Origin of the sequence: Haemophilus seminalis (assembly GCF_006384255.1) — a bacterium.
In the GTDB taxonomy this organism is placed as follows: Bacteria; Pseudomonadota; Gammaproteobacteria; order Enterobacterales; family Pasteurellaceae; genus Haemophilus; species Haemophilus seminalis.
Map to the genome: position 1 here is coordinate 115344 of NZ_VCED01000002.1, position 57671 is coordinate 173014.

The window sequence follows — 57671 nt, forward strand, 5'->3', positions numbered from 1 at the left end:
AAACTGGTTTGTTAAACCTTGTTAATCAGGCGAATGCAACCGTGAATAATGCCCAATTAATGGGGAATGTAACATTATCAGATTCTGCTCAGTTTAATTTAGCGAATAGTCATTTTTCACATCAAATTAGCGGTGCAGAAAGCACTACGGTTAATTTAGACAATGCAAATTGGACAATGCCAGCGAGTACTACTTTAGGTAGTTTGGCACTCAATAATAGCGAAATTACGCTGAACCCAGATTTTGTTACTCAAGCGAACAATAGCCAATTTAATACGTTAACGATCAATGGCAATTTAAGTGGCAATGGGACGTTTAATTATCGTACTTATCTGACCCAGTATTTAGGCGATAAATTACAAATTAATGGACGTGCACAAGGTGACTTTAAGCTTAATGTGCATAATACGGGGGCTGAACCCACAACACTTGAACAATTAACACTAGTTACCCTTAAACAAGCGGTAGATTCAGGCTTGAACTTTACCTTAGCCAATCAACACGTTGATGCTGGTACTTGGCGTTATGAGTTAACTAAAAAAGGGAATGAATACCGTTTATATAATCCGATTAAAGAACAGGAGTTAACCCAAAACTTAACCAATGAAGCTCACAAGTTAAGCGAATTATTAGCGAAAAAAACAGCATTAACCGAAAAACGTCATGCTCAAGAAGAAAAAGTGCGGTCAAAAAGTTCAGTATTATCTGAAGCATTGCCTGATCAAAGCCATCTCAACACATTAAAAACGGAATTAGCAGCACTTCAACGTAACCAAAATGCAGCACAGGAAGTGCAAAATCAGAAAGAAATGGCATTAACCCAAGCACAAGCTACAGTACAAGCGGCTCAAGAAAAAGCACAAACTGCAACCAATGCGTACGAATCCGCTAAAAGCCTAGAAACTGCTCAAGCTTTAGATGAAGCAAATATTGCTTTAGCGACAGCACAAGTGAAAAAAGAAGAAGCTCAAATTGAGTTTGCCACAGCTAAACTTGCACAACTTAATCTCGCAAAACAGCAACAAGAAAAAGCACTGGCTGTTGCTGAAGAAGAAAAAGTGTTATCTGAAAAAGGGGCATCTTTACAGGCTGAAAAGCAGGCTTTCTATTTTATGGTGTTATCACTTGAAGAAGCGAAAGAGGAGCTTATAATCACAGAAGAACTTCTCCGACAAGCACAAGCTAACAATGCAGAATTGAAAGCGAAAAAAGCATTACTTGAACGCGACTTAGAAGAACAAGTTAATCAAAATAAAGAGGCTCAAACCTTCAAAACTACTCTTGCAGAAACACTGCAAGAGAAAGCAACCGCGGCTCAAGAAAAAGCAAACGCAGCAGAACAAAATAATAGTAGCTTAAGTGCTCTTAATCTGGCGAATCAAGCTGTTATTGCTAAACAACAAGCGGTCGAAAATCTTAAAAATAGCACTAATGCACAAACTCAAGCATTAACGGCAGAGCAAGCAAAAGTCGAACAAGATAAAACGCAAGCAGAGCATCACAAAGCAAATGCTCAACAACGTCAAACCATTGAGCAAACTATGCCAGTTACTGCTCAATTCCGTCAAGAGGAAGCAGAAAAACAAGCGCAACTTGAAGCAGAAAGACAACGTCAAGCAGCAGAAGAACAAGCACGACTTGAAGCGGAAAGACAACGTCAAGCAGCAGAAGAACAAGCACGACTTGAAGCGGAAAGACAACGTCAAGCGGCAGAAGAACAAGCACGACTTGAAGCCGAAAGACAACGTCAAGCGGCAGAAGAGCAAGCACGACTTGAAGCCGAAAGACAACGTCAAGCGGCAGAAGAACAAGCTCGTCTTGAAGCCGAAAGACAACGTCAAGCAGCAGAAGAACAAGCTCGTCTTGAAGCAGAAAGACAACGTCAAGCAGCAGAAGAACAAGCACGACTTGAAGCGGAAAGACAACGTCAAGCAGCAGAAGAACAAGCACGACTTGAAGCGGAAAGACAACGTCAAGCAGCAGAAGAACAAGCACGACTTGAAGCGGAAAGACAACGTCAAGCGGCAGAAGAGCAAGCACGACTTGAAGCCGAAAGACAACGTCAAGCGGCAGAAGAACAAGCTCGTCTTGAAGCCGAAAGACAACGTCAAGCAGCAGAAGAACAAGCTCGTCTTGAAGCCGAAAGACAACGTCAAGCGGCAGAAGAACAAGCACGACTTGAAGCAGAAAGACAACGTCAAGCAGCAGAAGAACAAGCTCGTCTTGAAGCCGAAAGACAACGTCAAGCAGCAGAAGAACAAGCACGACTTGAAGCCGAAAGACAACGTCAAGCGGCAGAAGAACAAGCACGACTTGAAGCAGAAAGACAACGTCAAGCAGCAGAAGAACAAGCACGACTTGAAGCCGAAAGACAACGTCAAGCGGCAGAAGAACAAGCACGACTTGAAGCAGAAAGACAACGTCAAGCGGCAGAAGAACAAGCACGACTTGAAGCAGAAAGACAACGTCAAGCGGCAGAAGAACAAGCACGACTTGAAGCAGAAAGACAACGTCAAGTGGCAGAAGAACAAGCTCGTCTTGAAGCAGAAAGACAACGTCAAGCGGCAGAAGAACAAGCACGACTTGAAGCCGAAAGACAACGTCAAGCTGAAGAGGAAAAACGTCTAGCGGAAGCACAACGCAAGCAAAAAGAGCTTATTAGTCGTTATTCAAATAGTGCTCTTTCTGAATTGTCTGCAACGGTAAATAGTATGCTTTCGGTTCAACATGAGCTTGATAAAGTTTTGGTTTCCGATTCAGATCTTTCAGTATGGACGAATATTACGCAAGATAAAAAACGTTATGACTCAGATGACTTCCGTGCTTATCAACAAAATATGAATTTACGCCAAATTGGTGCTCAGAAAAAAGTTGAGAATGGACGGATGGGGGCGATTTTCTCACATGGTCGTGCTAATAATACCTTTGATGAGCAGATCTCCAATCATATGGATCTCACGATGGTGTCAGCATTTGCACAATATCAATGGCATGATTGGCAATTGGGTATCAACGCAGGTTATGGGGTAAGTTCAAGTAAAATTTCAGGTGAACAAAGCCAAAAAATCCATCGTCGTGTGATGAGTTATGGTTTTAATGCGAACTATCAGTTCCGTTTAGGAGAATTAGGTGTTCAGCCTTATCTTGGTGTAAATCGACATTTTATTGAAGGCGAAAATTACCAATACGAAGGTGTAAATATCCAGACACCTAAAATAGCATTTAATAGTTATACTACAGGGGCTAAAGTAGATTACACCCTTACACCAGCTCAAGATGTAACAATTAAACCGTATTTCTCGGTAAATTATGTCGATGCTTCAAATGCTCGCGTGCAAACTAAAGTCAATCAGGCGACTTTACAACAACAATTCGGGCGTTATTGGCAAAAAGAATTGGGTGTAAGTGGTGAGATCTCGCACTTCCATATGTCGGTATATGCGACTCAATCTCAAGGTTCACAATTAAGTAAACAGAGAACAATTGGTGTGAAATTAGGATATCGTTGGTAGCCTAAGAGCTGTTCTTAAAGAGGCTTTTATGTTGTAACTGAAACAATGTAAAAGCCTCTTTTTTATTCTTTTCAACTGCATTTTTTCGCCTTTATCCGCCTTGCGCTTTCAAGTATAATGCAGGCATTTTTAATCACATCAGATCAACGATTATGAGTACAAAATTTAACGTAAAAACATTCCAAGGTATGATTTTAGCCCTGCAAGAATATTGGGCAAACCAAGGTTGCACCATTGTGCAACCTTTTGATATGGAAGTGGGTGCAGGCACCTCTCACCCAATGACCGCATTACGCGCATTAGGCCCAGAGCCGATGGCATTTGCTTATGTTCAACCTTCACGTCGTCCGACGGACGGTCGTTATGGCGAAAATCCAAACCGTTTACAACATTACTATCAATTCCAAGTGGTAATTAAACCTTCTCCAGATAACATTCAAGAACTTTATTTAGGCTCGCTTGAAATGCTCGGCTTCGATCCGACCAAAAACGACATTCGTTTCGTAGAAGATAACTGGGAAAACCCAACCTTAGGCGCATGGGGCTTGGGCTGGGAAGTGTGGCTAAACGGCATGGAAGTGACTCAATTTACCTATTTCCAACAAGTGGGCGGCTTAGAATGTAAACCTGTAACGGGCGAGGTGACTTACGGTTTAGAGCGTTTGGCCATGTACATTCAAGGCGTAGATTCTGTGTATGACCTAGTTTGGTCTGACGGCCCATTAGGCAAAACCACTTATGGCGATGTTTTCCATCAAAATGAAGTTGAGCAATCAACCTATAACTTTGAACACGCAAACACAGATTTCTTATTCTACTGCTTCGATCAATACGAAAAAGAGGCACAAGAGTTATTAGCCTTAGAAAGACCGTTACCATTGCCAGCTTATGAGCGTATTTTGAAAGCAGCACACAGCTTTAACTTGTTAGATGCACGTAAAGCAATTTCGGTAACCGAACGCCAACGCTATATTTTACGTATTCGAGCCTTAACCAAAGGGGTGGCGGAAGCCTATTATGCAAGCCGTGAAGCTTTAGGTTTCCCTGGTTGTAAAAATAAGGCTTAAACAAATTCACAAAAGTGCGGTGAAATTTGACCGCACTTTAGGAGAGAAAAATGAGCAAACCAATTCTTTTTTATGCAGAAACATGCCCAGATACCGCACCATTTGTCGCGGAGTTGGATCGCTTAGGCGTGGATTACGATGAAGTAGAAATTATGACTTCATTACCTAATCTCAAACAATTCATTCGTTTACGCGATAGTAATGCAGAATTTGATAACTCGAAAGCAAATGGCTATTTAGGTATTCCTGCGTTGTTATTACCAAATGGCGATGTTGTTTTAGATGAATCCAAATTAAAAGAGATTTTCTAAAGTGATAAAAAAAACGTTAGCTCTTGCAACTTCAGCGATGATTTTGACCGCTTGTAGCAATGCGCAACCACAAGCTGAAATGCCAACTGTGGGCGGTGAAACAGATGCTCACGGTTGCTTACCAAGTGCGGGACAGTCTTATTCTTATTTGAAAAAAGCCTGTGTACAAGTGTTTGATGTGGCGGATATTAAGCTAGACGATCCTGCGAATAAAACCCAAGCGGGTTATGGCATTCTTTCGGAAGATAAGCAACTGGTTGAAGTGTTTGCGTCTGATTTGCCTGAAAATACGATTTTAGATCTGGTAAAAGGCGGCTATATCTCAAAAGATGGTAAAGTGAGTTTAATGAAAACCAAGACAAGTTGGAAGATTCGTAAGTAATGAAGAAAGTCAGTTTTTTACAATTTTTATTTAAAATTGGCGATGACTATTTAATGTTTCTACGAAATTTAACGCCTGCAGTGTTATTTTTATCACTGGCATTATTTATGTTTTCTGAGCTGGATTGGGTACATTGGGGGTGGAGTGATGTACCAGTGCTGTTTTTATGCCTCGCTTCTGGATTTATTGCACTCAGCGTCATGGCAATAAATACTGTCGCTTTTGTACGCGAGATGCTGAAAACCTTAAGAACACTAAGCGGAGAGAGCGAACTTGATGAAAATATTGGTACGCTCGCATTATTTAAAATGCTCTGGGTGGAGAGCAACAGTAAACAACTAATCTTTTTTGCGGTAGTCAATATTGTTGCAGTATTTATGGTGTTAGTTTACGGCACCAAATATGCCTTGAATTTTTATAGCTCAATTTCAACATTAAATGATTAGGTCTCGAATATGAAAAAAATAACCCTAAAATTCACCGCACTTTTGCTTGGCTCAGCTTTAGCAAGTAGTGCGTTTGCAACAGAAAATGGTCAAACTTCCTCAAGTTCTGATTATGAATTAGAGAAAGTATTGATTTTCAGCCGACACGGATTGCGTTCACCAGTGGAAAAAGATCCGCAAGAAATGGCGAAATATTCCCCTTATGAATGGGCAAAATGGAATGTACCATCTGGCTATCTCACTGCAAAAGGGACGGTGCTAGAAACCTATTTCGGACAGTATTTAGGTCAATGGCTTGCAGATAAAGGGTTACTAACAACAGAACGTTGTGCATCGGGCGAAGGCATTTTTGCTTATGCAAATGGTGTGCAACGCACCATCGCAACAGGGCAAGCAATTGTTTCTGGTGCATTTGCGGGCTGTAATGTTCAATTGCAACATCACGGTAAAATTGGTTCAGAAAAAGATCCGATTTTTAAAACGCAAGCGCATAATCCAAGCAAAGCCTTGATTGAATTTGCAAAAAATAACGTTGATTTAACCGCTTTACAGCAAAAATTAGCGCCAAATTATGCGCTATTGAGTGAAATCATCGATTATAAAAATTCACCAAACTGCTTACAAAAAGGCGAGTGTGATTTAGGTGGAAAAGTCGGTGAATACAGTATTAAAGACGGCAAGTCAGTCAAAATTACTGGCTCTATCAGCAAAGGAAAGAAAATTGTCAGTGCATTATTGCTTGCGCATTATGTGGGTAAGCCTGATTCAGAAATCGCAAACGGCCGTGTGGATAGCCAAGAAAAATGGCGTGCAATTAACGAAATTAAAAACGAATATTACCGCACGTTATTTAAAAACAACGAAGCGTTAGCACAAAATGCCTCATATCCGTTATTGGCATTTATTCAGCAACAGCTAAATAGTGAAAACAAAATTAACTTATTGGTTGGACATGATTCGAATATCGTCGCTCTGCTTGCAGCACTAGGTGTTGAGCCTTATGAGTTAGATGATTCGTTGGAAAATATCCCAATCGGTGGCAAGTTGCTATTTGAAGTGTGGAAACATAAACCAAGTGGCAAGCTCAAATTTAAGTTGGATTATGTGTATCAAACCACCGAACAGCTGATTAACATCACGCCACTAAGTTTAGCGACACCACCAAACCAAACAGCATTAACCCTCAAAGGCTGTGAAAAAGATGAAAATGGTTTTTGTGATTACGAGCGTTTTCAACAGGTATTAAGGGAGAGTATTGAAAACGGTAAGAAATAGTTTTCATGCAACCTTATGAAAAATACTTAAAAGAGAATTCGCAGAAATTGCGAGTGGATCAAACGGATGCAGAAAGAAAATTATGGCAACGCATCAATCGAGATTAATTATTAGGATTTCGATTTAATCGACAAAAGCCACTTTTAAGTTATATCGTTGATTTCTATTGTGCGAAAGCAAAGCTGATTATTGAGTTAGACGGTAGTCAGCATTATGAACCTGATTATCAGGAAAAAGACGCATTGCGAGATGCAGAATTAAATTCACTTGGTTTTACGGTGATGCGGTTTAGCAATGATGAAGTCATGCGTGAAATTGAAGCGGTAGTAGAGCAGATTTATTTGTTTTTAGAGAATGTAAGGGCTGATTGAGTATGAGGTTGGATTAATTTCTGCCACAAACGCTTGCGTTTGAACGTTGCTTTAGCAACGGCACGAAGTGCGAGCGAAGCGAGTAAATCTCCCCTACCCCTCTTTGCTAAAGAGGGGGATTTCTTGGGTAAATTGATAGTAACTGGCTCATTTACATTTTAATTTCCAATAGAGATTAAATTATCTGCTTTCAAAAAAATGTTAAAGTAAAACATAAATATTTAACTCTGCAAAGATCCAATCCCCTCTTTAGCAAAGAGGGGTAGGGGAGATTTGTCAGAAGTGAAAACGTAGAAAATAATCAAATAGTCCACGCACTGCGTGGACAATCTAAAAGGGAAGCGGAAGCATGAAAATTTCTAAAAGCAATATCAATGCTAAAGGTTTGATTTTGGTTGTAAAAATCAAAGATGCTCTAGAGTTATCTAAAAATGATAACCTTAATTTTACATTTCAGAATTTTGATGATTCAAATTTAAAATCTAGAACACTAGGAAATTGGGTTTTAAATCAAGAGAAAGCTGATAGAGTTCAATATATTATTGGTGTTAATTCTGGTGGTGAAAACGTAGTTGTTTCTGCATATGAAGTAGATGGCTATGAAACCCGAAAAATGGAGAATGGGCGAACAAGATATAGATTTTACTCATCATCGAATAGTGAAATCATTATGGATGAATTAGGTATTAAGCAAAAAAGAATTTATGATTTGAAATTTGGTCAAGGTGCAGAGAAAGCATATATTGAACTTTAGTCTTTAATTCAAGAGTATCATATGGTAATACAGTCATTTGGCAAACTCATTTTTGAGGGCAATAGCTATGAAATGTTAAGAGGAATATTTAATCCTTCAATTTATGGATTTAAATCTTACTCATATTACACTTGTTATTATGAAATATTAGACAAAGAACTTTATCTTAAACATTTAGTGATCATTTCTGATGATAAACCAAATTTGCATAATGTATCAGCACAATCATTAATCTCAATAAGAGAAAATAGTGAGTTAGATCTTGATTTTGATGATGCATTTTGTGGATATATTAATGTAAATTTAAAACTAGCTTTTTCTGGAGTTGTAGGCGTTTATAATTCTTTTATTCCTCAAGAATATCCAGAATATTTGTTTTTTGAAAAGGGTATTTTGCTAAGAACTCAGAAAACCAAGAAACCGTTATCCTACTTTTTTAGATTAAAAAATTTAAAATCTGATTTCTAGATTAAAAAATTTAGAACATATTATTAATGAGAAAATGATAATGAAAGAAAACTTCCTAGTAGAAATCGGCACGGAAGAGCTGCCGCCAAAAGCTCTCAAAACATTAGCGACCTCTTTTGCGGATAACGTTGAAGCAGAATTAAACCAAGCGGGCTTAACCTTCGACAAAATCGAATGGTTTGCGGCGCCGCGCCGTTTGGCGGTGAAAGTGTTGAACTTAGCCACACAACAACCAAGCAAAGAAATTGAAAAACGTGGACCGGCAGTATCTGCTGCCTTTGATGCCGAAGGTAAACCAACTAAAGCGGCAGAAGGCTGGGCACGCGGTTGTGGGATTACCGTTGAGCAAGCAGAACGCATTGCAACTGATAAAGGCGAATGGCTTGTTCATCGTGCAAAAATTGAAGGTCAACCGACCAAAAACTTACTTAACGACATTGTGGCAAATGCGTTGGCAAAATTGCCAATTCCAAAACCGATGCGTTGGGCAGATAAAACCGTGCAATTTATCCGTCCGGTTCACACGGTTACTATGTTATTGGGTGGCGAGTTAATTGAAGGTGAAATTTTAGGTGTGGCAAGTGCGCGAACTATTCGCGGTCACCGTTTCTTAGGCGAGAAAGAATTTGAAATTCAACATGCTGACCAATATCCGCAATTATTGCGTGAGAAAGGTTCTGTGGTAGCCGACTTCAACGAGCGTAAAGCAGAAATTTTGGCAAAATCGCAAGCAAAAGCGACCGCACTTGGCGGCGTGGCTGATATTGAAGAAAGCCTGCTTGAAGAAGTGACCTCATTGGTGGAATATCCAAACGTTTTAGCGGCAAAATTTGAAGAGCGTTTCTTAGCGGTGCCAGCGGAAGCATTGGTTTACACCATGAAAGGCGACCAAAAATATTTCCCGATTTATGACAAAAACGGCAAATTATTACCGCACTTTATTTTTGTATCGAACATCAACCCGGAAGATCCAACCGCGATTATCGAAGGGAACGAAAAAGTGGTTCGTCCACGTTTAACCGATGCGGAATTCTTCTTCAAAACCGACTTAAAACAAAAACTTGTTGATCGTTTACCACGTTTAGAAACCGTATTGTTCCAACAACAACTGGGTACATTGAAAGATAAAACTGACCGCATTGAGCAACTTGCAGGCGAAATTGCAAAACAAATCGGTGCAGACGAAGCGAAAGCAAAACGTGCAGGTTTACTGTCAAAATGTGACTTAATGACCAACATGGTATTCGAATTCACTGATACACAAGGCGTAATGGGGATGCACTATGCTCGTCATGATGGTGAAGACGAAGAAGTGGCAGTGGCGTTAAACGAACAATATATGCCACGCTTTGCGGGGGATGAATTACCAAAATCACTCGTTGCAAGTGCGGTCGCTTTAGCCGATAAATTTGACACCTTAACGGGGATCTTCGGTATTGGACAAGCACCAAAAGGCAGTGCAGACCCATTCGCACTTCGTCGTGCGGCATTAGGTGCATTACGTATTATTGTAGAGAAAAACTTACCACTTGATTTAGAAGATTTAGTGAAAAAATCAGTCGCACTGTTCGGTGATAAACTCACCAATCAAAACGTGGTTGCCGATGTAGTGGACTTCATGCTTGGTCGTTTCCGTGCATGGTACCAAGATGAAGGTATTGCAGTGGATGTAATTCAAGCGGTATTGGCGCGTCGTCCAACTCGCCCTGCTGATTTTGATGCGCGCGTGCGTGCGGTATCACATTTCCGTACTTTAGATTCAGCGGAAGCGTTAGCAGCAGCAAATAAACGTGTAAGTAATATCTTAGCGAAAGCGGATGCTGCAATTGGTGAGATCAATTTGACCGCTTGCGTAGAGCCAGCAGAAAAAGCCCTAGCTGAAGCTGTACTTGCATTACGCACAGAAGTACAACCGCTTATTGCACAAGGCGATTACACTGCAGTATTGGATAAATTAGCAAACTTACGTGCACCGGTAGACAGTTTCTTTGATAACGTGATGGTAAATGCTGAAGATCCTGCATTACGCCAAAACCGCTTAGCGATTTTAAATACGTTGCAAGGCTTGTTCCTACAAGTGGCGGATATTTCAGTGCTTCAATAATGCTAAAAGGGATGATTGATTTTTCATCAATCATCCCTTCTTTTATAGACTTCAAGTGATTATTTCTCTATAATCACCGCACTTTCCCCCCTTAGCTCAGTCGGTTAGAGCAGGCGACTCATAATCGCTTGGTCACTGGTTCAAGTCCGGTAGGGGGGACCATTTGACCTGTCAAATAACGTCTTTTCTGTCAAAAAACATCATAAAAACAGCATTTTAGAATCAACCTTATTGTTGTTTTCGCCTTTTATTGTTTGTCATTGTTCGTTTTTATTGTTCCCTTAAATGTTCCCTCTTTATGAAGGAACAAAAACGAGGGAACAGAAGAACGGTAAATTGTTATTTATTAGGGCTTGAACAATGGCTAGAGACTTTTCAAAAAAATTTACTGATTCTTATATTCATGAAATTAAACCAACCGATAAAGAGCAACTATTTTCAGATAGGGATAATCTGTATTTATTGGTTAAACCAACTGGAGCCAAAATATGGCGATTCATTTACACTCACCCAATAACCAAAAAACGCATTAAAAAATCTTTTGGAAATTATCCATCAATTCCACTTACTTTCGCTAGGGATAAGGCTTGTATATGGTGCAGACTATTGGCACAGGGGGTAAATCCTGTTGAAGAAGAACGTATGCAGCAAGAGGAGAAAGAGAGGAAATCTGTGACCTTTAAAGAGCTTGCTATGCTATGGCGTGATAAACGATTAAAGAAAGGAGAGTTAAAAGAAAAAAGTATTGAGAAAGCTTATAGAAGAGTAGAACTTTATTTGTTTGATAGGTTTAATTTTTCTAGATTGTTAGCTGAAAATATTAATTTGAGATTTTCTATACTTTATTCCGATTAACTAGCACTTTTAGAAATAAATGCTCTAACAGCTCTGAGTTTTCAGCTAATTGCTTTTCAGTAAACCTAGCAGCGTTATTACCTTAATTTACCTGAACCCTCAAATTTTGCTAAGACAAATGCTATTTTCTCAGCAAATCTTCCTTTAAATTCTTTTGGTTAATATTCGTCATGCTCACTTCATTTTATAATGGATCTCTTTCCTGAACCGACGGTGGTGCAGGAGGTGAACGTAGGTAGATAATGCAATACTTGCAAGAGTTAGTAATAATGTTGATTTTCATAGAGAAATAACCTTATAAAATTGGTTAAGCAATAGACTTATGCTATTCATATCTTTGGAATAGCATCTTTTGCATATAAAAGACCAAATAAAGCCTTTCGGATTCGTCATATAAAATAAAAAATTCTCCTGCAATCATAACATATAGTTTTTAAAGTTAATTTTGGGGAGCATTCCAATAAATTATTATAGTTAGTAAATTTTATTAATTAAATAACCGTCTTTGTTTACGACTTTTTTGTATTTGAGAAATAAATAATATTGTGAGTATCGCAATGTATACTGCAAAAATAAATACGAGCCACTGAACCATGGTTAAATTTAAGAATGACCATTGGCTTTCATTGCAAGAGCCTGTAGGATTAAAAATAGCAGGGAACCATTGATGAAATGGTAAGGTTTCTGGAAAGTTAGGGATAAACTCACATTGTTTCCAGGGGGCTGGATTCATTTGTAGATCCAAATGGCGCAGTGATACCAAAAGGCCTTTAATACTACTAAATAATCCTAGTATCAATGCGATTAATCTCACAATAAATGATTTTGGTGCGAAAAGACCAATAATGCCCGCAATAAATAATCCAATTATCGCTAAACGTTCATATACGCAAAGCACACAAGGCTGTAACCCCATTCCATATTGGAAATAAAGTGCGGTAGATTCCAAGGCTAAACTTGATAAAGCTAGTAAAAACCATGCGGAGCGTTTTTCAGAAAATTGTTTTAATAATGTGAGCATTTTGTCTCCTTAAATCGGCAAAATTAAACCTAAGCTTGCCAACCAATCTGTAGTTGCAGGTAAAATAAATTCGATAGCAAATAAACCTACAAGCGACATAACAACAGTATAAGGCAAAGCCATATAAACCATTCTTCCGTAAGAAAGGCGAATTAATGGGGCGAGGGATGAAGTCAATAAGAACAAGAATGCTGCTTGTCCATTTGGTGTTGCGACGGATGGTAAGTTTGTTCCAGTATTGATTGCCACAGAAAGCAATTCAAATTGATGAGGTAAAATTACGCCATTCGCTAATGCAGATTTTGCTTCGTTTATATAAACCGTTGCGACAAACACGTTATCAGAGATAGAAGATAACAATCCATTAAAGATATAGAAGAGAGCAAGCTGAGTATTTTCTTCAGAAGCAAGTACAAAATGAATAATAGGTGCGAATAGTTTTTGATCAATAATTACAGCAACCACAGAAAAGAAGACAACAAGTAGGGCTGTAAATGGCAAAGACTCTTGGAATGCTTTACCGATAGTGTGTTCGTCAGTCACACCTGTGAATGCTGTAGCAAAAATGATGATACTTAAACCAATTAAGCCTACCGCCGCAAGATGGAACGCCAATCCAAGAATTAACCAAATCGCGATTAACGTTTGAACACCTAATTTGATTTTGTCTTGTTTAGACATTTTTTCTGAATTAGTGCGGTCTAAATCTGACAAGATTTTCCATACATCTTTAGGTAATTTTTCACCATAACCGAATAATTTGAATTTTTCGACTAAGAAGCAAGTGAGCAATCCACAGATAAATACTGGAACAGTAACTGGTGCCATGCGGAGGAAAAATTCGATAAAGTTCCATTTGGCTTGTTCTGCAATAATTAAGTTTTGTGGTTCACCCACCATTGTCATTACGCCACCAAGTGCAGTTCCGACGCCAGCATGCATCATTAGACTACGTAAGAATGCTCGAAATTTTTCTAAGGTTTCATGATGTTTTGCATCAATTTTAGCATCATCAGAAATATCCACTGCATCCATTAAACCATTTCCTGATGCGACTTTATGGTATACCCCATAAAATCCCATCGCGACACTAATAATAACTGCAACTACGGTCAATGCGTCAAGAAAAGCGGATAAAAAGGCTGCGCTAAAGCAAAATGCGAGAGAAAGTGCAATTTTAGAGCGAATTTTAACGAGTAATTTAGTAAATACATAAAGCAGTAATTGCTTCATAAAGAAAATCCCCGCAACCATAAACATTAATAGTAAAATTACTTCAAAATTAGACATAATCTCAGCTTTTACATGCTCTACGTTTGTCATGCCTATAATAATAGCTTCAATAGCTAATAAACCACCGGGTTGAAGGGGGTAGCATTTCAATGCCATGCCTAACGTGAAAATAAATTCAGCGACTAATAGCCAGCCCGCTAGGAAAGGGTTGATGAAAAAGAAAATAATCGGATTAATAATGAGAAAAGCAACAATGGCAAGTTTATACCAATCCGGACTTGAACCAAGAAAGTTTTTCATAAAAGCTTGAATGTTTGTCATAGGGGACTCCATTATTTTTTATCATGCTGACATTGTAATATATCCGTCTTTAAAGGATAATAAAAACTAGCTATTTTTTCATAAAATTGCATCTTTTTTTATTTTTATCTGATTTTTAAGTGTAATGCAAAACGATAATGACATTTTAAAAGCGCAAAGTCCTGCGGCTTTGGCTGAAGAGTATATTGTAAAAAGTATTTGGCAGGATATTTTTCCCGCAGGGAGTAATTTGCCTTCAGAACGAGATCTTGCTGATAAAATAGGGGTAACTCGTACAACATTACGTGAAGTGTTGCAACGTTTGGCGAGAGATGGCTGGTTAACAATTCAGCATGGTAAACCGACGAAAGTGAATAATATTTGGGATACGGCTGGACCAAATATTATCGAGACATTGATTAGTTTGGATATGCGTTCAGCACCAATGATTATTGATAACATGCTATCTTTACGTAGTAAAATGTCTGAATTTTATATTTATGAAGCTGTTAAAAATTCTCCAGAGCAATCTGCCACACTTTTTGCATCACTAGAGCAATTGGAGAATACTGCTCAAGATTACACGGAATTTGACTATACTTTGTTTCGTCAATTTACTGTGGTAGCTAATAAGCCTTTTTATCGATTAGTATTCAATAGTTTAAAGGGCGTTTATCAACGAATTGGTTTACTCTTCTTTAAAGAGGAAAAGCACAGAGAACTTACTAAACAATTCTACTTAGAAATGCAGCAAATTTGTCAGATAGGTAACGCTGATGCTGTGGTAGATTGTATTCGTAAACATAATGTTCGCTCTATCACTTACTGGCATGCTATTTTAGAGCGGTTACCTCAAAATCTATCTGATTAATCTATAGGGAATGAGATGCTTAAAATAGCCCACGTGTAAATTTATTTATTTTTCATGTGAAAGATATTATTCTCGCCTCCTATTGACATTTTAGAATACTATGCGCATACCTAGAATTTATCACCCTGAATCATTAGAATATCAAACGCAATGCCAACTTTCTGAAGATGCCGCCAATCATGTTGGTCGTGTATTGAGAATGGTAGAAGGTGAGCAACTTGAGCTTTTTGATGGTTCAAACCATATTTATCCAGCAATAATCACAGAATCCAATAAGAAATCGGTAAAAGTTAATATCTTAGGGAGAGAACTTTCTGATAAAGAATCCAATTTAAAAATCCATTTAGGTCAAGTTATTTCACGAGGTGAACGGATGGAATTCACCATTCAAAAATCTGTGGAATTGGGAGTAAATGTGATTACGCCACTGTGGTCTGAACGTTGTGGCGTGAAGTTAGATGGAGAGCGGATGGATAAAAAAATTCAACAGTGGCAAAAAATTGTCATTGCTGCTTGTGAACAATGTGGTCGTAATGTGGTGCCTGAAATTCGTCCTTTAATGAAATTACAGGATTGGTGTGCAGAAGATGATGGGGCGATTAAATTAAATTTACACCCTAGAGCACAACATAGTATAAAAACGTTACCAATGATTCCCAAAGATGGGGTACGTTTGTTAATTGGTTCAGAAGGCGGGTTGTCAGAACAAGAAATAGTGCAAACACAACAGAAAGGTTTTACTGAAATTTTATTAGGAAAGCGTGTATTACGTACCGAGACTGCTTCACTAGCAGCGATCAGTGCATTACAAATTTATTTTGGAGATTTAGGAGAATGATGGAACTGCAAGGGAAGTTTCTCATCGCAATGCCTCATCTAGATGATTATTTTAACCGAACTGTGGTGTTTATGTGTGAACATAACGAACAAGGTTCTATGGGATTAGTAATCAATCAGCCCACGGATTTAAGTATTGCAGAACTTTATTTAAAGCTTAATTTTATGATGAAAAATGACCGCACTTTTGGTAATGAAATGGTCGTTGCTGGCGGTCCGATACATTCAGAACGTGGTTTTATTTTACATAAAAATACACTTAATCATTTTCAACATACTTATAAGGTTACTGATACACTTTCTATGACAACATCTGCTGATGTTGTAGAAACCCTTGGGTCTACATTCGCTCCAGAAAAATATTTAGTTGCGCTAGGATGTGCAAGTTGGTCTGCAGGACAGTTAGAAAAAGAAATTATTGATAATGCCTGGTTAGTTGCACCAGCTAGTGAACAAATTTTGTTTGATACACCTTATGAAGAACGCTATATAGTGGCCAATCAATCTCTTGGTATTCATCCTCATAATTTTGTGATGGCTCAAGTGGGGCATAGTTAATGGGCATCACTGTACTTGCCTTTGATTTTGGTACAAAAAGTATTGGTTGCGCGGTTGGACAAAGTATAACTGGAACGGCTCAAGCACTTCCGGCATTTAAAGCACAGGATGGGATCCCTAATTGGAGCGCTATTGAAAACTGTCTAAAGGAATGGAAGCCTGATGTACTTGTTGTTGGTTTGCCACTTAATATGGATGGTACCATCCAAGACTTAACACTACGAGCGAAAAAATTTGCTAACCGGTTGCATGGACGTTTTGGTATTACTGTTGAGTTACAAGATGAACGTCTTACAACAATGGAAGCGCGTAGTGAGATATTTGAACGTGGTGGTTTCAGATCACTTAAAAAGGACAAGGTCGATGGTATTTCTGCTTGCTTGATTTTAGAAAGTTGGTTTGAGGGTTATTCGGCTAGGTAAAGGCTATCATTCATCTTAAGAAATGAATAATAGCCTTTGATATTATTCTATATTACCGCAAAATCGATATCCTTCTCCATGCACTGTCATGATGATTTCATCGGTATTTGAATATTCCTCAAAATGTTTCCGAATTCGGCGAATTGTAACATCTACAGTGCGATCTTGTGGTTTAAATGCTCTACCTGTCATTTTACGGAGAAGTTCTTCTCGAGTTAGCAACTTACCTGGGTTTTCACAGAAATAAAGCATTGCGCGAAATTCACTGCGTGGCAATTTTAGTTCTTGGTTTTCTGGGGTAATGAGATTATGGCTATTTAAATCTAATACCCAACCATTGAAGCGATAAAATTCTTTTCCCGATGTATTTTCTTTTTCTTGGTGAGGCAGAGTGCGGTGTAGTAAGTTACGAGCCCGAATAGTAAGTTCGCGAGGATTAAATGGTTTGGTTAAGTAATCGTCTGCGCCTATTTCTAATCCTAAAATTTTATCAACTTCATTATCTCGTCCCGTTAAAAATATAAGTGGTAAATTAATATTTTCACGCAATTCACGGGCAAGTAATAAACCATTTTTTCCAGGTAAGTTAATATCCATTACCACAAGATTAATCGTGTAGTGTGTAAGAATATGATGCATTTCTGCGCCATCTTGAGCCTCAAGAACATCATACCCCTCAGCTTCAAAAATCCCTTTAAGCGTATTACGGGTCACGATTTCATCTTCAACAATGAGAATTTTTGGGGTAGCCATTTTCCATCCTTATACTTATTTTGGCGTATGCTATCGTAGTTATCATTCTAACGATGTAACATTGTTGTAACAACAGAAAAATGCTCTGATTTTTCATTAGGTTTTGTTTTTGTGATCTACATCATAGTTTTATGCTTTCAAATTTCTTTATGTTAAAATTTTAGGCAAATTTCCCCTTTTCTAGTTTATTTTATGAAAAAATTTATTCTTTTTTTTATATTTATTTTCACCACATTTGTAGCTAATGCAGGATTGTTTGATAAAAAACAATCATTTTTAAATGTAGATGATGCATTTGCATTTTCTGCTACATTATCTCCGGATAAAACCCAACTCCAGATTCATTGGGATATCGTGAAAGGATATTATCTTTATCAAGATAAAATCAGTGGTAAATTTGTTGATAAATCAAAATTGTTGGCAGCTCGTTTTCTACAACAATCAGAACGACATCAGGATCCTTATTTTGGTGAAGTGAGTGTCTTTACCCAACCCATAGATGGCACTTTTATCGGTGATTTTTCCCATGCTGATGATAAAGTGGAAATATCTTATCAAGGTTGTACAGAAGGTTTTTGTTATCCACCAGAAAGTAAAGTTTTACGGCTTGGTGATCTTGTTATTTCTAATGCTAAAGCTATAGAAAATAATACGGAAGAACCAGTGCTTTTATCAGAGCAAGATCGTTTAGCTGATAGCTTATTTCATAGCAAATGGGCAATTTGGGGTTTCTTTTTATTAGGCGTAGGTCTTGCTTTTACGCCTTGTGTGTTGCCTATGTTGCCTTTACTTTCAGCAATTGTTATTGGACAACAACAAAGAAGTATGTCGCGAGCATTTATTTTAACATTCCTTTATGTACAAGGGATGGCGTTGACTTATACTTTATTAGGTCTTGCTGTTGCAGCAATTGGCTTACCGTTCCAAATTGCCTTACAACATCCTTATGTCATGGTAGGGCTTTCTATTTTATTTGTTGTACTTGCCCTTTCTATGTTTGGGGTGTTTACCCTTCAATTGCCGAATAGTTTACAAAATAAATTGAATACATGGAGTCAAAAACAAACCTCGGGCGCTTTTGGTGGCTCCTTTGCAATGGGAATGATTGCTGGGCTTGTGGCATCACCTTGCACATCAGCACCACTTTCTGGCGCTTTACTTTATGTGGCGCAAAGTGGTGATTTATTCACAGGTGCGGCAACCCTTTATTTGCTCGCTTTTGGTATGGGCGTGCCGCTAATGTTAATCACATTATTTGGTAATAAAATTTTGCCAAAATCAGGTGAGTGGATGAACACAGTGAAACAAACATTCGGTTTTGTTATGTTAGCGTTACCTGTATTTTTACTTTCTCGTATTTTGCCTGAAGTATGGGAGCCACGCTTATGGGCTGGATTAGCTACAGCATTCTTTATTTGGTTTGCGTTGCAGATGCCTAAGAGCGGTTTTGGCTATGCCATTAAAATTATTAGTTTTGCGTTGGCTATGGTTTCCGTACAACCTCTGCAAAATTGGATTTGGCAAACTCAGAACACAACACAAAGTGCGGTAGAAAATAAGCCTGTTTCTCAGGTTAAATTTAAGCAAATTAAAAATATTGAAGAACTTGACCGCACTTTAGCGGAAAATCCCTATTCAATCGCGATGTTGGATTTATACGCAGATTGGTGTGTAGCTTGTAAAGAATTTGAAAAGTTGACTTTTTCAGATCCAAAAGTGCAACAGCAATTTCAAAATATCTTATTGTTACAAGTCAATATGACAAAGAATAGTCCGGAAAATAAAGCATTAATGGAACGCTTTAATGTAATGGGATTACCCACAATTTTATTTTTTGATAAGCAAAATAATGAGATTCAAGGAAGTAGAGTAACGGGCTTTATGGATGCCGATTCTTTTTCTAATTGGATTGAAAAGCTACTTTAGTTATTTTTTACTTTTAGTAAAAAGTATTTTTCAATTTTAATTATTGTTTAGCCATCAGTTAAAGGATTAATATGGCGCTGTTTTAATTCATCTTTAAACAAAAGGAAAGCAAATGAACAATCTTGAGAAATATCGCCCTTATGTATTAGCGCTATTACGCATTACTGCTGCTTACATGTTTATCTTACATGGCACAGCAAAATTCTGGGAGTTCCCCATTTCCATGACGGGTGGAAATGGACCGGTTGGTGACTCAATGATGATTATAGGTGGCGTGATTGAAATTGTCGGCTCAATCTTATTAATTTTAGGATTATTTACGCGTCCAGCTGCGTTTATTTTATCTGGTTAAATGGCTTTTGCGTATTTCTTTATACATGTGGCTGGAAAAGGGAATTTACTATTCCCAATTGCAAATGGCGGTGAGCTTGCGTTACTTTATTCTGTTATATTTTTGTACTTTGTTTTTTCTGGTGCGGGCGCTTTATCATTAGATAGCAGACTTTATAGAAAGTAGTTTAGTTTCATAATTTTAATCCTTATTTTGCCCACCTAAAGTGGGCTTTTTTTAATAAAGCACCTAGATATGTATCTAGGTGCTTTGTTGTTAGAGATAATATAAATATGTCAGTAGGTATAGATTTCTGAATCAACAAAGAAATAGGCTATTTCACGTTTAGCACTTTCTATGCTGTCAGAACCGTGAACTGAATTTTCACGTTGACTTAGTGCAAACTCTTTACGAATTGTACCTTCTTCTGCTGTTTCTGGATTCGTATTGCCAATTAAAGTGCGGTAATCTTTAATTGCATGTTCTTTTTCTAATACAGAAACTAAAATTGGTGCTGATATCATATAATTAATAAGTGGTTCAAAAAATACTTTCCCTTGATGTTCAGCATAGAAACCTTCAGCTTGCTCACGCGTTAAATGTATCATCTTTGTGGCAATAATCTTAAAACCAGCCTGTTCGAAACGTGCCAAAATAGCACCCATAAGATGGCGATTAACTACATCAGGTTTAATAATAGAAAGTGTTCTTTCCGTCATAAATAGATCCTTATTCTTCTGATTTTAACAATAATAAATTTGCAAGTGTTTGTATACCAATACCTGTAGCGCCCACCCCCCATAAATCGCTACCTGATTTACGATAAGTTGCTGCACAATCAATGTGTAACCAGTTCTTCTGATAATTTTTTATAAAATAAGAGAGAAAAGCTGTTGCTGTGCTTGCACCTGCTCCAATCGGGACACTACCAATATTTGCAATGTCTGCAAATGATGAGCTGATTTGTGAACGATGGAAATCTTCAAACGGTAAACGCCAGAAGGGTTCATTTTCATCTTGAGCAGACCGGAATAGCTCTGCTACTAAGTTTTCATCCATTGAAAGTGCTGCATGATAATCATTACCTAATGCAACTTTTGCCGCTCCCGTTAATGTTGCACAGTCAATAATAAATTTGGGGTGCTGATTATCAGCTTCAATTAACCCATCCGCGAGGACAAGACGGCCTTCAGCATCTGTATTTAATACTTCAGCGGTAATGCCATTTCTATAAGTGATAATATCTCCCAATTTAAAGGCATGACTACTCACTAGGTTTTCTGCACAACATAAGTAAAGTTTTACACGTTGATTTAACCCTCGTGTAATTGCTAATCCTAAAGCACCAGTTAATAATGCTGCTCCCCCCATGTCGGTACGCATAGTACTCATTCCATCACTTGGCTTTAGGCTGTAACCACCACTGTCAAAAGTAATCCCTTTCCCAACTAAACAGGCTAATATTGGCGCATTAGGATCATTTGTTGGGTTAAAATCAAGTTGTAACATAGCTGGTGGATTTGCTGACCCCTTACCAACCGTCCAGATACCATGATATCCTTGTTGTTCAAGTTCTTCTCCTGAAACGATCTGGAAACTTACCGCATTTTTTTTATTATAAATATCTGATTGATTTAAGATAAATTCGGCTGCATGCTCGGCCAATTTTACAGGCGTTAAGTTTTGTGCTGGTTCATTAATGATTTCACGTACAAAATCACTGCATTCAATACGTGCTAATAATTCATCTTGTGGTTCGTCATCAAGATGAGGAAATTCAATTGAATAATCTTGTTTAGCGGTATAAAAGCCTTGGTAAAATGCCCAGCAAGATTCTAATGCCCAATTATCACCTAAAAGCTCAACTTCTTGAATGCCTATGTTACGTAACTTACGTGCAGCGCGTTGTATTAAAGTACGGTCTGTTTTTTCATTGTTTTGTAAATGAATAGTCGCTTGTTTATCGTTAAAACTGAGAATTGTTTTTTCCCCCCAAACAGCATTAGCTTGTTGGTATGAAAGTATAATTTCCACTTTGTCCTCCAGATAAAAGAAAATGAGGGGGAACACTATACCAGTTTTATTCTTGATTTCATAAAGTAATAGTCTGATTTTGGGAGTATTTATGGATAAATTCAGGTAAAATGACTTATCTTAGTAATTAGGTTGACGTTGCGATAACTTCATTTTTTCATAAAAATATATTACTTTTTGTATTAATGTATTTGTTGGCTATTTTTTACAACAGTTTTGATATTTAAGAAAGGATATAGCTATGTTCCCATAACTTTAGGTGTTGTTAGTATTATTTATATTATTGTTTATTTTATAAAATCAAAGTTACATGGTGAGTTATCTAAAATAGATAAAACTTGAGACTGACGTAAATTAGCAAATGTGTCAGTCTATAAAAATGAGGATAACCCATTGTAAACTAAAGAAATCTATACAAAAGAAGCTCCTTGATTTTTTTATATTAAAAGTTATAGCCAAAGCAGCTGAGGATTTACTCCGTATCCAAGCCAATTCAGCGATTTTGTTTTACCGAAAACTTCGTGAAGTCATTAGCTATCATTTATCCCTTGAAGCCGATGAGTTTTTTGATGGTCAAACTGAGCTTGATGAAAGCTATTTTGGCGATCCCTTGTAAAGGGAAACAAATAATATGTTGCGGATCTCAGTAAAATGCCTAAAGGTAAAGTACCATGTTTTGCAACATGGGGAAAAGCTGATTGCGGATAGTTCACACATTCAACGTTATCTCAAAGAAACCTATGGCTTTGATTTAGATAAGTATTTAACAACTGAACAAAAAGCGATTGCTGAAGCCTTTCGCCGTATGACTGAAGAACATTTATATTGGATAGGGGTATAATCAAAGCAAATTTAGTGGCCTATATTGAATGTTTTGATCGGACTGTATTTAGAGAATAAAGCAAAATAAAAGGCCGTCTGAAATTTAGGTTTCAGACGGTACCCTTAATTCGGCCAAAGTTTAGTTTTTTACAAATCTTCCTGGAAACTTGACCGCTTGTTTTATCTAAACTCAGCCTATTCACTTTCCCTCTCTCCATCAGGAAGTTTGAGCGGAGAAAATAAAAAAGGTGAGCCCAAATACTCACTTTCTAAACTAATGGTTTGTAATTAACCAAATACTTTTTCCAAGTGTTCTTGGTAGTTAGCTAAGTATTTTTCTACTTGTGGATTTTTAATCACATCGTTACATAAGAATGTCGGCAAACGGGTCAAGCCGATGAATTCGTTGAGTTTGTGGAAGTGCATATATAATACATCCACACCTTTACCTTCGAAGAAATCACCTTCACGAGTAAACGCTTCAATCGGCGCATTCCAAGTAAGCGAAAGCATGTGTTTTTTGCCTTGTAATAAACCACCTGTACCGTACCCTTCAGTTGGATTGACACGATGACGACCGTCACTGTGGTAAAGCTTGCCGTGTCCGGCAGTTAATACTTCGTCTATGTATTTTTTCACTGTCCAAGGTTCGTGCATCCACCAGCCTGGCATCTGCCAAATCACGGCATCCATCCACAAGAATTTTTCGATTTCTGCCTCAACATCATAGCCGGCATCAATCACAGTTTCTTGAACATTGTGTCCAAGTGCGGTCAAAACTTCTTTCGCTTTTTTGTGAAGTGTATGGTTTAACTCACCATGCGAATGTCCGAAATTTTTACCACCATCTAATAATAAAATATTCATCTTTTTGCTCCTAAATAAATAATTCAAAAAATGGGGCTGCAATTATGCCTTTTTACTGCATCTTTTAAAAGTGCATTCGCTTACACTCTATTATTAGCATTCACTATTTTTCTTCAACCAAACAAGCTTTTTCAATCAGTTCCCTGATCCAGCGATAGGCAGGATCTTTATGTGTCCGCTCGTGCCAAATCAATGTTTTGGTGAAGTCTTGAATTTTAAGAGGCGGTTTAAAGCGTTTGAGATTGTCTAAGTGGGTAATCAAGCGTTCAGGCACGACTGCCAATAAATCGCTTTGCTCTAGCTAATAAAGTTTTGTACCGACAGGCTGACATTTCTTTGTAGCCCCATCGCTTGCAAGGCTTTGTCGGTAACACCGCTGAAGCTACAGCCATGATAAGAAATCAAGGCTTGCTCTAACTGGCAAAATTGCTCAAGGGTAAGTTCTGTTTGTTGGGCTATCGGGTGATTGTGGCGAACGGCACAGATATAGCGTTCGTCATACAAATTTTGTGCATGAATATCCGGTGCTTGGAAATCAGGTGTCACCAACGCAAAGTCGATTTGTCGCTGTTCCAGTTGATTTTGTACGATGCTTTCGTTAATCGCCAGTACCGCCACTTTAATTTTCGACGCTTGGATTTTTAGCAAACGCAGAAACGGCACGCATTGCATAATCGGTGCAGGCGATGCGTACGGTTAATTCAGCCGTTGTCGGATCAAACTGTGGCGGCTGTAATAACTGTTCTACCTCATTCAGTACCTTTTCACTTGTGGGGCAAGTTCCAATGCCTGATTAGTCGGCACCACGCCCCGTTGCACCCGCACAAATAGCGGATCATCAAAACTGTCACGCAATCTTGCCAACACGCCACTCATGGCGGGCTGTGTAATCGCCAAACGCTCGGTGGCTTTACTCACGTTACGCTCGTCCATCAGCACCGAAAAGGCTTTCAATAAGTTTAAATCAAGTGTTTGTAAGGATTTCATTTTTAGCTCGATTTATTCTTCTAATATCATTTTATCTGATATTAACTATTTATAATAGCTATTTAACTTATATCTTATTCATCCCTATAATGCCTCCATAGAAAAACGCGACTAACCATTAACTAAGAGGACTTTATTATGAAAACTTATTCACAACCTGCAATCATTTGGCCAGAAAAATATACGTCGGGCGAAATCGACAACTACGTTTCTAATGAAGTGATTGTAAAAAGCTTAAGTGTGGCGGATGTCTTGCCTTGTTTAGCGGATACCAAAGCATGGGGCACTTATTATCACAATGCGGAAAATATTGTGGTGGGCGACGGTTCAACGACTAAGCTTTCAGCGGATGCCGATTTTGTGTTTGATACTTTTGGCTTTCACGTTACCTGCAAAGTAGAAGAATTTGATATCAGCGAAGATGGCAATCTCGTTCGTCTTGCATGGTCCGGCACGTTTGGCGAAGGCGAAGATTTCAGCGATGAGTATCACGCTTGGATTTTAGAAAACCTGCCGAACAACCGAGTGCGAGTATTAACCGAAGAAAGCCAAATCGGCAAACTCGCCAAAGGTTTGGCAGAAACTGTGCCAAATCCAATGGTAAACGGCCATCAAGCATGGTTGGATGGTTTAACAAAAGCAGCGAAAAATAAAGCGACTTATTAGAAGTGATCTGATCGACTCATTTAGTTCAAGGACTGAGTCCTTTTAATTTCACTTGAATACGCTCATGATTGTCATAATGAATGTACTCATGAATCGTTTTTTCCTGTTGCTCAAACGTTTCAAAAGAGAGTTTTATTTGACCATAAAAAATCTGCACCTTAATTAGTTGGTTGTTTAGTCCAACTTTTGGGGGGCAGATCATAATTAGTTAGGTTTTTTTATATAATTAATGTATTTTTTCTACTTGACTAAATTCAAGTTCAACGGGTGTTGCACGACCAAAGATAGATACTGAGACTTTTAAGCGACCTTTTTCATAATCTACTTCTTCTACTATTCCGTTAAAGTCTGCGAATGGCCCCTCAGTGACTCGAACCTCTTCACCAGGGCGATACTCATTACGATGGCGTGGTTTATCTGAGCTTTGTTCTAATCGATTTAGAATAGCATCTGCTTCACGTTTAGAAATTGGCGCTGGTTTATCAGGTGTACCGCCAATGAATCCCATGACACGGGGCACACTTTTTACTAAGTGCCAAGTATCATCATTCATTTCCATTTCAACAAGGACATAGCCTGGGAAAAATTTACGCTCGCTTTTACGGCGTTTACCAGCTACATTCTCAACAACTTCTTCAGTTGGAACTAATACTTCACCAAATTGGTCTTCCATTTGTTGCTGTTTAATGTATTCACGCAAAGTTAAAGCCACTCGGCTTTCAAAACCAGAAAACGCCTGTAATACATACCAACGTTTTTTTGATACAGTTGTTTCTTCAGTCATTTTAGAATCTCAAATCAGTTAAGAAATTAATTACTGTGACAATAATCGAATCTGTCGCCCAGAAAAATAAGGATGCAATGATTGTTACCCCAATTACGATTAATGTAGTTTGACGCGCTTCTTGGCGACTTGGCCATACCACTTTTTGCGCTTCTATTTTTGAATCTTTAAAGAATGTACGAGCTTTTGTACCTTGATTAGTAATTGCTGCAAATGCAAAAGCAATCACTAACGCAATGACGACACCCACTACACGAATAGGTAATGAATATACTTTTTGGAAATAAACATTACCAATTGCAGCTGCCGCAAAAAAGACTGCGACTAAAATCCAAAGAAGGGTATTTAATCCTTTAGATTTACCTTCTACCACCGTCTCTGGTACATTTTTCTTTTTATCAACAATTTCAGTTGCCATAAATTGAATCCGTTATTTACTTAGGAAAATAAGAATAAAGTTATAAGAACATGCGATTGTAGCATTTTCTTTTCGCCTTGCCTATTGAAAATCATCAAGCAAAATAGAAAACATAAGGAAAAACAACCGCACTTTTCTATTAAGAATTATATTCTAATTTTGGAGCAGTATTATCTACAATGGTACTTTCATCCACGACTACTTTACGTAAATTTTCGATAGATGGTAAATCATACATCGTATCAAGTAATACAGCCTCGACAATAGAACGTAAACCACGTGCGCCTGTTTTTCTTTCAAGCGCTTTCTTCGCCATTGCTTTTAAAGCTTCCGGAGTGAATTCTAACTCCACATTTTCAAGTCCAAATAAAGCTTGATATTGTTTAGTTAAGGCATTTTTAGGCTGTGTAAGAATTTGCACAAGGGCTTCTTCATCTAATTCACTTAGTGGAGAAATCATGGGTAAACGCCCAATAAATTCCGGAATCAAACCAAACTTCATTAAATCATCTGGTTCTACTTGACGGAATAATTCAGAAAGAGACTTTTCTTCTTCATCTTTTTCTACTTTCGCACTAAAACCGATGCTCGTACTTGTTTGTGTACGTTTACTGATAATTTTATCTAATCCCGCAAATGCGCCACCGCAGATAAAGAGAATTTTTGACGTATCCAATTTCACCATTTCTTGCTGCGGATGTTTACGCCCGCCTTGAGGTGGAATAGACGCTACAGTACCTTCAATGAGTTTTAACAACGCTTGTTGTACACCTTCACCTGATACATCTCGAGTAATTGATGCGCCTTCCGATTTACGGCTAATTTTATCAATTTCATCAATATAGATAATGCCTTGCTCTGCTTTTTCAGTATTATACTCACAGTTTTGTAAAAGCTTTTGTAGGACATTTTCTACATCTTCCCCCACGTAGCCAGCCTCAGTCAATGTTGTCGCGTCAGCCATCGCAAACGGCACATTTAAGCGACGAGCTAATGTTTGAGCAAGCAATGTTTTACCACTACCCGTTGGTCCAATAAGCAAGATATTACTTTTGCCAAGCTCAACATCGTTATTTTGATGATTAGTTCGTAAACGTTTATAATGATTGTAAACTGCGACAGAAAGCACTTTTTTCGCATAATCTTGGCCAATAACATAATCGTCTAGATGAGCCCGAATTTCGTGAGGAGTAGGTAATTTCTCCTCATTTTCTGCCGCACTTTCGTCTACACTTTCATCATTACTTTCTTCAAGCATTGAATGACAAAGTTCAATACACTCATTACAAATATAGCCGTCTGTACCAGCAATTAATTTATCTACTTCGCCTTTTTCTTTTCCGCAAAAAGAGCAATGTAAATCTTTATCTTTGTCTGACATGTGTTTCCTTAACGTTTAATTAAAACTTCATCAACTAAACCATATGCTTTGGCTTCTTCAGCTGACATAAAGTTATCGCGATCTGTATCTTTCTCAATTCGTTCGATACTTTGCCCAGTATGGAATGCTAGACGATCGTTTAAGGTGTGTTTAATTTTCAAAATTTCTTGTGCATGAATTTGAATATCCGATGCTTGACCACGGAAACCACCCAAAGGTTGGTGAATCATCACTCGCGCATTTGGTAACGCTGCTCGTTTTCCAGCGGTTCCGCCAGCAAGCAAGAATGCGCCCATTGAGCATGCCTGACCGATACAAAGTGTACGAATATCTGGCTTAATAAATTGCATTGTGTCGTAAATAGCCATACCTGCAGTCACAGAACCACCGGGAGAGTTGATATAAATATTGATATCTTTAGTTGGATCTTCTGACTCTAAAAAAAGCAGCTGAGCCACAATGAGATTTGCCATACGATCTTCCACTTCACCACTTAGGAAGATCACACGCTCTTTTAATAAACGGGAATAAATGTCGTATGAACGCTCGCCACGCGAAGTTTGTTCAACAACCATAGGAATTACACTCATGTTCTTACCTTTTTCTCTAAAATTACTAATTATTCTACTCTAAATAACCTACAAATAAAAATGCGGTCGCTTTTGTTAAAAAGAGCGACCGCACTTTTATTCAATCATAACGATATTAATTAATTATTATGCTTGTGGATTCATAATTTCATCAAACGAAGAAACTTTTTCAGTCACTTGTACTTTAGCAAGTACTGCATCCACTGCTTGTTCTTCTAATACTACGTTACGAATATTGTTCATTAACTCTTCGTTTTTGCTATAATATTCAACAACCTCTGCTGGTTGCTCGTAAGCTGATGCAATATCTGCAATCATTGCTTTAGCACGTTCTTCATCAGCTTTTAATTCATTAGATTTAATCACTTCAGAGAATAATAAACCTACTTGAACACGACGAGTTGCCTCCGCTTCAAATAATTCACGTGGTAACTGTGCAGCTTGTTGTGCATTACCGCCAAAACGTTGAGCCGCCTGATTGCGTAATACATTAATTTCTTCTTCTACAGAAGAAGCTGGAATTTCAATTGGATTTTGTTCAATTAACCCATTGATTACTTGTTGTTTAACGCGTGAAACTAATGCATTTTTCAATTCACGTTCCATATTCTTACGAATTTCTACACGTAAATCTGCAACAGATTTAGTATTCGGACCGAACTTAGCAACAAACTCATCTGTTAACTCAGGTAACACCATGTTTTCTACTTTTTTTAAGGTAATTGCAAATTTCGCCGCTTTACCTTTTAAGTTTTCTGCATGGTATTCAGCAGGGAAAGTTACATTAATATCAAATTGCTCACCTGCTTTATGGCCTACGATACCATCTTCAAAACCAGGAATCATACGACCTTGTCCCATAAATAATACGAAGTCAGATGCTTTACCGCCTTCAAACTCTTCGCCATCTACAGAACCAACAAAATCAATCGTTACGCGATCATCTGCTTTTGCTGCAGAGTCAGTTTCTACCCAAGTTGCCTGTTGTTTACGTAACACATCAACCATTTTATCAATATCAGCTTCTGTGATTTCAACAGTTGGTTTTTCAACTTTAATGTTCTCTAAACCTTGTAATTTAACTTCTGGATAAACTTCAAAAGTTGCGGTGAAAACGAGATCTTTACCTTCTTCAAAAGTCTCAATACCAAAAGTTGGACGACCTGCAATATTAATCTTTTCTACAATCACGGCATCAAAAAAATGACGTGGTAATAAATCGTTCAATACATCTTGACGGATTGATGCACCGAAACGTTGTTCGATAATATGAGCAGGAACATGGCCTTTACGGAAACCATCTACACGTACATTTTTTGATGCACGTTTAAATTCTTCACGAACTGCTTTAGATACGGTTTCAGCTGGAACGGTGATCGCTACACGGCGTTCTAAACCTTGAGTTGTTTCAATATTTAATGACATTTGTTACCTCAATTAATTTGCACTCGGTAAAAATCCACACCGAACACGTTTGTTAAATAAAATAAGACGCCTGATTATAGCGAAAGAAATCTAAGCAGTCGATATGAGACTGATGAAAAGTTGTATTTTAATGGTTTTTTTATACATATTTTTTTACGTAATAATTTGATATTGAATTTATAAATCTGCTTGATTATTTCTATATGTGGTGAGTAGACTTGGAAAAGTTCAATATATTTTAAATATATTTATTTTTTAACTCTTAACAAAACAAGGAAAGCAAATGATGAAAAAAACACTTCTCGCTTTAACAGTAGCTGCATTGGCTGCAAGTTCTGCACAAGCTTACAAATTCCAAATTCAAGAAACTGGTACAGATATTGATTTCAATGGCTCTTTACGTGTGAAATGGGAAAGTACCTCTAATACCACAGATACTTATGGGAGTACACCTAGTCAGAAAAAAGATCATATTAATCATTCTGTTTCTAATAATGGTTCACGTTTTGGTTTCAAAGTGAAACAGAAATTAACTGATGATTTCTATGCTTTAGGTCGTATTGAGTGGCGTTTACGCGGAGAAGCTGATTCCCAACATGATTTTGATCATCTGTATACACGTATCCTTTATGCAGGTTTTGGTTATAAGCATGCGGATAAGCAATTTAGTGAATTAACTTATGGTAATATGCCAACTATCACTGATGAAGTAAAACGTACAGATTTAGCTAATACTTATAGCTTATCTGATGGTTTATTAGATAGTGCGGCTCGTCGCGCAACTCAATATACTTATACTTCAGAATATGAAAATGGTGATAAAGTAAGAGCAGGTATTTACTACGGTGGTGCTAGCAAACGTGGTGATACTAATCTAGATTTAAAAAATCCTCGTAAAAATGTTTGGGGTGTAGGTTCTATTTACGAGCACAAAATTAATGATATTCAAAGTGTAAGTTTTGGTGTAGGCTTTACGCGTGAAATTTCTGCGAATACAAATGCTAATAATTCATTTGTAACAAATGCCTATTCTTTAGGTGCATCTTACACATTTGTAAATACAACTTATGGTATTGATCTTGAACGTCAAGTTACTAACCATAAAGGTGATTACGATAACAAAAATACCAAGAATGAAATTCGTACAATTGTTCTTCAAAAATTCAATAACCCATGGACTTATAATAATGATCTAAATGTATATGCGATGTATGCATATAAAACAGATAAGGATCATACTGGTTCTCGTACAGAAAAAACTAAAAATCAATTTATGGTGGGAACAGAGTACTACGTATATAAACAAGGTTCTATTAAGGTTAAACCATTTGTTGAATGGCAAGCAACACGAACCAAAACTCAAGAAAATGGTGTAGAAACTAGCAAAGCGCATGATTACAAAACTGTTGTAGGTTTACGTGCTTATTGGTAATCTAGGACTGTAATTATGTGTGAGCGGGATATTGTAAAATATCCCGCTTTTATTTTTTAGGCTATAATCGCCCCCTAAAATTTAAGGAATTAAAAATGGAAAAATATAATAAACTCCGTATTGAATGGGATTGCCGCCGAGGAATGTTGGAGTTGGATAAAATCATTATGCCTTTTTATTTGAAGCATTTTGATGAATTAACCGATGACAAAAAAGATATATTTATTCGTTTATTAGCAAGTACAGATCTGCAGCTGTTTTCTTGGTTTTTTAATCGTGGTCAATCATCAGATTCAGAAATTCAATCTATGGTGGAATATATCCAAAACGTACAAAAAATAACAATTAATTAAAATTATTAAGATACGTATGAACTTTTTTCACACACTTGTGTCTGAGATTGCAACAAGAGCTTGCTGTCTTGAATATTAAGGCGTGTTAGATATTGGCATAGGAGAAATATGGCTGAACAGCTAACAGATCAGGCTTTGGTAGAAAGAGTGCAGCAAGGGGATAAGAAAGCCTTCAATTTGTTGGTTTCTCGTTATCAGAATAAAGTGGCGGGGCTTTTGACTCGCTATGTATCACGTAACGATATTCCTGATGTGGTGCAAGAATCCTTTATAAAGGCTTATCGCTCAATTGAATCTTTTCGTGGCGAAAGTGCTTTCTATACATGGCTTTATCGAATTGCCGTCAATACGGCAAAAAATTATTTAACGGCTCAAGGGCGTCGTCCACCTCATGAAGATATTTTAGCTGAGGATGCTGAAAATTATGATGTGGGTACACACTTGCGGGATGTAGATACACCCGAAAATGAAATGTTATCTAGTGAACTTGAACGAATCGTGTTTAGTACGATTCACAGTTTGCCAGAAGATTTAAAAACAGCAATCACCTTGCGCGAGCTAGAAGGTTTGAGCTATGAAGAGATTGCAGAAATTATGGATTGCCCTGTTGGTACTGTTCGTTCTCGTATTTTCCGCGCAAGGGAAATTATTGAGAATAAAATTCAGCCACTGATGCAACGCGAATAAAAATGTCGGAGTTTACTATGCAAAAAGAGCAACTTTCAGCCTATATGGATGGCGAACAAGTCGAGGCTGGCTTGACAGATGCTTTATTGAAAGACGAAGAATTACAAGAATCTTGGCAGGCATTCCATGCTGTACGTGCAGTGATGCGTAAAGAAAGTGCTTTGTTTCTAGGGGCTGATTTTACTGCTAAAATGGCAGCTTTAATTGAATCTGAAGAAGTGAAGAAAGTCGATGTCATTGCAGTGTCTCAACCAGAACCAGATGATGCATATAATTCTGCATTTATGCAAAAATTAAAAGCGTTCTTTGCGCCAATGACGCAAGTTGCTGTTGCTGCTGGTGTATGTTTGGTGGCGGTACTTGGTGTTCAATCTTTCAATAATAAAAACGATGCGTCTAATTTACCTGAGACTCCAGTATTGCAAACCTTGCCATTTAATAATGCGGTTCAAGAGGTTAGCTATAATGCGCCGAGTAAAGATACATTGACATCAGAGCAGCTTGAACAAAAAAGTCGCCGTATTGGTGCGATGTTACAGAACTATGAATTACAACGTCGTATGAATGCAGATGCATTAAATGTAAGTAGTAATAGTCAAAAATAATATGGATTAGCCCTGTGCATTTATGTTAATTCACCACCTAATATACTATTTAGTGTGGTGAATTTTTATCCTTTAAATTTAATGTTTATGAAAAAAATAGCGTTAAAACTCACCGCACTTTCTCTTTCTTTTCTATTTAGTAACATTACTTCAGCTGAAGAGCTTTCTGCAAAGCAGTCTTTAGATAAAATGACACAAGCATTGGATAATCTCAATTATGAGCTTGCCTTTGTTCAAACAACTCCATCAAATATGGATTCCTTTCGCTATCGTCATATTAAGAAAGATAATAAAACTTATGCGCAATTAGTGATGCTTGATGGGCGTCAACAAGAAATTATTCAACGTGATAATTTAGTCAGTTATTTTCAGCCGAATACTCAAGCTTTTACACTTAATAGTGGCAATATCGTCGATGCAATGCCTGCTGTTGTTCGCGCTGATTTTGATAAACTTTCTTCAGTTTATGATTTTATAAAAATAGGTAAAGATCGAGTGGCTGGGCGTTTTGCTGATACGATTCGTATTGTCCCTAAAGATGATTTCCGATATCAGTATTTAGTGTTTGTAGATGAAGAAAATGGTTTATTGTTACGCGGCGATATGCTTGATAGTGAAGGTAAATTACTTGATCAGTTTAGAGTTGTAACGCTTTATATCGACGATAGATTAAGAGGGTTGACGGAGTATATTAACAAAGTCTCAATGCCTCCTTTGTTGAAAGAAAGTAAAAATGAACAAAACTCAGATATAACTTGGTCTGCAGGTTGGTTGCCACAAGGTTTTTCTTTAATTCGATATACTCAAGAAACATTAGAAAGTGAAGTGATAGATAGTGCGCTATATAGCGACGGTTTGTTTACTTTTACACTATTTGTTTCTAACGCAGGCTCTAATGTTTTGCCAGAAAATACTTGGAAGCAAGGGGCATACACGATTTATAGTGAAGTGAATGGCGGAAAAGAAATTACGTTTATTGGGCAATTGCCCATAGCTGCAGCTAAGCGAATTGTACAAGAAGTTAAAGTTCAATAAAAAGTGCGGTGAAAATTGATCTGCCCCAAAAAGTTAGACTTTCATTTAAAGGATTGTTTTCGATATTGTATCGGACTCAGTCCTTTTAATTTTAGTTGAATCCGTCGGTGATCATAGTAATCCAAATAATCCCTGACGGCATCAACTATCTCTTCTTTCGTTTTAAATTCCCGCTTGTAAAAGCATTCTGTTTTTAATCGCCCAAAGAAACTTTCCATCGCGGTGTTGTCCAAGCCATTCCCTTTTCTCGACATACTTTGAATGACGCTATGTTCAGCTAAGATTCGACGATAAGCCACCATTTGATACTGCCTTGGTCTGAATGTAAAATGATACTACAAGCTTTGTTTAACCCTTTGACGGCTTGCATTAACATGTCCTCTACTTGCGCCCAGTTTGGGGAATCATTGAGGTTATAGGAGACTATCTCATTATTAAATAAGTCTAAAATTGGGGATAAATAGACTTTACTCCCATCAAGCACTGGACTTTTTTATGATTCACACCAGGCAAACAGGCATGAACGCGTCGATAGCCATAATCAGGATGTTTCGCTTTAATGTCTTTAATGACGGCTTTAAGGGCTTTGTCTTTATTTAGCTTAACTTGAAGTTGGGAAAAGAACGCACTGCGCGCTAATTGTGCGAAACTTAATAGCCATGTTAAGGGATAATGCGTTCTTAACCTTTGGATAATTTCTATTGCTCGGCTTCTCTAATACTCATTTTCCCATTCAAAATAGGTCGGAGAACCTGTAATTTAAATTCGATTGTGTAGTGTTTACCCATAAAAAATCTGCACCTCAATTGTTGGTTTGGCTAGTCCAACTTTTGGGGTGCAGATCAAAATTTACCGCACTTTTCGTTTCGAACAATCGAATTATTTAATCACGCCACATGCCATACGTGGGCCGCCACCGCCAAGTGGAGCTGGATGATCGGAGTGATTATCACCACCAGCGTGGATCATAATAGAGTGACCGCGAACATCATCTAAATGTTTAAGACGTGGTGCTAAAACAGGGTTTGTTGCTGTGCCATCATGTAATACAGTTAATGCCGGTAAATCACCTAAGTGTGCGTCATCTTGCCATGGGTAACCGTGTTGTTTTGCACCTTTAGGATCCCAGTGACCACCAGCGCCTAAACCTGCTGTCAATTTACCCTCTTTTTCTTTTGGCTCACAGCTTGGGTTTTCATGGATGTGGAAACCATGTAAGCCTTCGCTTAATCCTTGTAAATTAGGGGTAAACACAAGGCCATAGTTAGATTCAGTAATAGTCACTGTACCCACATCTTTGTTACCGTTTACTGGATCAAGTTGTTGCACTTTCACTTCAATAGAAGCACCTTTTGGTGACATACTGTGATCATGATTATGCTCATGTGCTTGCGCAATACCAACTGAACATACCGCACTAACCGCTAGTGCTAATAAGGTTTTCATATTCATTGCAATCTCCTTTATTGCAGTAAAAACTCATGACTATTTTAGTCAATTTCGTTTAAAAAGCCGACAAGTTTTTACGAAAATTTCACATTATTTTAAACATCCACGTACAATCAATACGCCAACATTTCGAGCTTGCGCAACAGCTTTCGGTTTACTCAGTTTCATTTTTAATCCTTGAAGTTGATAACGTGATTCAAGCAAATCCGCCACTTCATAAGCCACTCGCTCAATCAGCAAGAAAGGTTTGCTTTCCACATAATCAATTATCACTTGGCTCACTTCAGCATAATTCAAACAATATGCAACATCATCCGTTTCCGCCGCTTGCTTACAATCCCAAGCCATTTCCAAATCAAACACAAGTTTTTGCTTAATTTGCTGTTCCCAATCATATACACCGATTTGTGCAAAAACAGTCAATTCTTCAATAAAAACACGATCCATAAGAGTTCCTCTAAAATTATTGTAGGCGTATGCTATCAACTTTGGGTAGAATAACGAATAATTTTTCTTGCTGGAGTACAAAATGAGCCTTTTTGCCCTTTTTTATATGCTTTGTACCTATCTTTTAGGTTCTATTTCCAGTGCTATTCTAATTTGTCACGTTGCAGGCTTGCCAGATCCTCGTCAAAATGGCTCATGTACCCCAGATGTAACAAATGTATTTCGTATTGGTAATTATTGGGCTGCATTAATTGTATTAATCCTTGATCTTTTAAAGGGTATGCTCCCCGTATGGGCTGGTTATTATTTAGGTTTAACTCAATTCGAATTAGGTATGGTTGCTTTAGCTGCATGTTTAGGCCATATTTTCCCACTGTTCTTTCAATTTAAGGGAGGAAAAGGTGTGCCGACTGCATTTGGTGCGATAGCGCCTATTTCATGGGCTGTTGCGGGTTCAATGTTTGGAACGTGGATATTGATCTTTCTTGTTAGTCGTTATGCATCATTAAGTGCTGTACTTGCGGCATTGCTTGTGCCTTTTTATGTATGGTGGTTTAAACCTGAATTTACTTTCCCTGTTGCTTTAGTTTGTTGTTTATTGGTTTATCGTCATCACGATAATATTCAACGTTTATGGCGAGGTCAGGAAGATAAAGTTTGGAGTCAATTAAAAAAGAAGTAAGAAAATAACCGCACTTTTATCTATAAATTGATGTTATTTCATTGGAGTTGCTGTGCATACTAAACATTCTGTTTCTACACGTATTGCTAAATATTTATTTATTATCCTTATTGTTTCTGGTGTTATTAGCTCACTAAGTTTAGCAATTATGAGTAGCAATAAGTATGATGCTGAAGCGATTAATATTTCAGGTTCATTGCGCATGCAAAGCTATCGTTTGCTCTATGAAATGCAATCTCAACCCTCAACAGTCGAGGCTAATTTACGGCATTATAATATTAGCCTTCATTCATCTGCATTATTAGAAATTCAACGTCAATTTTTTACTCCAGATGCAGTCAAACAATCCTACCATACCATTTTACAGCGTTGGGCATTAATGGAAAAATATGCCCAACAGAAAAATGTAAAAAGTTATAGCGAACAATTAACGGATTATGTCGCAGATGTTGATCGTTTTGTGTTTGAATTACAGCGTTTTAGTGAGCAAAAATGGATCCTTGGCGTATTTGTACTTTGTTTAGCTATGTTATTAATTTTGGTCATGGTTTCCTATTTGATTTGGTACACTCATCGTGAGGTAGTAAAACCTTTAGAGTTAATGACAAAAGCAAGTATGCAAGTGCAGATGCGTCAGTTTAATCATATTTCATTAGATACAACAAAACAGAATGAATTGGGCACATTGGCACATGTTTTTACACAAATGTCGATGGAATTAGGTCAACTTTATTCTCGTTTAGAAGATGCCGTAAATGAAAAAACACAAAAATTACGCCAAACTAACCGCTCTTTGACAAACCTTTATAAAAGTTCACAGATTCTTAATGCGAATTCTATTAATGATAAAATTTTAAGCCAAGTATTAGATCTCATACGTGTGAGTGAGCATTTGCAATATATCAAAATAGAAGTTATGGGGGCGGAGCATTGGAATATTGCTTTTGGAGAGCAGGATTCTCATCGTACTTTACAACTCGAAATGCTATCGGTAGATAATGAAGATTTAGGCGTACTTTCTTGGCAATCAGGATTGCCTTGTCCCGACCCTAGAATGATGCAGAATTTGGCACAAATGCTTGCACGAGCTTTGTACTTCCATAAAAGTTTGCGTCAGCAAGAACAGCTTTTGTTGATGGAAGAACGTTCTATTATTGCAAGAGAACTGCATGATTCTTTAGCTCAAGTATTATCGTTTCTGCAAATTCAACTTACGTTGCTTAAACATAATTTAAGGAAAGAAGAACCACACGCAAGAGAAAAAAGCTTGGGGATTATTGCTGATTTTGAACAAGCACTTTCAGGTGGTTATGCACAATTGCGTGAACTTTTAGCAACATTCCGATTAACGATTCAAGAAGCTAACTTACAACTGGCTTTGGAGCAAGTGATTGATTCTTTACGTGCCCAAACTAGTATGAAAATGAGTGTGAATAGTCATTTGCCTTCACAAAGTTTAAATCCTCAGCAGTTAGTACATGTGTTGCAAATCGTACGTGAAGCAACAACAAATGCGATAAAACATTCTAAAGGTTCTGCTATTGAAATTCATGCCCTGATTAACTCTGAGGGAGAGTATGAAATTTCTGTGCTAGATAATGGCATCGGTATTCTTAATCTTGAAGAGCCCGAAGGACATTATGGTTTGAACATTATGACAGAACGTTGTCGTCAATTGAATGCAGAATTAGATATTCGACGTCGAGAAGAGGGTGGGACTCAGGTAAAAATTACTTTACCTCATATCTTAGTTTAAACGTAGAGTGAATTTAAAAATTCATACACTTTTGATAATTCATGCACGAGTAGCAAAGTATAAGTGCATCCTAAAATGGTATTTTAAATGCAAAATTTACAACCTTTTCATACTTTTCATATTTCTGTTCAAGCCCATGAAATTATTGATGCGCATAGTGTGGCACAATTGCAAGAAGCTTGGGATCATGCAAAAGCAATGAATCTCCCCATACTTTTTCTTGGTCAAGGAAGCAATATGCTATTTTTAGCAGACTTCAGTGGTATTGTTGTGCTTAATCGATTAATGGGGATTACACATAAACAAGATACTGACTTTCATTATCTTCATGTAAATGGTGGCGAAAATTGGCACCATTTGGTGGAATGGAGTGTAAATGAAGGTATCTATGGTTTGGAAAATCTTGCACTCATTCCAGGTTGCGCAGGCTCAGCACCGATCCAAAATATTGGTGCTTATGGCGTAGAATTTAAAGATATATGCCATTATGTAGAGGTGTTAAATTTAAGTACTCATGAAATATTTCGATTAACAGCTGAAGAATGTGAATTCGGTTATCGAGACAGTATCTTTAAACACCATTATCAGTTTGGCTATGTGATCACTGCGATAGGATTGAAATTAAACAAAAACTGGCAGCCAGTGCTAAAATATGGCTCTTTAACTGAGTTTGATTCTCTGAAAGTTACGGCAAAACAAATTTTTGATGAAATATGTCAAATTCGTCAAAGTAAATTGCCTAACCCTGATGAATTTGGTAATGCAGGAAGTTTCTTTAAAAATCCCGTAGTGAGTGCAGAGCATTTTGCGGAAATCAAAAAACATCACGAAAATTTACCGCACTTTCCACAACCTGATGGCTCAGTCAAACTTGCTGCTGGATGGTTAATCGATCAATGTCAATTAAAAGGTTATCAAATTGGTGGAGCAGCAGTACATGAGAAACAAGCACTGGTGTTGATTAATAAGGGCGGAGCTACTGGTGAAGATGTGGCAAATCTAGCTCGTCATGTGCGTCATACTGTGGAAAATAAATTTGGTGTATGTTTACAGCCAGAAGTCCGTTTTATAGGTGCTGAAGGAGAGGTTGATTCTGTTTCAGTAATTCGTTAACAATCATTAATTTTATTTCAAGACATATTAATCAAATCAGGAACATTATGCGTAACTACATTAAAATTGGCGTGGCCGGCCCTGTTGGCGCGGGCAAAACAGCCTTAATTGAAAAACTCACTCGCGAAATAGCGAGTAAATATAGCGTGGCAGTCATTACTAACGATATTTACACCCAAGAAGATGCGGAATTTTTGACGAAAAATAGCCTGCTTCCGCCAGAGCGAATTATGGGGGTAGAAACAGGCGGTTGCCCACATACGGCAATTCGTGAAGATGCCTCAATGAATTTAGAAGCGGTCGATGAAATGGTGGCACGTTTCCCTGATGTAGAAATTGTTTTTATCGAATCAGGCGGTGATAACTTATCGGCAACTTTTAGCCCTGATTTAGCAGACGTGACAATTTTCGTGATTGACGTCGCACAAGGCGAGAAAATCCCACGCAAAGGTGGGCCAGGTATCACTCGTTCAGATTTGTTAGTGATTAACAAAACAGATCTTGCACCATTTGTTGGCGCAGATTTAAGTATTATGGAACGCGATGCTCGCCGTATGCGTAATGGTCAGCCGTTTATTTTTACTAATTTGATGAAAAAAGAAAATCTCAATGGCGTGATTGGTTGGATTGAAAAATATGCGTTGTTGAAGAATGTAGAAGAACCCAAGGCATTAGTGAGATAAAGAATCATCCCCTCTCCTTTAAAGAGGGGAGTTTTTTACAAATTGAAAAGATTATGAATAGTACCCTCAAACTTTCAACCAAACTTTCCTCAAACGGCAAAACTCAACTTGATAAATACTTTGTGACGCCACCTTTTAAAGTAATGACGTTATCTGCTTATACTGATTCTTGGGAAAATGGACTCAGCGCAATGCAAATGTCTTCTTCACCAGGGTTATTGGCTGGGGATCGAGTTGATATTCAAATAACGCTCGAAAAATCTACCGCACTTTCTTTAAATACGCAGGCATTTACTCGGGTTCAGGCAATGAATGAGGGAGATTTTGCCGAGCAAAATATATTGATTCAACTTGCCGAGAAAAGTCGTTTATTTTATTTACCTCATCCGTTGGTTTTGCATAAGAATTCTGCTCTTAAGCAAAAAACGTTAATCAATATGCAACCTGAGAGTACGCTAATTTATGGTGAAATTGTGGCTATTGGGCGAGTGGCTAATGATGAGCGTTTTGAATTTCGCCAATTTTCTTCTCATTTAAAAGTTCAGCTTGTGCAAGAAAATGGGAAAGTTAAACCGCTGATGTTAGATTGTATTCAGTGGTTGCCAGCTAAAATGAATTTAACCGCGTTAAGCCAAATGGAAGGTTTTTCACATCAGGGATCATTGGTTTACATTAACTTACAAAAAACATCTGCAGAAATTAAGCCGATAGCGCAACAGCTTCAACAGCAAGAAACAGATAAATCTTTACTTCTTGGTATATCTCAGTTGAATGAAGGTGGATTGATTGTGAGAGTGTTAGGGCATAGGGCAGAGCAAATTCAGAAACTGTTTGAGAAAATTGGTGAGCAGTTAAAATCTGCATAAGTTTGATAGATAACTAATTTTCCCCTAAAAAAACTAATCCGAAAAATGAAAATATGTCTTGAGAGCATTTCTTGAAAATGTGATCTCGGTCAAGTTTTTTCTCCTTAAAATTTCTATAATGGCGTCAAATTAACTAACCAGAAAAGGTGATTCAAATGACTCAATTTAGAAAAGAAGTAGATTTACTCGGCGAACGTGATGTACCAGCAGATGCGTACTGGGGTATTCATACATTAAGAGCGGTAGAAAATTTCAATATTTCTAACGTAACCATTTCTGATGTGCCTGAGTTTGTTCGTGGCATGGTGATGGTGAAAAAAGCAACTGCTTTAGCAAATGGTGAATTAGGTGCAATTCCAAGTGATATTGCAAAAGCGATTGTAGCAGCTTGTGATGAAATTCTTACTACTGGAAAATGCTTAGATCAATTCCCATCAGACGTATATCAAGGTGGTGCAGGTACGTCTGTCAATATGAATACCAATGAAGTGGTTGCTAACCTTGCGCTTGAAAAAATTGGTCATAAAAAAGGCGAATATAACGTGATTAACCCTATGGACCACGTTAATGCAAGCCAATCAACCAATGATGCGTATCCTACTGGTTTCCGTATTGCAGTGTATAACAGCATCTTAAAATTGATCGATAAAATTCAATATTTACACGATGGTTTTGATAATAAAGCAAAAGAGTTTGCGAACATCTTAAAAATGGGTCGTACTCAATTGCAAGATGCTGTGCCAATGACTGTTGGTCAAGAATTCAAAGCTTTCGCGGTATTACTTGAAGAAGAAGTGCGTAACTTAAAACGTACAGCAAGTTTACTCCTTGAAGTAAATCTTGGTGCAACAGCGATCGGTACAGGTTTAAATACGCCACAAGGCTATACAGAACTAGTTGTAAAACACCTTGCTGAGGTAACCGGATTAGCTTGCGTACCGGCAGAAAACTTAATCGAAGCAACATCTGACTGTGGTGCTTATGTAATGGTTCACGGAGCATTAAAACGTACCGCAGTGAAACTTTCTAAAGTATGTAATGACTTACGTTTACTTTCTTCTGGTCCACGTGCTGGTATTAAAGAAATTAACTTACCTGAATTACAAGCTGGCTCTTCTATCATGCCTGCAAAAGTAAACCCAGTTGTTCCTGAAGTAGTGAACCAAGTATGCTTTAAAGTAATTGGTAACGATACCACTGTGACCTTCGCATCTGAAGCCGGTCAATTACAATTAAACGTAATGGAACCCGTGATTGGTCAAGCAATGTTCGAATCTATCGACATCTTAACGAATGCTTGTGTGAACTTACGTGATAAATGCGTGGATGGCATCACTGTAAACAAAGAAATTTGTGAAAACTACGTGTTTAATTCAATTGGTATTGTGACTTACTTAAATCCATTTATTGGTCACCACAATGGCGACTTAGTGGGTAAAATCTGTGCGCAAACAGGCAAAGGTGTACGTGAAGTTGTGTTAGAAAAAGGTTTATTAACAGAAGAACAATTAGATGACATTCTTTCTGTAGAAAACTTAATGAATCCAACTTACAAAGCGAAATTAAATAAATAATCTTGATCTAAATCATCGGGCATTTAAGTCATTAAAGCTCGGTGATTAGCAAATATGATAAAGGGAACTTAACGTTCCCTTATTTTTTTAAAATATAACCTAAAGAATCATTTTCACCAATTTATCCGCTTTAATTCGTGCAAATTTTTTCAAAAGTTTTTGCACTGGTTCTGGATATTGATTCAATTCTTCTAATTCAGTGTAATGTTTTAATACTTTTGTATGTCGGCGAATTTGGTTTTGCTCTTTTTCCACTTGGGCTAAAAGCTGTTGTTGTGGATCGTAAATTAATAAGCCATTTTCAGCATCCAAACGCCAAGCTCGAGGGTTAAGATTATTACCCGTAAGTAAAATATAACGGTCATCTACCCACACACCTTTTAAGTGGTAAGTATTATCACCATCACGCCATAAACGCACCACAAGCTGACCATTTTCAATTTGAGACTCAAATTTTTCACAGAAACGGCGAAGATTACTTTCATAAAGATAAGGTAACGCCCCTGCCATTTTGAATGGTTGTTCTGGTGGAATATAAAAATCGTTTGCGACTTTATCGCCAACAATAATTTCTACTCGTTTACCATTTTCCAATAACGTTGCTATTTTATGTTGCAATGTGCGTGGGAAATTAAAGTATGGCGTACAAATCACCAATTTTTCTTGCACTTGCAAGAATAAATCTTCAATTACTTGATTTAATTCATTGCCTGATGCCCCTAAGCCAAACAGTGGCGATACGCTTAAAACATTCGGTAATTTCACCGCACTTTTTAATGAATATTCACCATTTTGCGCAAGGTCTTTACGATAAGCGCGAATATTGCCGCGGATCTCTTTGGTGCGAGGGTGATTGGTGACATCAAGTGGATAAACTGCACTGAAATCTAACAAGTAATCATTGATGAAATTAACCATCGAATCAGCTAATTCGGAATGAGTGATTTTTTGATAGCGATCATAACGATATTTTTCAAATTGATGCAGATAGACATTATTAATGCTTGCACCGCTATAAAGCACCGTATCATCAAATACAAAGCCTTTAACATGCAATACACCAAAAACTTCGCGCGTATTAATTGGCACGCCAAAGAACATATTCGGATCATCAGGTAACTGATAAGTTTGGCGTTGCTCGCAATACCAATCTGCATTGGTGGCCGATTTTTCCGCACCTAATAAATTGCGTTGTGCGCGATGCCAATCTATGAGAATTTTTACATCCAAGTGTGGATTTTCTTGCTTCACGCGATAAATTTCGTCAAGGATTTCCTGCCCCGCTTCATCTTTTTGCCAATAAAGTGCGGTGACATAAATACGTTTTTTTGCGTTTCTGATTAATTCAATAATTTGAGTTTTAAATTCAGCCGGGCTACCCAAAAATTCAATTTGCTCAGCTTGCAAAGCAAGGAATGGCAAATTATTTAAATTTTGTTCAGCTCGTTTAGTTTTATTGATTAACATAATCCATCTCGTGATTAAAGACTAGTGCGTTAGTTTACAATATTTCACGCGCTTATTAATAGAAAAAAGGCTTTTTTTCGTTATAATGCTTACAAATTTTAGCATTTTTTGGCTAAAAAATATTCATTTTTATTCAGGAAAACCCTATGAACGACAAACGTAAACCGTCTTTTCAATCCGCCGGCAGATCCTTTCAAGAACGCTCAGTAGGTGAAAAATACAGAGAAAAACCAACTCAAAATCGACTGCACTCTAATGATAAATTTAATGGAAATAGAAACGAAAAATCTCGTTTTTCTCGTGATAAACAAGAAGTGAAAGAAACCAAAATTACGCAACTTTCTTTATCTCGTGCACCATCAAATAAAAATGCTGAACAACCTAAGGTTCAAGTGATGATAAAAAGTACGGGTACGGTTTATAAAACAAAAGAAAAGAAAACGGGGGCGCTTTCTCCTCGAGCGCCTGAAAAAATTAAGAAAAACCGAGCGGAAGAAATGAAAGTTTACGGTGAAAATGCCTGTTTAGCTTTATTTGCAGAACGCCCTGAAAGTATTGTTCGATTATGGGCAACCGTACAAATGTCACACAAAATTGGCGAGGTATTGAGTTATTTAGCCGAAAACAAGAAGGCTTATCATGTTGTAGATGGCGAAGAATTAGCTCGAGTGAGCGGAACAGAACATCATGGTGGCATTTGCTTATTAGTGAAGAAACAGCGTGCTTTCACGTTGCAAGGGTATTTGGATATTCCTCGTGAAGATGATTGTTTAGTGCTGTTAGACAACGTGAATAATGCACAAAATATTGGTGGGGTATTGCGTACTTGTGCTTATTTTGGCGTGAAAAATATTGTCGCCGATAATGTGGAAAATCTATATTCGGCAGCCTCAATGCGCGTAGCAGAAGGTGGTGCGGAATATATTCGTGTGTTAGAAACGGATTATATTGATTCAGCTTTAATGCAATTGCGTAAATCAGGCTATCAAATTATTCATGTATCGCACAATAAACAAGGTGAGCCGTTGGATAAAGTACGGTTAAAAAATAAAGTGGTTTTTGTGTTAAGTGAAAGTTCTACGGAAAGTTTAGCAACTCCAGAAGACACACAAGTGCGTTTAACGCTCGCAAGCCCGATTAAATCAGGCTTAAACATTGCAGTGAATGCGGGTGTGTTGTTAGTGAAGTGGTATTTTTAGTGAACTTTTAGTTTAGCATAGGTATATTTATTGCTAACTATGGTAATAGTTTAACCTTTGGTGAAGTGCATATCCCCCTTAAAGTATGGAATTAAAACTAGCCTAGAGTATATTTATCCTTGATACAGATCATGCAGTTTTTATATTTCTAATGACTTCATTGATTTCCATTAATAGAGTTGTGTACAATTTGTCTGTTTTTATATAAAAACAGTGCAAATTGTAACAAATATTATTAAATAAGGAATAATCAGTGATATACAGTCCTACAGGCAATAATTTTGCAAAACACAATAAACATCAACCGCACTTTAGTGCAAAAATTTCTCTTGTTTCCCTTTCTCTCTTTTCTGCTTTAAGTGCTCCAGCATGGGCAGATAATGTCACTCTCACACAAGAAGAATACAATACATTAATTAATCGAATTACCCAATTAGAACAAAAAATGGGCGAAAATACTAACGGTAGTACAACTGTGGGAAAAAACTCTCAAGCGGCATTATTTGGTACTGCTGTAGGTATGAATGCACAAGCAACAGGCAATCAATCAACTACTGTGGGAGTGAATTCAGAAGCCAGCGGCAGTAATTCAGCTGCGATAGGCTTAGGCTCCAAAGCCACTAAAACTGACACAATAGCGATGGGGACAAATTCTCAAGCCACTGAGATTAATACAACTGCGTTAGGTGCATACGCGGAGGCAACTGATCAATATGGTGTTGCAGTTGGCGCAGATGCTTATTCTATAGGACAACGTGCAATTGCGATTGGTGTGCATACTAGTGAAAAAGAAATGAAGAAATTCTATGATGACCCAAATAAATTAAGAGAATCTCTGAATTATGATAGTACGATTAAAAGCAATATCACCGATCAAGCGGTCATTTCTGAACTTACTAATGCAACACAGGGTGAAACAAAACTAGCAGAACTTATTAAAGATGACGCCCGACTCAAACAACTTATTCCAGATCAGAAAAAACGTGATGCTTTTATTGCTTATGCAAAAAGTGTCGCGGAGGCTCGTGCAACATTAGATAAGCAAAAAGAGTTGTATCCAAAGAATCCCGAATTAGCTCGTTTTGGGTTAGCCAACCCATTTGGTGCAACAGGGGGCAAAGCTATTGCGATTGGTGATGAATCATTAGCTTCTGGTTCATATTCTGTTGCGCTAGGCGCTAAATCAAAAGCAACTAACTATGCAAGTATCGCAACAGGATATGAGGCGAAGGCGACGGGCGTGCAAACATTAGCAAATGGTTTTGCAGCTGAGGCGACGGGTGACTTTAGTTTGGCTGTTGGAACATCTGCGAAAGCAATAGGTAATTTATCTAGTGCCTTTGGTTATGCAAGTAGTGCCTCTGGAATTGAATCCATTGCTATGGGTAACAAAGCTAAGGTAATTAATACATTTAGAGCTGTAGCTGAAGGTAACAAAAGACCAGACCAAGCTAGTGATAGTTCGGGTTCTATTGCGATAGGTCGAAATGCGCAATCTAATGTTGGATTATCCATCGCTATTGGTGCAGATGCTCTAAATAGTTATGGTGACCATCCAAGTTTAGATCCAACATATTCAGGTCAAACCGCTGTTGGTGTAGGAGCGAAAACAGGAAGTAATGGAGCGACAGGGATTGGTAACCAAATACGCGCTAATACCGAAAAAATGTGGGCTAGTGATGGTAGATATAGAAAATGGATGGGTGCAACAGCAATTGGTCAGTCATCTCAATCACAAGGTTTATACGCAACTGCTGTTGGTAATAACTCTCGAGCAATGGGGCATTACTCTATTTCTATTGGTCTTCAAAATCAAGCTAATAAAAATTTAGTACCTAATAATAATTATAATGAAGCGGGGGCAAGAGGCTATATTAGTAATGCTATTGGTGCTTTTGCTTATGCAAGAGGTCGTTTTAGTAATGCCATCGGTGCTGGTGCATTAGCTATTTATAATGAAACTACTGCTATAGGTGATCGTGCTTTTGCGAATGCTGCTAATAGTATAGCTATTGGTGCATATTCGGAAACAACTGCGACAAACTCTATTGCACTTGGCTATAATGCAGTGACTAGTGTAGATTCAAGTGTAGCATTAGGCGATACTTCTTTGGCTAATACAATGAGCGATAAAATAGGTTACAACCCGATATTATCATTAGAGGAAACCGTAAGCTCGCTTTCTCAGCTTAAAGGTAATACCACGAATAGCACAGGAGTTGAGATTACTAAGCTTTCTGATTACCAAATTCAGAGAGATATTATTAAGCAAGCAGATAAGGATATTCTCGATACAAACGAAGAATTAAAAACGGCAGAATATAAGCTTTTATATGCTGCTAATAAAGACGAATGGGATGTGGCTAATAATATTGTAAAAGTGAATCAGAAAAAGCGTGATGATGCTATTCTTGCAAAGAATGCTGCTCTCGCAAAAATTAAATCCAACTACAATGACGCCAACACTTGGAGAAGTTCTGCCGGTGCAGTATCTGTAGGTAATTCTGATTTAGGCATTACTCGCCAAATCACGAATGTCGCTGCAGGTTCAGAAGATACTGATGCAGTGAATGTGGCACAATTAAAAGCTTTGGCTACTGCTCCTGTGTTATTTTATAACGGTGGAAGTAGTAGTGGTGCTAACTTTAATATTGGCACACAACTAGGTTCACCGTTTAATTTAACGAATCTTCGTTTTTCTTTTGGTAATGGCTTAAAAGCATCGCTATAAAAGGATGGAAATAATCAGGTTCTATTTATGGAATTAGATAGCAATGCCATTAAAACTAATCCTGATTTGAAAGGGCAAAATGGTAGAGACGGTAGAGACGGTAGAGACGGTAGAGACGGCAGAGATGGCAAAGATGGACAAAATGGTAGAGATGGCATAAATGGCAGAGACGGTACGAATGGTAGTAGTCTCACACCAAATGACATTGTTAATGTTAAAGAGGTTCACACTGGCAATACAGTTATGAATACCAATGGCGTGACTATTAATAAAGGCAGCAAAACTGTTTCAATTACTGAAAACGGCTTAGATAATGGCGGAAATAAAGTAGTAAATGTGGCTGCTGGTGAAATTTCTGCAACATCAAAAGAAGCGGTAAATGGTCAGCAATTATATGAAACTAATCAATCTGTGGCACATAATACACGTTCAATTAATCAATTAAACAATAGAATGGATGAAGTTGATCGTCGAGGACGTCGAGGAGTTGCTATTGCGGGGGCAATGGGTTTGCTACCTCAGCCACATACTTCAGGTAGATCATCTATAAGTACTGCCACCACGTATTATCGCGGAGAACAAGCCTTAGCAGTTGGATATTCTCGCTTGACAGATAATGGTAAACATATTGTTAAATTCAGTGGAGCATCCAATATGTCAGGTAAGAAAGATGTTATGGTTGGGGCTGCTTATGGTTATGAATGGTAATTAAGCGTTTTTTATCAGTTCAAGGGGAGAATTTTCTCCCCTTTAAAATTTCAAATAAAAGTCTTTAGTCAATTCAATAAACGCTTCAGTGTATTGATTATCCTCATCATAAATCACCAATTGATCTTGTATTGAAACTTGGGGTTGTTTAGAAAACGTGAGTAGCATTCTTTGGGGCGTTTTTCCCACTTTAGTAATGACATTCGTTTGTTTTATGCAAAAAAGTACGGTGGATTTTATGAGCGTTTTGCTTGCCTCATAAGGCAATACAAAACTTATTTTCCCATTTTCCGCTAAGCGCGTGGCAGCCCATTCTAACCAATTTAAGTGGCTTTGCTTGGTATAACGAGCCAATTCTCTTTCCTCATTTTTGCAGGCAATACCTTGTTCAAAATAAGGTGGATTTGCCACAATTAAATCAAAGGTTTGTTCAGTGGTTTGTAAAAAATGTTGTATATCCGTTTGAATAAGTTGAATGCGATTTTTCCACATTGAATCATTGATGTTTTCTTGTGCTTGTTTTACTGCAATGGGATCCAACTCAACCGCTTGAATTTGGCAGCTTTCTTTTGTTCGTTGCGCTAACATTAAAGCCAACAATCCAGTGCCACTGCCCATATCTAAAATATTTTTACAATGTTTAACATCTGTCCAAGTACCTAACAAAATACCATCAGTGCCGACTTTCATGGCACAAGAATCTTGATTGATATGGAATTGTTTAAAGGTAAATCCGCTCATAAATTTTTCGTAAATTGACCGCACTTTTAGGTGCTTTTCGGGTATAATTCGCGCCAATTTTAACAAAGAACCACACAATAATGAATTTATCCCAATTTGAACAATTCGATCTTTCTCCCGAACTTTTAAAGGCACTAGAGAAAAAAGGTTATTCCCGCCCAACAGCTATTCAAATGGAAGCCATTCCTGCCGCAATGGAAGAGCGTGATGTATTAGGCTCTGCACCAACGGGAACAGGGAAAACTGCTGCTTTTTTATTACCTGCGCTACAACATTTATTGGATTATCCACGCCGTAAACCAGGCCCTCCGCGTATTTTGGTATTAACGCCAACCCGTGAATTGGCAATGCAAGTGGCAGAACAAGCGGAAGAATTAGCACAGTTCACCCATTTAAATATTGCGACAATTACAGGTGGCGTGGCGTATCAAAATCACGGCGATGTGTTTAATACCAATCAAGATTTGGTGGTAGCTACGCCTGGTCGTTTGTTGCAATACATTAAGGAAGAAAAGTTTGATTGCCGTTCCGTTGAAATGCTGATTTTTGATGAAGCCGATAGAATGTTACAAATGGGGTTTGGGCAAGATGCGGAAAAAATTGCGGCTGAAACCCGTTGGCGAAAACAAACCTTATTATTTTCTGCAACATTGGAAGGGGAGTTATTGGTCGATTTTGCAGATCGTTTGTTGAATGATCCTGTGAAAGTAGATGCGGAACCAAGCCGTCGAGAGAGAAAAAAAATCAATCAATGGTATTATCACGCAGACAGCAATGAACACAAAATCAAATTGCTCGCGCGTTTTATTGAGACTGAAGAAGTGACGCGTGGAATTGTATTTGTTCGTCGTCGTGAAGATGCGCGTAAACTTTCTGAAACATTGCGTAAACGAGGCATTCGTTCCGCGTATTTAGAAGGTGAAATGGCACAAACTCAACGTAATAATGCGATTGATAAGTTGAAATCAGGTATTGTGACGGTATTGGTTGCAACGGATGTGGCTGCGCGTGGTATTGATATTGACGATGTAAGCCATGTGATGAATTTTGATTTGCCGTATAGTGCGGATACTTATTTGCATCGAATTGGACGTACAGCACGAGCAGGCAAAAAGGGCACCGCAGTCTCTTTTGTTGAAGCTCATGATTACAAGTTATTGGGTAAAATCAAACGCTATACCGAGGAAATTTTAAAGGCGCGCATTTTAGAAGGTTTAGAACCTCGCACTAAGCCACCAAAAGATGGTGAAGTGAAATCTGTAAGCAAAAAACAAAAGGCACGCATTAAAGAAAAACGTGAAGAAAAGAAAAAAACAGAGGCGAAGAAAAAAGTGAAATTGCGCCATAAGGATACGAAAAATATCGGAAAACGACGTAAGCCGAGTAATCCTATATTTTATCAATAATGTTTTTATTAAAATGGCGTATGTTTATTCACATCACATACACCTTATTTTGCTCTGTCCACAAAAAGTTAGACTTATTTAGTTCAAGGATTGAGTTCTATCATTCATAGGGCTCAGCCCTTTTAGTTTCCCATGAATGCGCTCATAGTTATAATAATGAATGTACTCGTGGATCGTTTTTTCCAGTTGTTCGAACGTCTCAAATCGTTTGCCGTAATAACATTCCGTTTTTAGTCGTCCAAAGCAGCGTTCCATCGCACTGCTATCTAAACAATTCCCCTTCCTTGACATACTTTGTTGAATGCTATTCTCCCTGAGTATGTTTTTATAGACTATCATCTGATACGGCTCACCTTGGTCGGAATGTAAAATGGGTTTGGCTCCCTCAAGCCTTGCTACAGCTTGTTTCATCATTCGGGTAATTTGCTCAAAGTTTGGGCTTTGCGCTAAATTATAAGCAATCATTTCATTGTTAAATAAATCCTTAATTGGCGATAAATAGCGCTTACCTTCAGCACACTTAAACTCAGTAATGTCGGTTGTCCATTTTTTATTAGGTTGTGTAGCTGTAAAATCGCGTTGTAACAGATTATCCGCAATACGTCCGACTTCACCTTGATAAGAACGATATTTTTTGTTTTGAATTTTCCCTTAAGCCCCAATTACTGCATAATACATTGCGCTTTTTTATGGTTAATTTTAATGGTTTCTCTTAGATTAAACGTTACACGGCGATAACCATAGTTTCCGTGATTATCGTGATAAATAATGGCGATTTCTTGTGAGACTATTGCATTTTCATCGTTTTTTACTTTTAAAGGGTAAAAGGAAACACGGCAGGATAAGGCTATTAAATTAAGCAACATTTGAATCGGAAAATAAACACGTAATGCTTTTACGATAGCGGCTTTTTCTGCATTTTTTGTTGGTTGAGTTTTTGCAATTTTTTAGAATGGCATTCTCCGCTTCCAGCTCCAAAATCCGATATTTCAAACGTTCTTCTTCGGTTTTGGGCTTTGGGCTTAGGTGGCATTTTAGGGTATTTCGGTTTTATGGGTGGGCGACCTTTAGGTTTGGGGATTAAGCCGTTTATACCTTGTTTTTCAAAGACTCGCAACCATCAGTTAATCACTCTTGAATTGGCAGTACCACAGCATAAATAGGAAGTTTCTGCAGAAAATTGTCCATTTTAATTGCTTGTATAACGTTAAGTTTAAATTCAGGTGAGTAATTTCGCTTCTTACCTAGATCAGCTAACCCATTGATTCTACTATGATTAAATTGGTTTATCCAATGTCGCAATGTTCTACTGGCAAGTTGAAAATGTTTACGAGTAAGTGAACTATTTTTATCATTTAGAATGATAAAACTCGATGACTCGTTGTTTGAAAAGAGTGTTGTATTTGGTCATAAAAAATCTGCACCTTAATTAGTTGGTTGTTTAGTCCAACTTTTGCGGGCGATCATTAAGCGGGGTTTTTCTTCATATCTGATAAAAACTAACATAAAACTAATTTTGTTTTTTTATCGTGTAAATAATCGGTAACACTATTAGGGACCTTATCCGTAAATAAATACTCCACATCACTTAATTCGCCCAATCGAACAATCGCTTGGCGCATAAATTTAGAGTGATCGGTCACTAATAAGGTCTGACGTGAACTTTCAATAATCGCTCGCTTTACTTGTACTTCATGGTAATCATAATCCAATAATGAACCATCAGCATCGATCGCGCTAATCCCTAAAATACCGAAATCTAGGCGAAATTGAGAAATAAAATTCACCGTAGCTTCGCCAATAATGCCACCATCCATTCGCAATGATCCGCCTGCCATGACAATATCAAAACTTTCATTTTGACGTAAAAGATGCGCAGCATTCAAATTGTTCGTCACAATTCGGAGTTTTTCATGGCCAAGCAATGCATTGGCCACAGCCTCAGGCGTCGTACCAATATCAATAAACAACGATGCACCGTTAGGAATCAACTTCGCAACTTCCTGTGCAATATTATTTTTTTGTAATGAAAAGAATTGTTTACGATCCACGTAATCAGAATTTTCTGCAGAAGATGGCGATGCCGCACCACCGTGATGACGACGGATTAAATCTAACTCGGCCAGAATATTCAAATCACGGCGAATCGTTTGAGGGCTAACATCTAAGGCTGCAACCAGTTCTTCCGTGCTTAAATAGCCAGATTGTTCCACCAGTTTAATAATTTGTTGATGCCGTAACGACTGCTTCATAGAAAACCCTTTATCCAAATTGAATACACCTACTGTAGCGAATTTTTACGTAATTTGCTATCGATAAATCCCCAAATCAAGCCAACAATCAAGCCTGAAATATGCGCTGCATTTCCCATTTCAACACCAAATAAGGGGCTAATAAAACCTAATGCGATCCCTACCAATAACATGGTGAAAAAACCTTCTGGCAGATCAAATAAATGATGATTCAATTTATCACGTATAAATACATAGCCTAGAACCGCATATACAACACCGGAAAGCCCAAAGAAAGCGGGGCCAGACACATAATTTTGCACATATCCTGTTATGGCAGCTGCTACAACATACAACATCAATAATTTGACCGAACCAAAAGTGTGCTCAATCATTCCACCGAAAATAAAAAACCAAGACAGATTAAACAAAATATGCAAATTAGATAAATGTACCAGTGTATGTGAGATATAGCGCCACGCTTCGCTATCTTGCTCTTCGTAAGCGGGGTAATGCATCAAATACATAATATCGTCTTCAAAACCCAGCTGTTGAGCAATATAAATAAGCGCGCAAAGTGCGGTGAGAATTAGCGTGATTTTTCCTTGTTGAGCTAAAAAGTTTTTCATTCGTGATCTCGTGCGTCTGCGCCAACTTAAAAATCTAACTTCGCATTAAAGGTCATTGTTTCCCCTGTAATGGGGTGAGTAATCGTCAATTCTTCTGCGTGCAAACATAATCTTGGCGACATAGCTTTAGCCTGAGGATGAGAGTAAAATTTATCGCCTAGAATTGGATGCCCCAATGCTAACATGTGCAAGCGTAATTGATGAGATCGGCCTGTCACGGGAGTCAGTTTCACGCGAGTACTGTTATTGGGAAAACGAGCTAAAACTTCGAATTTTGTGACCGCTCTTTTTCCTAAAACAAAATCCAAACGTTGGCGTGGGCGGTTTTCCCAATCACAAATCATTGGAAAATTTACCTCTCCATAATCTTTCTCCAAATGCCCCCAAACAATCGCTTGATAATATTTTTTCGGTTCACGTTCGCGAAATTGGCGCTTTAATTCACGATCCGCCGCCTTACTTAAAGCAAACACAATGATGCCGCTCGTTGCCATATCCAAACGATGAGCTGGCTCGCAAAAGCCGAATTTTTCTTTCACTCGACTCATTGCGCTATCGTAATATTGTGGTTGATTACCCGGCACAGAAAGCAAACCGCTCGGTTTGTTCACCACGCACAAATGATTATCTTGATAAATAATATCTAAATAAGGTTCAAGAGGCGGATTGTATTCAATCAATGCCATTTTTATTCCTTGTTCGTCACAATGACACGCAAGCAATCCAAACGCCAGTTTGCTTTAGAAAGCTCGTCCAGTGATTGTGTTCGTTGTTGTTCCAAAATATCAATTTCGCTTTGGCGAATATTTTTATTCACTGCTCTCAAAGCCTGCAAACGGTTAATTTCTGAGCTTAATTGTTGATCTGCTTGATTTTTAGCTTCAGAAATAATCGGTTCTGCCAAGGATTTTACCAGTTGATCGCCTCGTGTAATCAAGGCTTCAATGTTGCTCCGTGCCATTTTCACCATTTGATTGGCAATATTTTTACCAAGTGGTTTCAATTTGCTATGCAATGTTTCAAAGGCAACCTGCTCACCAATGTTATTTCCTTTGTTATCAAGCAGCAGACGAATAGGCGTTGGCGGCAAGAAACGATTGAGCTGTAACCCTTTTGGCGATTGGCTTTCCACCACGTAAATTAATTCAATTAATAAGGTTCCAGCGGGCAGTTGTTTATTTACAAGCAATGCCATTGCAGCTTTGCCAATATCACCTGAAGCAACAAGATCAATACCTTGACGAATCATAGGATGATCCCAAGTCAAGAATTCCATTTCTTCGCGAGCAAGGACAAGTTCTCGATCAAAGGTGACCGTCACACCTTCTTCTTTTAAACCCGGAAAATCGGGCACAAGCATTGTCCCAGTTGGACTAATTACAATACTATTAGCCCCAAGATCTTCTTGCTCTACGCCAATAATATCAAATAATTTTAAAGCAAAATTCACAAGCTCAGGCGAATTATCTTCATCAGCAATTTGATCCGCTAACGCTTGAGCCTGCTCACCGCCATGAGAATTTAGCTCTAATAAACGATCACGACCTTTTTCTAACTCAATCTTGAGTTTTTCTCGCGCGGTTTTAGTTTGTTTTAATAATTCAGAAAATTCATTCTCTGAAAGTGCGGTAGAATTTGACCGCACTTTTTCCAACTCATCAGAAAACTGGGCAAATAATGCCATTCCCATTGGACAAGTTTGTTCAAAAGCATTCAGCCCCTCATTGTACCAACGCGCTAAACAACTTTGAGGCGAATCTTTCACACAAGGCACATAAATTTGCACATCACGTTTTTGTCCAATACGGTCTAATCGGCCAATACATTGTTCCAATAAATCAGGATTTGTCGGTAAATCAAATAACACTAAATTTGCCGCAAATTGAAAATTACGCCCTTCCGAGCCAATACTCGAGCTCAGTAAAACCTGTGCGCCGTTTTCTAAATCCGCAAAATAAGCCGCGGCTCTATCCCGTTCAATAATCGACATTTTTTCGTGGAACACTGCGGCACGAATCGCCTCACGTTCACGTAAAATTTGTTCTAACTGAATCGCCGTGGCCGCAGTCTGACAAATCACAAAAATTTTTTCATCGCGATGGAGTTTGAGGAAATCAATCAGCCAATCAATTTTATCATTCTCTTCCGAGAGTGTAATTTGGTGGTAAACACGGTGCGGAAAACCTTTCACGCCTTGACGTGTATTGCGGAACAGCATTCGCCCAGTGCCGTGACGATCAATTAAGGCTTGAATCAGTTCCTGACGGGCACGATGTTGTTCCTCATCATTATTTGATGCAATCGCTCTAAAAAGAGGCTCGACATCTTGTTCAAGCAACAAATCAGAAATATGATTTTTTTCTACCGCACTTAATGCCTTATTTGCCACCAAAGATTCAACAGCATTAACCACAGGTTGGTAGCGTTCCTGCTCTTTCACAAAGGTTTGATAATCAAAAAAACGTTCTGGATCCAGTAAGCGCAAACGAGCAAAATGACTTTCTTGCCCAAGTTGTTCTGGGGTTGCCGTGAGTAACAAGACGGATGGAATGATGCGAGCAAGCTGTTCAACTAATAAATAAGCCGCACTTTGTGAAGATTCTGACCACACGAGGTGATGTGCCTCATCCACAATTAAACAGTCAAATTGAGCATCAAGCGCCTGCTCTACTCGATTAGGATGAGTTTCTAACCAATTCAGCGAACAAATAATTAAGCTTTCCGTTGTAAATGGATTAACGGCATCAAGATCAAAATCGTTGCAACGTTCTTCATCAAAAAGTGAAAAATGCAAATTAAAACGACGAAGCATTTCTACCAGCCATTGATGTTGCAACGTTTCTGGCACGATAATAAGAACACGTTGCACTTTCTCAGCAAAAAGTTGATTCTGCAAAATCATTCCAGCTTCAATGGTTTTCCCTAAACCAACCTCATCCGCCAATAACACACGAGGATTAACTCGATTACCGACTTCAGCTGCAATATGAAGCTGATGAGGAATTAAACCCGCACGCGTTCCACGCAAACCACGCAATGGCGATTTAAATTGTGCTTGCTGATGACAAAGCGTGCGATAACGCAATGCAAAATGACTGCTGCGATCAATTTGCGCTGAAAACAAACGATCTTTCGCTTGGCTAAAAGAAATAATCGGTGAAATATCACGTTCTTGCACAATGACATCTTCACCTTGTGGATTTTTAACTAAATAAAAGAGTAAACCGTTCATATTTTGAACGTCTAAAATCTCACCTTGCCAACCAGCTTGATGAGATAATGTTTCACCTTTGCTAAATACAATTCGGCTTAAAGGCGCTTGTGCAGCAGCATATATACGCGTTTCATCTGCAGCTGGGAAATAAATCGTGACAGTTCGTTGATCTAATGCGGTAATGATACCTAATCCTAAAGCGTTTTCACTTTCACTCAACCAGCGCTGACCAATAGCAAAGGGCATAATAATTCTCTTTCTTGTTTTTATTGATAAAATTTGGGGGCGTATTGTAGCTTGCTTAAATAGCAAAGGAAATTAATAAAAGAGAATAAAAAAATAGATTGAAGAAATAAATGGCACGCCCTAAAGGATTCGAACCTTTGACCCACGCCTTAGAAGGGCGTTGCTCTATCCAGCTGAGCTAAGGGCGCATTCAAAGGATTTCTTTTGTACAGAATTTCAAGACAATATAAAAGAAGTGGTCGGCGAGATAGGATTTGAACCTACGACCCACTGGTCCCAAACCAGTTGCGCTACCAAGCTGCGCTACTCGCCGATAAGCCGAACCAATTATAGATTTGTTTTGATACCAGTCAATGACTTTTTTTATTTTTTAAGCTAATTGCTCAAAATTATTTCAATTTAGGAAATGTCACTATTTCCCGTTGTAAAAAATTCATTGTCCGTTAGAATAGCAAACGTTTTCTCTCTTTTCATATAAAAGGACAACTAAATGACGGCACAAATCATCTCTGGTACTACCCTTTCAAAAAAAATCAAATCTGATGTTGCCTCTGAGATTGAACATTATATTGCTCAAGGTAAACGTGCACCAGGGCTTGCAGTCATTCTCGTTGGGGCAGATCCTGCATCACAAATTTATGTAGGA

The 57671-nt window shown here is 38.0% G+C and carries 56 protein-coding genes, 3 tRNA genes and 6 pseudogenes (2 of these 65 cut by a window edge); 37 read left to right on the forward strand and 28 right to left on the reverse strand.

Annotated features, from left to right (window positions below):
* From FE813_RS10630 to FE813_RS02850, 12 genes and pseudogenes are all read left to right on the forward strand, one after another.
* Positions 1 to 3512, forward strand: partial view of a S6 family peptidase gene (locus tag FE813_RS10630; protein ID WP_258038569.1) — the 3' portion only. It extends 2311 nt beyond the left edge of the window; the window shows 3512 of its 5823 coding nt (coding positions 2312-5823); its start codon lies off the left edge, out of view; it ends in the stop codon at positions 3510 to 3512.
* A 152-nt stretch (positions 3513 to 3664) separates the two neighbouring features.
* Positions 3665 to 4579 carry a glycine--tRNA ligase subunit alpha gene (glyQ, locus tag FE813_RS02800; RefSeq protein ID WP_139989372.1) on the forward strand — a complete coding sequence of 305 codons (915 nt, stop codon included), beginning with the start codon at positions 3665 to 3667 and terminating at the stop codon, positions 4577 to 4579.
* A 50-nt stretch (positions 4580 to 4629) separates the two neighbouring features.
* Complete coding sequence (locus tag FE813_RS02805; RefSeq protein ID WP_005707074.1) at positions 4630 to 4890, forward strand: hypothetical protein; 261 nt, start codon at positions 4630 to 4632, stop codon at positions 4888 to 4890.
* Position 4891: 1 nt separating this feature from the next.
* On the forward strand, positions 4892 to 5272 hold the full coding sequence (locus FE813_RS02810; protein ID WP_046939702.1) for a hypothetical protein: 381 nt from the start codon (positions 4892 to 4894) through the stop codon (positions 5270 to 5272).
* Positions 5272 to 5718, forward strand: coding sequence for a hypothetical protein (locus FE813_RS02815; protein ID WP_046939701.1), 447 nt, complete (start codon positions 5272 to 5274; stop codon positions 5716 to 5718). The genes FE813_RS02810 and FE813_RS02815 overlap by 1 nt, the downstream gene beginning before the upstream one ends.
* Before the next feature lie 9 nt (positions 5719 to 5727).
* On the forward strand, positions 5728 to 6993 hold the full coding sequence (locus FE813_RS02820) for a histidine-type phosphatase (RefSeq protein ID WP_139989373.1): 1266 nt from the start codon (positions 5728 to 5730) through the stop codon (positions 6991 to 6993).
* 5 nt (positions 6994 to 6998) lie between these two features.
* Positions 6999 to 7364, forward strand: a pseudogene (locus tag FE813_RS02825) (endonuclease domain-containing protein).
* 349 nt (positions 7365 to 7713) lie between these two features.
* Positions 7714 to 8118 (forward strand): hypothetical protein, encoded by a 405-nt coding sequence (locus FE813_RS02830; RefSeq protein WP_139989374.1) that lies wholly within the window; start codon positions 7714 to 7716, stop codon positions 8116 to 8118.
* 21 nt (positions 8119 to 8139) lie between these two features.
* Complete coding sequence (locus FE813_RS02835; RefSeq protein WP_139989375.1) at positions 8140 to 8586, forward strand: hypothetical protein; 447 nt, start codon at positions 8140 to 8142, stop codon at positions 8584 to 8586.
* A gap of 37 nt (positions 8587 to 8623) precedes the next feature.
* Positions 8624 to 10690 carry a glycine--tRNA ligase subunit beta gene (gene glyS, locus FE813_RS02840; protein WP_139989571.1) on the forward strand — a complete coding sequence of 689 codons (2067 nt, stop codon included), beginning with the start codon at positions 8624 to 8626 and terminating at the stop codon, positions 10688 to 10690.
* Between the two features lie 85 nt (positions 10691 to 10775).
* Positions 10776 to 10852: transfer RNA gene (locus FE813_RS02845), tRNA-Ile, on the forward strand.
* A 198-nt stretch (positions 10853 to 11050) separates the two neighbouring features.
* Positions 11051 to 11545 carry an integrase arm-type DNA-binding domain-containing protein gene (locus tag FE813_RS02850; RefSeq protein WP_235898341.1) on the forward strand — a complete coding sequence of 165 codons (495 nt, stop codon included), beginning with the start codon at positions 11051 to 11053 and terminating at the stop codon, positions 11543 to 11545.
* 487 nt (positions 11546 to 12032) lie between these two features.
* Here the strand turns inward: FE813_RS02850 and dsbB are convergent, their stop codons facing one another.
* Both dsbB and nhaB read right to left on the reverse strand, forming a co-directional pair.
* The gene (dsbB, locus tag FE813_RS02855) at positions 12033 to 12566 is read right to left on the reverse strand and encodes a disulfide bond formation protein DsbB (protein WP_139989376.1); all 534 of its coding nucleotides are present in this window, start codon (positions 12564 to 12566) and stop codon (positions 12033 to 12035) included.
* A gap of 9 nt (positions 12567 to 12575) precedes the next feature.
* Positions 12576 to 14120: a Na(+)/H(+) antiporter NhaB gene (gene nhaB / locus FE813_RS02860; protein WP_139989377.1), complete on the reverse strand. Its 1545-nt coding sequence runs from the start codon at positions 14118 to 14120 to the stop codon at positions 12576 to 12578.
* Between the two features lie 124 nt (positions 14121 to 14244).
* Here nhaB and fadR point away from each other — a divergent pair, with 124 nt between their 5' ends.
* The 4 genes from fadR to ruvX all read left to right on the forward strand — a co-directional run bounded on the left by fadR (position 14245) and on the right by ruvX (position 16787).
* Complete coding sequence (gene fadR, locus FE813_RS02865) at positions 14245 to 14970, forward strand: fatty acid metabolism transcriptional regulator FadR (RefSeq protein ID WP_139989378.1); 726 nt, start codon at positions 14245 to 14247, stop codon at positions 14968 to 14970.
* 100 nt (positions 14971 to 15070) lie between these two features.
* Entirely contained in the window at positions 15071 to 15808 is a 738-nt protein-coding gene (rsmE, locus tag FE813_RS02870) for a 16S rRNA (uracil(1498)-N(3))-methyltransferase (RefSeq protein WP_106013627.1), read from the forward strand.
* A complete protein-coding gene (locus tag FE813_RS02875; protein ID WP_139989379.1) occupies positions 15805 to 16365 on the forward strand; it encodes a YqgE/AlgH family protein in 561 nt (186 codons plus the stop codon). The genes rsmE and FE813_RS02875 overlap by 4 nt, the downstream gene beginning before the upstream one ends.
* Positions 16365 to 16787 (forward strand): Holliday junction resolvase RuvX, encoded by a 423-nt coding sequence (gene ruvX, locus FE813_RS02880; protein WP_048953491.1) that lies wholly within the window; start codon positions 16365 to 16367, stop codon positions 16785 to 16787. The genes FE813_RS02875 and ruvX overlap by 1 nt, the downstream gene beginning before the upstream one ends.
* Before the next feature lie 42 nt (positions 16788 to 16829).
* On the opposite strand, the gene arcA is transcribed toward ruvX, so the two are convergent.
* Positions 16830 to 17540, reverse strand: a complete 711-nt coding sequence (gene arcA, locus FE813_RS02885; protein WP_139989380.1) for a two-component system response regulator ArcA — start codon at positions 17538 to 17540, stop codon at positions 16830 to 16832.
* A 192-nt stretch (positions 17541 to 17732) separates the two neighbouring features.
* On the opposite strand from arcA, the gene FE813_RS02890 reads away from it, so the two are divergent.
* Positions 17733 to 19466 (forward strand): protein-disulfide reductase DsbD, encoded by a 1734-nt coding sequence (locus FE813_RS02890; protein ID WP_139989381.1) that lies wholly within the window; start codon positions 17733 to 17735, stop codon positions 19464 to 19466.
* 112 nt (positions 19467 to 19578) lie between these two features.
* Positions 19579 to 19983 (forward strand): annotated as a pseudogene (locus FE813_RS02895) (DoxX family protein).
* Positions 19984 to 20093: 110 nt separating this feature from the next.
* Here FE813_RS02895 and ndk read toward each other — a convergent pair.
* The gene (gene ndk, locus FE813_RS02900) at positions 20094 to 20516 is read right to left on the reverse strand and encodes a nucleoside-diphosphate kinase (protein WP_139989382.1); all 423 of its coding nucleotides are present in this window, start codon (positions 20514 to 20516) and stop codon (positions 20094 to 20096) included.
* Between the two features lie 10 nt (positions 20517 to 20526).
* Positions 20527 to 21831 (reverse strand): aminopeptidase PepB, encoded by a 1305-nt coding sequence (pepB, locus tag FE813_RS02905; RefSeq protein ID WP_139989383.1) that lies wholly within the window; start codon positions 21829 to 21831, stop codon positions 20527 to 20529.
* A gap of 379 nt (positions 21832 to 22210) precedes the next feature.
* Here pepB and FE813_RS02915 point away from each other — a divergent pair.
* A pseudogene (locus FE813_RS02915) lies at positions 22211 to 22435 on the forward strand (IS1595 family transposase); the annotation flags it as partial.
* 72 nt (positions 22436 to 22507) lie between these two features.
* Positions 22508 to 22672 carry a Tom37 metaxin N-terminal-like domain-containing protein gene (locus FE813_RS02920; RefSeq protein WP_180978671.1) on the forward strand — a complete coding sequence of 55 codons (165 nt, stop codon included), beginning with the start codon at positions 22508 to 22510 and terminating at the stop codon, positions 22670 to 22672.
* A 269-nt stretch (positions 22673 to 22941) separates the two neighbouring features.
* Here FE813_RS02920 and FE813_RS02925 read toward each other — a convergent pair whose 3' ends face one another.
* The 4 genes from FE813_RS02925 to FE813_RS10645 all read right to left on the reverse strand — a co-directional run bounded on the left by FE813_RS02925 (position 22942) and on the right by FE813_RS10645 (position 24507).
* Positions 22942 to 23520: an NAD(P)H-dependent oxidoreductase gene (locus FE813_RS02925; RefSeq protein ID WP_139989385.1), complete on the reverse strand. Its 579-nt coding sequence runs from the start codon at positions 23518 to 23520 to the stop codon at positions 22942 to 22944.
* A 103-nt stretch (positions 23521 to 23623) separates the two neighbouring features.
* Positions 23624 to 23803, reverse strand: a complete 180-nt coding sequence (locus tag FE813_RS10635) for a type 2 periplasmic-binding domain-containing protein (RefSeq protein ID WP_235898342.1) — start codon at positions 23801 to 23803, stop codon at positions 23624 to 23626.
* Between the two features lie 14 nt (positions 23804 to 23817).
* Positions 23818 to 24192, reverse strand: a complete 375-nt coding sequence (locus tag FE813_RS10640; RefSeq protein WP_235898343.1) for a LysR substrate-binding domain-containing protein — start codon at positions 24190 to 24192, stop codon at positions 23818 to 23820.
* 81 nt (positions 24193 to 24273) lie between these two features.
* The gene (locus FE813_RS10645) at positions 24274 to 24507 is read right to left on the reverse strand and encodes a LysR family transcriptional regulator (protein WP_139989386.1); all 234 of its coding nucleotides are present in this window, start codon (positions 24505 to 24507) and stop codon (positions 24274 to 24276) included.
* A 138-nt stretch (positions 24508 to 24645) separates the two neighbouring features.
* Between FE813_RS10645 and FE813_RS02940 the strand changes: the two genes are divergently transcribed.
* Entirely contained in the window at positions 24646 to 25173 is a 528-nt protein-coding gene (locus FE813_RS02940) for an SRPBCC family protein (RefSeq protein WP_139989387.1), read from the forward strand.
* 25 nt (positions 25174 to 25198) lie between these two features.
* Here the strand turns inward: FE813_RS02940 and FE813_RS10735 are convergent.
* From FE813_RS10735 to tig, 6 genes and pseudogenes are all read right to left on the reverse strand, one after another.
* Positions 25199 to 25339: pseudogene (locus FE813_RS10735) on the reverse strand (IS3 family transposase); the annotation flags it as partial.
* Between the two features lie 60 nt (positions 25340 to 25399).
* Positions 25400 to 25957 carry a transcription termination/antitermination protein NusG gene (gene nusG, locus FE813_RS02950; protein ID WP_139989389.1) on the reverse strand — a complete coding sequence of 186 codons (558 nt, stop codon included), beginning with the start codon at positions 25955 to 25957 and terminating at the stop codon, positions 25400 to 25402.
* A 1-nt stretch (position 25958) separates the two neighbouring features.
* Positions 25959 to 26375, reverse strand: coding sequence for a preprotein translocase subunit SecE (secE, locus tag FE813_RS02955; RefSeq protein WP_005636067.1), 417 nt, complete (start codon positions 26373 to 26375; stop codon positions 25959 to 25961).
* Positions 26376 to 26514: 139 nt separating this feature from the next.
* Positions 26515 to 27756 carry an ATP-dependent protease ATP-binding subunit ClpX gene (clpX, locus tag FE813_RS02960; RefSeq protein ID WP_139989390.1) on the reverse strand — a complete coding sequence of 414 codons (1242 nt, stop codon included), beginning with the start codon at positions 27754 to 27756 and terminating at the stop codon, positions 26515 to 26517.
* 8 nt (positions 27757 to 27764) lie between these two features.
* A complete protein-coding gene (gene clpP, locus FE813_RS02965) occupies positions 27765 to 28376 on the reverse strand; it encodes an ATP-dependent Clp endopeptidase proteolytic subunit ClpP (protein WP_258038608.1) in 612 nt (203 codons plus the stop codon).
* 96 nt (positions 28377 to 28472) lie between these two features.
* Positions 28473 to 29771, reverse strand: coding sequence for a trigger factor (tig, locus tag FE813_RS02970; RefSeq protein ID WP_139989391.1), 1299 nt, complete (start codon positions 29769 to 29771; stop codon positions 28473 to 28475).
* Between the two features lie 286 nt (positions 29772 to 30057).
* Here tig and FE813_RS02975 point away from each other — a divergent pair, with 286 nt between their 5' ends.
* The 5 genes from FE813_RS02975 (at position 30058) to rseB (ending at position 33883) form a co-directional block, all read left to right on the forward strand.
* Positions 30058 to 31203: a porin gene (locus FE813_RS02975; RefSeq protein WP_139989572.1), complete on the forward strand. Its 1146-nt coding sequence runs from the start codon at positions 30058 to 30060 to the stop codon at positions 31201 to 31203.
* Positions 31204 to 31298: 95 nt separating this feature from the next.
* Positions 31299 to 31556, forward strand: coding sequence for an FAD assembly factor SdhE (locus FE813_RS02980; RefSeq protein ID WP_139989392.1), 258 nt, complete (start codon positions 31299 to 31301; stop codon positions 31554 to 31556).
* A 108-nt stretch (positions 31557 to 31664) separates the two neighbouring features.
* Entirely contained in the window at positions 31665 to 32243 is a 579-nt protein-coding gene (gene rpoE / locus FE813_RS02985; RefSeq protein ID WP_139989393.1) for an RNA polymerase sigma factor RpoE, read from the forward strand.
* A 17-nt stretch (positions 32244 to 32260) separates the two neighbouring features.
* Positions 32261 to 32848: a sigma-E factor negative regulatory protein gene (locus tag FE813_RS02990; protein WP_139989394.1), complete on the forward strand. Its 588-nt coding sequence runs from the start codon at positions 32261 to 32263 to the stop codon at positions 32846 to 32848.
* Between the two features lie 87 nt (positions 32849 to 32935).
* Entirely contained in the window at positions 32936 to 33883 is a 948-nt protein-coding gene (gene rseB / locus FE813_RS02995; protein ID WP_139989395.1) for a sigma-E factor regulatory protein RseB, read from the forward strand.
* Positions 33884 to 33924: 41 nt separating this feature from the next.
* Here rseB and FE813_RS10855 read toward each other — a convergent pair.
* From FE813_RS10855 to folB, 4 genes and pseudogenes are all read right to left on the reverse strand, one after another.
* Positions 33925 to 34352, reverse strand: a pseudogene (locus FE813_RS10855) (transposase); the annotation flags it as partial.
* The gene (locus FE813_RS10790) at positions 34328 to 34585 is read right to left on the reverse strand and encodes an IS3 family transposase (protein ID WP_139989573.1); all 258 of its coding nucleotides are present in this window, start codon (positions 34583 to 34585) and stop codon (positions 34328 to 34330) included. The gene FE813_RS10790 and the pseudogene FE813_RS10855, both read right to left, overlap by 25 nt.
* Before the next feature lie 177 nt (positions 34586 to 34762).
* Entirely contained in the window at positions 34763 to 35335 is a 573-nt protein-coding gene (gene sodC, locus FE813_RS03010; protein ID WP_139989397.1) for a superoxide dismutase family protein, read from the reverse strand.
* 87 nt (positions 35336 to 35422) lie between these two features.
* Complete coding sequence (folB, locus tag FE813_RS03015) at positions 35423 to 35779, reverse strand: dihydroneopterin aldolase (RefSeq protein ID WP_118785400.1); 357 nt, start codon at positions 35777 to 35779, stop codon at positions 35423 to 35425.
* Between the two features lie 82 nt (positions 35780 to 35861).
* On the opposite strand from folB, the gene plsY reads away from it, so the two are divergent.
* The 6 genes from plsY to aspA all read left to right on the forward strand — a co-directional run bounded on the left by plsY (position 35862) and on the right by aspA (position 42453).
* Positions 35862 to 36461, forward strand: a complete 600-nt coding sequence (gene plsY / locus FE813_RS03020) for a glycerol-3-phosphate 1-O-acyltransferase PlsY (RefSeq protein WP_139989398.1) — start codon at positions 35862 to 35864, stop codon at positions 36459 to 36461.
* Between the two features lie 52 nt (positions 36462 to 36513).
* Positions 36514 to 38217, forward strand: coding sequence for a nitrate/nitrite two-component system sensor histidine kinase NarQ (narQ, locus tag FE813_RS03025; protein ID WP_139989399.1), 1704 nt, complete (start codon positions 36514 to 36516; stop codon positions 38215 to 38217).
* 87 nt (positions 38218 to 38304) lie between these two features.
* The gene (gene murB / locus FE813_RS03030; RefSeq protein WP_139989400.1) at positions 38305 to 39330 is read left to right on the forward strand and encodes a UDP-N-acetylmuramate dehydrogenase; all 1026 of its coding nucleotides are present in this window, start codon (positions 38305 to 38307) and stop codon (positions 39328 to 39330) included.
* Between the two features lie 47 nt (positions 39331 to 39377).
* Positions 39378 to 40013 (forward strand): urease accessory protein UreG, encoded by a 636-nt coding sequence (gene ureG / locus FE813_RS03035; protein ID WP_077540818.1) that lies wholly within the window; start codon positions 39378 to 39380, stop codon positions 40011 to 40013.
* Positions 40014 to 40066: 53 nt separating this feature from the next.
* Positions 40067 to 40879: an urease accessory protein UreD gene (locus FE813_RS03040; protein WP_139989401.1), complete on the forward strand. Its 813-nt coding sequence runs from the start codon at positions 40067 to 40069 to the stop codon at positions 40877 to 40879.
* A gap of 155 nt (positions 40880 to 41034) precedes the next feature.
* Positions 41035 to 42453 carry an aspartate ammonia-lyase gene (aspA, locus tag FE813_RS03045; protein ID WP_032827054.1) on the forward strand — a complete coding sequence of 473 codons (1419 nt, stop codon included), beginning with the start codon at positions 41035 to 41037 and terminating at the stop codon, positions 42451 to 42453.
* 99 nt (positions 42454 to 42552) lie between these two features.
* On the opposite strand, the gene pssA is transcribed toward aspA, so the two are convergent.
* Positions 42553 to 43920 carry a CDP-diacylglycerol--serine O-phosphatidyltransferase gene (pssA, locus tag FE813_RS03050; RefSeq protein ID WP_139989402.1) on the reverse strand — a complete coding sequence of 456 codons (1368 nt, stop codon included), beginning with the start codon at positions 43918 to 43920 and terminating at the stop codon, positions 42553 to 42555.
* A gap of 146 nt (positions 43921 to 44066) precedes the next feature.
* Between pssA and FE813_RS03055 the strand changes: the two genes are divergently transcribed.
* The 3 genes from FE813_RS03055 (at position 44067) to FE813_RS03065 (ending at position 48558) form a co-directional block, all read left to right on the forward strand.
* Positions 44067 to 45119, forward strand: a complete 1053-nt coding sequence (locus FE813_RS03055) for a tRNA/rRNA methyltransferase (protein ID WP_139989403.1) — start codon at positions 44067 to 44069, stop codon at positions 45117 to 45119.
* 253 nt (positions 45120 to 45372) lie between these two features.
* The gene (locus FE813_RS03060) at positions 45373 to 47850 is read left to right on the forward strand and encodes a hypothetical protein (RefSeq protein WP_139989404.1); all 2478 of its coding nucleotides are present in this window, start codon (positions 45373 to 45375) and stop codon (positions 47848 to 47850) included.
* 27 nt (positions 47851 to 47877) lie between these two features.
* Positions 47878 to 48558, forward strand: coding sequence for a YadA-like family protein (locus FE813_RS03065; RefSeq protein ID WP_139989405.1), 681 nt, complete (start codon positions 47878 to 47880; stop codon positions 48556 to 48558).
* Positions 48559 to 48600: 42 nt separating this feature from the next.
* Here the strand turns inward: FE813_RS03065 and FE813_RS03070 are convergent, their stop codons facing one another.
* Positions 48601 to 49299: a tRNA1(Val) (adenine(37)-N6)-methyltransferase gene (locus FE813_RS03070; RefSeq protein WP_180978672.1), complete on the reverse strand. Its 699-nt coding sequence runs from the start codon at positions 49297 to 49299 to the stop codon at positions 48601 to 48603.
* An 80-nt stretch (positions 49300 to 49379) separates the two neighbouring features.
* On the opposite strand from FE813_RS03070, the gene srmB reads away from it, so the two are divergent.
* The gene (gene srmB / locus FE813_RS03075; protein WP_139989407.1) at positions 49380 to 50705 is read left to right on the forward strand and encodes an ATP-dependent RNA helicase SrmB; all 1326 of its coding nucleotides are present in this window, start codon (positions 49380 to 49382) and stop codon (positions 50703 to 50705) included.
* 78 nt (positions 50706 to 50783) lie between these two features.
* Here srmB and FE813_RS03080 read toward each other — a convergent pair.
* The 7 genes and pseudogenes from FE813_RS03080 to FE813_RS03110 form a co-directional block, all read right to left on the reverse strand.
* Positions 50784 to 52116 (reverse strand): annotated as a pseudogene (locus tag FE813_RS03080) (IS3 family transposase).
* An 88-nt stretch (positions 52117 to 52204) separates the two neighbouring features.
* The gene (locus FE813_RS03085) at positions 52205 to 52957 is read right to left on the reverse strand and encodes a DeoR/GlpR family transcriptional regulator (protein WP_139989408.1); all 753 of its coding nucleotides are present in this window, start codon (positions 52955 to 52957) and stop codon (positions 52205 to 52207) included.
* 29 nt (positions 52958 to 52986) lie between these two features.
* Positions 52987 to 53565 carry a rhomboid family intramembrane serine protease gene (locus tag FE813_RS03090; RefSeq protein WP_139989409.1) on the reverse strand — a complete coding sequence of 193 codons (579 nt, stop codon included), beginning with the start codon at positions 53563 to 53565 and terminating at the stop codon, positions 52987 to 52989.
* A 26-nt stretch (positions 53566 to 53591) separates the two neighbouring features.
* Complete coding sequence (rluA, locus tag FE813_RS03095; protein WP_005636621.1) at positions 53592 to 54251, reverse strand: bifunctional tRNA pseudouridine(32) synthase/23S rRNA pseudouridine(746) synthase RluA; 660 nt, start codon at positions 54249 to 54251, stop codon at positions 53592 to 53594.
* 2 nt (positions 54252 to 54253) lie between these two features.
* Complete coding sequence (rapA, locus tag FE813_RS03100) at positions 54254 to 57025, reverse strand: RNA polymerase-associated protein RapA (RefSeq protein ID WP_139989410.1); 2772 nt, start codon at positions 57023 to 57025, stop codon at positions 54254 to 54256.
* Positions 57026 to 57136: 111 nt separating this feature from the next.
* A tRNA-Arg gene (locus FE813_RS03105) sits at positions 57137 to 57213 on the reverse strand.
* Positions 57214 to 57261: 48 nt separating this feature from the next.
* Positions 57262 to 57338, reverse strand: a tRNA-Pro gene (locus FE813_RS03110).
* 177 nt (positions 57339 to 57515) lie between these two features.
* On the opposite strand from FE813_RS03110, the gene folD reads away from it, so the two are divergent.
* On the forward strand, positions 57516 to 57671 hold the 5' end (the start) of the coding sequence (gene folD / locus FE813_RS03115; RefSeq protein ID WP_139989411.1) for a bifunctional methylenetetrahydrofolate dehydrogenase/methenyltetrahydrofolate cyclohydrolase FolD. 699 nt of this gene lie beyond the right edge of the window; 156 of the gene's 855 nt are visible here — the first part of the coding sequence; its start codon is at positions 57516 to 57518; its stop codon lies off the right edge, out of view.

Excerpts from the sequence above, each read along its gene's own strand:
- glyQ (WP_139989372.1), top strand. The coding sequence starts at position 3,665 with ATGAGTACAAAATTTAACGTAAAAACATTCCAAGGTATGATTTTAGCC.
- FE813_RS02805 (WP_005707074.1), top strand. The coding sequence starts at position 4,630 with ATGAGCAAACCAATTCTTTTTTATGCAGAAACATGCCCAGATACCGCA.
- FE813_RS02815 (WP_046939701.1), top strand. The coding sequence starts at position 5,272 with ATGAAGAAAGTCAGTTTTTTACAATTTTTATTTAAAATTGGCGATGAC.
- FE813_RS02820 (WP_139989373.1), top strand. The coding sequence starts at position 5,728 with ATGAAAAAAATAACCCTAAAATTCACCGCACTTTTGCTTGGCTCAGCT.
- FE813_RS02830 (WP_139989374.1), top strand. The coding sequence starts at position 7,714 with ATGAAAATTTCTAAAAGCAATATCAATGCTAAAGGTTTGATTTTGGTT.
- FE813_RS02835 (WP_139989375.1), top strand. The coding sequence starts at position 8,140 with ATGGTAATACAGTCATTTGGCAAACTCATTTTTGAGGGCAATAGCTAT.
- FE813_RS02850 (WP_235898341.1), top strand. The coding sequence starts at position 11,051 with ATGGCTAGAGACTTTTCAAAAAAATTTACTGATTCTTATATTCATGAA.
- dsbB (WP_139989376.1), bottom strand. The coding sequence starts at position 12,566 with ATGCTCACATTATTAAAACAATTTTCTGAAAAACGCTCCGCATGGTTT.
- nhaB (WP_139989377.1), bottom strand. The coding sequence starts at position 14,120 with ATGACAAACATTCAAGCTTTTATGAAAAACTTTCTTGGTTCAAGTCCG.
- fadR (WP_139989378.1), top strand. The coding sequence starts at position 14,245 with ATGCAAAACGATAATGACATTTTAAAAGCGCAAAGTCCTGCGGCTTTG.
- rsmE (WP_106013627.1), top strand. The coding sequence starts at position 15,071 with ATGCGCATACCTAGAATTTATCACCCTGAATCATTAGAATATCAAACG.
- FE813_RS02875 (WP_139989379.1), top strand. The coding sequence starts at position 15,805 with ATGATGGAACTGCAAGGGAAGTTTCTCATCGCAATGCCTCATCTAGAT.
- ruvX (WP_048953491.1), top strand. The coding sequence starts at position 16,365 with ATGGGCATCACTGTACTTGCCTTTGATTTTGGTACAAAAAGTATTGGT.
- arcA (WP_139989380.1), bottom strand. The coding sequence starts at position 17,540 with ATGGCTACCCCAAAAATTCTCATTGTTGAAGATGAAATCGTGACCCGT.
- FE813_RS02890 (WP_139989381.1), top strand. The coding sequence starts at position 17,733 with ATGAAAAAATTTATTCTTTTTTTTATATTTATTTTCACCACATTTGTA.
- ndk (WP_139989382.1), bottom strand. The coding sequence starts at position 20,516 with ATGACGGAAAGAACACTTTCTATTATTAAACCTGATGTAGTTAATCGC.
- FE813_RS02925 (WP_139989385.1), bottom strand. The coding sequence starts at position 23,520 with ATGAATATTTTATTATTAGATGGTGGTAAAAATTTCGGACATTCGCAT.
- FE813_RS10640 (WP_235898343.1), bottom strand. The coding sequence starts at position 24,192 with ATGCAATGCGTGCCGTTTCTGCGTTTGCTAAAAATCCAAGCGTCGAAA.
- FE813_RS10645 (WP_139989386.1), bottom strand. The coding sequence starts at position 24,507 with ATGAAATCCTTACAAACACTTGATTTAAACTTATTGAAAGCCTTTTCG.
- FE813_RS02940 (WP_139989387.1), top strand. The coding sequence starts at position 24,646 with ATGAAAACTTATTCACAACCTGCAATCATTTGGCCAGAAAAATATACG.
- nusG (WP_139989389.1), bottom strand. The coding sequence starts at position 25,957 with ATGACTGAAGAAACAACTGTATCAAAAAAACGTTGGTATGTATTACAG.
- secE (WP_005636067.1), bottom strand. The coding sequence starts at position 26,375 with ATGGCAACTGAAATTGTTGATAAAAAGAAAAATGTACCAGAGACGGTG.
- clpX (WP_139989390.1), bottom strand. The coding sequence starts at position 27,756 with ATGTCAGACAAAGATAAAGATTTACATTGCTCTTTTTGCGGAAAAGAA.
- tig (WP_139989391.1), bottom strand. The coding sequence starts at position 29,771 with ATGTCATTAAATATTGAAACAACTCAAGGTTTAGAACGCCGTGTAGCG.
- FE813_RS02975 (WP_139989572.1), top strand. The coding sequence starts at position 30,058 with ATGAAAAAAACACTTCTCGCTTTAACAGTAGCTGCATTGGCTGCAAGT.
- FE813_RS02980 (WP_139989392.1), top strand. The coding sequence starts at position 31,299 with ATGGAAAAATATAATAAACTCCGTATTGAATGGGATTGCCGCCGAGGA.
- rpoE (WP_139989393.1), top strand. The coding sequence starts at position 31,665 with ATGGCTGAACAGCTAACAGATCAGGCTTTGGTAGAAAGAGTGCAGCAA.
- FE813_RS02990 (WP_139989394.1), top strand. The coding sequence starts at position 32,261 with ATGCAAAAAGAGCAACTTTCAGCCTATATGGATGGCGAACAAGTCGAG.
- rseB (WP_139989395.1), top strand. The coding sequence starts at position 32,936 with ATGAAAAAAATAGCGTTAAAACTCACCGCACTTTCTCTTTCTTTTCTA.
- sodC (WP_139989397.1), bottom strand. The coding sequence starts at position 35,335 with ATGAATATGAAAACCTTATTAGCACTAGCGGTTAGTGCGGTATGTTCA.
- folB (WP_118785400.1), bottom strand. The coding sequence starts at position 35,779 with ATGGATCGTGTTTTTATTGAAGAATTGACTGTTTTTGCACAAATCGGT.
- plsY (WP_139989398.1), top strand. The coding sequence starts at position 35,862 with ATGAGCCTTTTTGCCCTTTTTTATATGCTTTGTACCTATCTTTTAGGT.
- murB (WP_139989400.1), top strand. The coding sequence starts at position 38,305 with ATGCAAAATTTACAACCTTTTCATACTTTTCATATTTCTGTTCAAGCC.
- ureG (WP_077540818.1), top strand. The coding sequence starts at position 39,378 with ATGCGTAACTACATTAAAATTGGCGTGGCCGGCCCTGTTGGCGCGGGC.
- FE813_RS03040 (WP_139989401.1), top strand. The coding sequence starts at position 40,067 with ATGAATAGTACCCTCAAACTTTCAACCAAACTTTCCTCAAACGGCAAA.
- aspA (WP_032827054.1), top strand. The coding sequence starts at position 41,035 with ATGACTCAATTTAGAAAAGAAGTAGATTTACTCGGCGAACGTGATGTA.
- pssA (WP_139989402.1), bottom strand. The coding sequence starts at position 43,920 with ATGTTAATCAATAAAACTAAACGAGCTGAACAAAATTTAAATAATTTG.
- FE813_RS03055 (WP_139989403.1), top strand. The coding sequence starts at position 44,067 with ATGAACGACAAACGTAAACCGTCTTTTCAATCCGCCGGCAGATCCTTT.
- FE813_RS03065 (WP_139989405.1), top strand. The coding sequence starts at position 47,878 with ATGGAATTAGATAGCAATGCCATTAAAACTAATCCTGATTTGAAAGGG.
- FE813_RS03070 (WP_180978672.1), bottom strand. The coding sequence starts at position 49,299 with ATGAGCGGATTTACCTTTAAACAATTCCATATCAATCAAGATTCTTGT.
- srmB (WP_139989407.1), top strand. The coding sequence starts at position 49,380 with ATGAATTTATCCCAATTTGAACAATTCGATCTTTCTCCCGAACTTTTA.
- FE813_RS03085 (WP_139989408.1), bottom strand. The coding sequence starts at position 52,957 with ATGAAGCAGTCGTTACGGCATCAACAAATTATTAAACTGGTGGAACAA.
- FE813_RS03090 (WP_139989409.1), bottom strand. The coding sequence starts at position 53,565 with ATGAAAAACTTTTTAGCTCAACAAGGAAAAATCACGCTAATTCTCACC.
- rluA (WP_005636621.1), bottom strand. The coding sequence starts at position 54,251 with ATGGCATTGATTGAATACAATCCGCCTCTTGAACCTTATTTAGATATT.
- rapA (WP_139989410.1), bottom strand. The coding sequence starts at position 57,025 with ATGCCCTTTGCTATTGGTCAGCGCTGGTTGAGTGAAAGTGAAAACGCT.